Source organism: Micromonospora sp. NPDC023814 (assembly GCF_040639595.1).
GTDB lineage: Bacteria > Actinomycetota > Actinomycetes > Mycobacteriales > Micromonosporaceae > Micromonospora.
This window is the reverse complement of record NZ_JBFAAF010000043.1, coordinates 1-56,541: the sequence shown is the minus strand read 5'-3', so window position 1 is coordinate 56,541 and position 56,541 is coordinate 1. Positions and strand designations below refer to the sequence as shown.

50 protein-coding genes and 5 pseudogenes (1 of these 55 only partly in view) are annotated in these 56,541 nt (G+C 72.1%); 31 read left to right on the top strand and 24 right to left on the bottom strand.

The features are described from left to right. Both AB0G14_RS22415 and AB0G14_RS22410 read left to right on the top strand, forming a co-directional pair. Positions 1-902, top strand: the 3' portion of a protein-coding gene (locus AB0G14_RS22415) for a hypothetical protein (RefSeq protein ID WP_357700321.1). Its footprint begins 511 nt before the window's first position; the window shows 902 of its 1,413 coding nt (coding positions 512-1,413); the start codon falls outside the window, past its left edge; the stop codon is at positions 900-902. A 228-nt stretch (positions 903-1,130) separates the two neighbouring features. Then, entirely contained in the window at positions 1,131-2,270 is a 1,140-nt protein-coding gene (locus tag AB0G14_RS22410) for a SigB/SigF/SigG family RNA polymerase sigma factor (protein WP_357700296.1), read from the top strand. 81 nt (positions 2,271-2,351) lie between these two features. On the opposite strand, the gene ctaD is transcribed toward AB0G14_RS22410, so the two are convergent. The 5 genes from ctaD to AB0G14_RS22385 form a co-directional block, all read right to left on the bottom strand. Next, positions 2,352-4,340, bottom strand: coding sequence for a cytochrome c oxidase subunit I (ctaD, locus tag AB0G14_RS22405; protein ID WP_357700293.1), 1,989 nt, complete (start codon positions 4,338-4,340; stop codon positions 2,352-2,354). 106 nt (positions 4,341-4,446) lie between these two features. Then, positions 4,447-5,175 carry an ATP-binding protein gene (locus AB0G14_RS22400; protein WP_357700291.1) on the bottom strand — a complete coding sequence of 243 codons (729 nt, stop codon included), beginning with the start codon at positions 5,173-5,175 and terminating at the stop codon, positions 4,447-4,449. Between the two features lie 115 nt (positions 5,176-5,290). Beyond that, the gene (locus AB0G14_RS22395) at positions 5,291-5,743 is read right to left on the bottom strand and encodes a DUF4383 domain-containing protein (protein ID WP_357700319.1); all 453 of its coding nucleotides are present in this window, start codon (positions 5,741-5,743) and stop codon (positions 5,291-5,293) included. Between the two features lie 224 nt (positions 5,744-5,967). Continuing rightward, positions 5,968-7,125, bottom strand: a complete 1,158-nt coding sequence (locus AB0G14_RS22390; RefSeq protein ID WP_357700289.1) for a glycosyltransferase — start codon at positions 7,123-7,125, stop codon at positions 5,968-5,970. Positions 7,126-7,198: 73 nt separating this feature from the next. Further along, the gene (locus AB0G14_RS22385; protein WP_357700316.1) at positions 7,199-8,215 is read right to left on the bottom strand and encodes a glucosyl-3-phosphoglycerate synthase; all 1,017 of its coding nucleotides are present in this window, start codon (positions 8,213-8,215) and stop codon (positions 7,199-7,201) included. A 192-nt stretch (positions 8,216-8,407) separates the two neighbouring features. Here AB0G14_RS22385 and AB0G14_RS22380 point away from each other — a divergent pair, with 192 nt between their 5' ends. From AB0G14_RS22380 to AB0G14_RS22355, 6 genes are all read left to right on the top strand, one after another. After that, positions 8,408-9,415 carry a Gfo/Idh/MocA family oxidoreductase gene (locus tag AB0G14_RS22380; RefSeq protein ID WP_357700286.1) on the top strand — a complete coding sequence of 336 codons (1,008 nt, stop codon included), beginning with the start codon at positions 8,408-8,410 and terminating at the stop codon, positions 9,413-9,415. Continuing rightward, entirely contained in the window at positions 9,408-10,496 is a 1,089-nt protein-coding gene (locus AB0G14_RS22375) for a zinc-binding alcohol dehydrogenase (protein WP_357700284.1), read from the top strand. Before AB0G14_RS22380 ends, AB0G14_RS22375 begins: the two co-directional genes overlap by 8 nt. Positions 10,497-10,566: 70 nt before the next feature. Continuing rightward, entirely contained in the window at positions 10,567-12,411 is a 1,845-nt protein-coding gene (locus AB0G14_RS22370; RefSeq protein WP_357700282.1) for an ABC transporter ATP-binding protein, read from the top strand. Positions 12,412-12,507: 96 nt separating this feature from the next. Beyond that, on the top strand, positions 12,508-14,799 hold the full coding sequence (gene secA2, locus AB0G14_RS22365) for an accessory Sec system translocase SecA2 (protein ID WP_357700280.1): 2,292 nt from the start codon (positions 12,508-12,510) through the stop codon (positions 14,797-14,799). Positions 14,800-14,983: 184 nt separating this feature from the next. Beyond that, positions 14,984-15,724 carry a GAF and ANTAR domain-containing protein gene (locus AB0G14_RS22360; protein WP_350705734.1) on the top strand — a complete coding sequence of 247 codons (741 nt, stop codon included), beginning with the start codon at positions 14,984-14,986 and terminating at the stop codon, positions 15,722-15,724. A 146-nt stretch (positions 15,725-15,870) separates the two neighbouring features. After that, positions 15,871-16,374, top strand: a complete 504-nt coding sequence (locus tag AB0G14_RS22355; protein ID WP_357700277.1) for a DUF2231 domain-containing protein — start codon at positions 15,871-15,873, stop codon at positions 16,372-16,374. A gap of 123 nt (positions 16,375-16,497) precedes the next feature. Here the strand turns inward: AB0G14_RS22355 and AB0G14_RS22350 are convergent, their stop codons facing one another. Together AB0G14_RS22350 and AB0G14_RS22345 are read right to left on the bottom strand one after the other, a co-directional pair. Continuing rightward, a complete protein-coding gene (locus tag AB0G14_RS22350) occupies positions 16,498-17,454 on the bottom strand; it encodes a DUF3500 domain-containing protein (RefSeq protein WP_357700275.1) in 957 nt (318 codons plus the stop codon). A 46-nt stretch (positions 17,455-17,500) separates the two neighbouring features. After that, positions 17,501-17,899, bottom strand: a complete 399-nt coding sequence (locus AB0G14_RS22345) for an ankyrin repeat domain-containing protein (protein ID WP_357700273.1) — start codon at positions 17,897-17,899, stop codon at positions 17,501-17,503. Between the two features lie 62 nt (positions 17,900-17,961). Between AB0G14_RS22345 and AB0G14_RS22340 the strand changes: the two genes are divergently transcribed. The 4 genes from AB0G14_RS22340 (at position 17,962) to AB0G14_RS22325 (ending at position 20,095) form a co-directional block, all read left to right on the top strand. After that, entirely contained in the window at positions 17,962-18,339 is a 378-nt protein-coding gene (locus AB0G14_RS22340; RefSeq protein WP_357700271.1) for a signal peptidase I, read from the top strand. A 112-nt stretch (positions 18,340-18,451) separates the two neighbouring features. After that, positions 18,452-18,904 (top strand): cysteine dioxygenase family protein, encoded by a 453-nt coding sequence (locus AB0G14_RS22335; protein ID WP_357700269.1) that lies wholly within the window; start codon positions 18,452-18,454, stop codon positions 18,902-18,904. Between the two features lie 53 nt (positions 18,905-18,957). Next, complete coding sequence (locus tag AB0G14_RS22330) at positions 18,958-19,446, top strand: rhodanese-like domain-containing protein (RefSeq protein WP_357700267.1); 489 nt, start codon at positions 18,958-18,960, stop codon at positions 19,444-19,446. Positions 19,447-19,495: 49 nt separating this feature from the next. Beyond that, positions 19,496-20,095, top strand: coding sequence for a winged helix-turn-helix domain-containing protein (locus AB0G14_RS22325; RefSeq protein WP_357700264.1), 600 nt, complete (start codon positions 19,496-19,498; stop codon positions 20,093-20,095). Positions 20,096-20,279: 184 nt separating this feature from the next. On the opposite strand, the gene AB0G14_RS22320 is transcribed toward AB0G14_RS22325, so the two are convergent. The 3 genes from AB0G14_RS22320 to AB0G14_RS22310 all read right to left on the bottom strand — a co-directional run bounded on the left by AB0G14_RS22320 (position 20,280) and on the right by AB0G14_RS22310 (position 22,337). Continuing rightward, the gene (locus tag AB0G14_RS22320; protein ID WP_357700262.1) at positions 20,280-20,441 is read right to left on the bottom strand and encodes a hypothetical protein; all 162 of its coding nucleotides are present in this window, start codon (positions 20,439-20,441) and stop codon (positions 20,280-20,282) included. A 61-nt stretch (positions 20,442-20,502) separates the two neighbouring features. Next, complete coding sequence (locus AB0G14_RS22315; RefSeq protein WP_357700260.1) at positions 20,503-21,159, bottom strand: response regulator transcription factor; 657 nt, start codon at positions 21,157-21,159, stop codon at positions 20,503-20,505. Next, positions 21,156-22,337: a sensor histidine kinase gene (locus AB0G14_RS22310; RefSeq protein ID WP_357700258.1), complete on the bottom strand. Its 1,182-nt coding sequence runs from the start codon at positions 22,335-22,337 to the stop codon at positions 21,156-21,158. Before AB0G14_RS22310 ends, AB0G14_RS22315 begins: the two co-directional genes overlap by 4 nt. Positions 22,338-22,479: 142 nt before the next feature. Between AB0G14_RS22310 and AB0G14_RS22305 the strand changes: the two genes are divergently transcribed. Both AB0G14_RS22305 and AB0G14_RS22300 read left to right on the top strand, forming a co-directional pair. Further along, the gene (locus AB0G14_RS22305; RefSeq protein WP_357700256.1) at positions 22,480-22,932 is read left to right on the top strand and encodes a hypothetical protein; all 453 of its coding nucleotides are present in this window, start codon (positions 22,480-22,482) and stop codon (positions 22,930-22,932) included. A 9-nt stretch (positions 22,933-22,941) separates the two neighbouring features. Continuing rightward, entirely contained in the window at positions 22,942-23,700 is a 759-nt protein-coding gene (locus AB0G14_RS22300) for a hypothetical protein (RefSeq protein WP_357700253.1), read from the top strand. Positions 23,701-23,991: 291 nt separating this feature from the next. On the opposite strand, the gene AB0G14_RS22295 is transcribed toward AB0G14_RS22300, so the two are convergent. Next, positions 23,992-24,588 (bottom strand): peptidase inhibitor family I36 protein, encoded by a 597-nt coding sequence (locus tag AB0G14_RS22295; protein WP_357700251.1) that lies wholly within the window; start codon positions 24,586-24,588, stop codon positions 23,992-23,994. Between the two features lie 182 nt (positions 24,589-24,770). Between AB0G14_RS22295 and AB0G14_RS22290 the strand changes: the two genes are divergently transcribed. The 4 genes and pseudogenes from AB0G14_RS22290 to AB0G14_RS22275 form a co-directional block, all read left to right on the top strand. Then, complete coding sequence (locus AB0G14_RS22290) at positions 24,771-27,800, top strand: tetratricopeptide repeat protein (protein WP_357700249.1); 3,030 nt, start codon at positions 24,771-24,773, stop codon at positions 27,798-27,800. Then, positions 27,797-27,922 (top strand): annotated as a pseudogene (locus AB0G14_RS22285) (hypothetical protein); the annotation flags it as partial. The gene AB0G14_RS22290 and the pseudogene AB0G14_RS22285, both read left to right, overlap by 4 nt. After that, positions 27,906-28,046, top strand: a pseudogene (locus tag AB0G14_RS22280) (hypothetical protein); the annotation flags it as partial. The pseudogenes AB0G14_RS22285 and AB0G14_RS22280, both read left to right, overlap by 17 nt. 52 nt (positions 28,047-28,098) lie before the next feature. Next, a pseudogene (locus AB0G14_RS22275) lies at positions 28,099-28,235 on the top strand (IS5/IS1182 family transposase); the annotation flags it as partial. Between the two features lie 94 nt (positions 28,236-28,329). Here the strand turns inward: AB0G14_RS22275 and AB0G14_RS22270 are convergent. The 5 genes and pseudogenes from AB0G14_RS22270 to AB0G14_RS22250 form a co-directional block, all read right to left on the bottom strand. After that, positions 28,330-29,439 (bottom strand): annotated as a pseudogene (locus AB0G14_RS22270) (low temperature requirement protein A); the annotation flags it as partial. A gap of 674 nt (positions 29,440-30,113) precedes the next feature. Continuing rightward, entirely contained in the window at positions 30,114-30,881 is a 768-nt protein-coding gene (locus AB0G14_RS22265) for a VOC family protein (protein ID WP_357700246.1), read from the bottom strand. A 75-nt stretch (positions 30,882-30,956) separates the two neighbouring features. Next, positions 30,957-31,544, bottom strand: a pseudogene (locus AB0G14_RS22260) (VOC family protein). A gap of 567 nt (positions 31,545-32,111) precedes the next feature. Beyond that, complete coding sequence (locus AB0G14_RS22255; RefSeq protein WP_357700243.1) at positions 32,112-32,771, bottom strand: response regulator transcription factor; 660 nt, start codon at positions 32,769-32,771, stop codon at positions 32,112-32,114. Further along, complete coding sequence (locus AB0G14_RS22250) at positions 32,759-33,925, bottom strand: histidine kinase (RefSeq protein WP_357700241.1); 1,167 nt, start codon at positions 33,923-33,925, stop codon at positions 32,759-32,761. Before AB0G14_RS22250 ends, AB0G14_RS22255 begins: the two co-directional genes overlap by 13 nt. Positions 33,926-34,199: 274 nt before the next feature. Between AB0G14_RS22250 and AB0G14_RS22245 the strand changes: the two genes are divergently transcribed. The 3 genes from AB0G14_RS22245 (at position 34,200) to AB0G14_RS22235 (ending at position 38,802) form a co-directional block, all read left to right on the top strand. Next, a complete protein-coding gene (locus tag AB0G14_RS22245; RefSeq protein WP_357700238.1) occupies positions 34,200-34,946 on the top strand; it encodes an ABC transporter ATP-binding protein in 747 nt (248 codons plus the stop codon). Between the two features lie 11 nt (positions 34,947-34,957). Beyond that, the gene (locus AB0G14_RS22240) at positions 34,958-37,525 is read left to right on the top strand and encodes an FtsX-like permease family protein (RefSeq protein WP_357700236.1); all 2,568 of its coding nucleotides are present in this window, start codon (positions 34,958-34,960) and stop codon (positions 37,523-37,525) included. A gap of 86 nt (positions 37,526-37,611) precedes the next feature. Further along, positions 37,612-38,802: a serine hydrolase domain-containing protein gene (locus AB0G14_RS22235; protein ID WP_357700234.1), complete on the top strand. Its 1,191-nt coding sequence runs from the start codon at positions 37,612-37,614 to the stop codon at positions 38,800-38,802. A gap of 203 nt (positions 38,803-39,005) precedes the next feature. Here the strand turns inward: AB0G14_RS22235 and AB0G14_RS22230 are convergent, their stop codons facing one another. After that, positions 39,006-39,713 carry a VOC family protein gene (locus tag AB0G14_RS22230; protein WP_357700231.1) on the bottom strand — a complete coding sequence of 236 codons (708 nt, stop codon included), beginning with the start codon at positions 39,711-39,713 and terminating at the stop codon, positions 39,006-39,008. Between the two features lie 389 nt (positions 39,714-40,102). Here AB0G14_RS22230 and AB0G14_RS22225 point away from each other — a divergent pair, with 389 nt between their 5' ends. Both AB0G14_RS22225 and AB0G14_RS22220 read left to right on the top strand, forming a co-directional pair. Further along, positions 40,103-40,969, top strand: a complete 867-nt coding sequence (locus AB0G14_RS22225) for a serine hydrolase domain-containing protein (RefSeq protein ID WP_357700314.1) — start codon at positions 40,103-40,105, stop codon at positions 40,967-40,969. A 154-nt stretch (positions 40,970-41,123) separates the two neighbouring features. Next, positions 41,124-41,798, top strand: coding sequence for a hypothetical protein (locus AB0G14_RS22220; protein WP_357700228.1), 675 nt, complete (start codon positions 41,124-41,126; stop codon positions 41,796-41,798). Positions 41,799-42,079: 281 nt separating this feature from the next. On the opposite strand, the gene AB0G14_RS22215 is transcribed toward AB0G14_RS22220, so the two are convergent. The 7 genes from AB0G14_RS22215 to AB0G14_RS22185 form a co-directional block, all read right to left on the bottom strand. Continuing rightward, positions 42,080-43,435: a dihydroorotase gene (locus AB0G14_RS22215; RefSeq protein WP_357700226.1), complete on the bottom strand. Its 1,356-nt coding sequence runs from the start codon at positions 43,433-43,435 to the stop codon at positions 42,080-42,082. After that, positions 43,428-44,279, bottom strand: a complete 852-nt coding sequence (locus tag AB0G14_RS22210; RefSeq protein ID WP_357700223.1) for a hypothetical protein — start codon at positions 44,277-44,279, stop codon at positions 43,428-43,430. Before AB0G14_RS22210 ends, AB0G14_RS22215 begins: the two co-directional genes overlap by 8 nt. Beyond that, complete coding sequence (locus tag AB0G14_RS22205) at positions 44,273-45,571, bottom strand: Zn-dependent hydrolase (protein WP_357700220.1); 1,299 nt, start codon at positions 45,569-45,571, stop codon at positions 44,273-44,275. The genes AB0G14_RS22210 and AB0G14_RS22205 overlap by 7 nt, the downstream gene beginning before the upstream one ends. Further along, positions 45,568-46,041 carry a hypothetical protein gene (locus AB0G14_RS22200; protein WP_357700218.1) on the bottom strand — a complete coding sequence of 158 codons (474 nt, stop codon included), beginning with the start codon at positions 46,039-46,041 and terminating at the stop codon, positions 45,568-45,570. Before AB0G14_RS22200 ends, AB0G14_RS22205 begins: the two co-directional genes overlap by 4 nt. Before the next feature lie 115 nt (positions 46,042-46,156). Further along, complete coding sequence (locus tag AB0G14_RS22195) at positions 46,157-46,780, bottom strand: hypothetical protein (protein ID WP_357700216.1); 624 nt, start codon at positions 46,778-46,780, stop codon at positions 46,157-46,159. Further along, positions 46,777-47,601 carry an IclR family transcriptional regulator gene (locus tag AB0G14_RS22190; protein ID WP_357700214.1) on the bottom strand — a complete coding sequence of 275 codons (825 nt, stop codon included), beginning with the start codon at positions 47,599-47,601 and terminating at the stop codon, positions 46,777-46,779. The genes AB0G14_RS22195 and AB0G14_RS22190 overlap by 4 nt, the downstream gene beginning before the upstream one ends. Positions 47,602-47,630: 29 nt before the next feature. After that, the gene (locus tag AB0G14_RS22185) at positions 47,631-48,641 is read right to left on the bottom strand and encodes a dihydroorotate dehydrogenase (RefSeq protein ID WP_357700212.1); all 1,011 of its coding nucleotides are present in this window, start codon (positions 48,639-48,641) and stop codon (positions 47,631-47,633) included. Positions 48,642-49,090: 449 nt separating this feature from the next. Between AB0G14_RS22185 and AB0G14_RS22180 the strand changes: the two genes are divergently transcribed. The 8 genes from AB0G14_RS22180 (at position 49,091) to AB0G14_RS22145 (ending at position 56,464) form a co-directional block, all read left to right on the top strand. Beyond that, positions 49,091-50,098, top strand: coding sequence for a LacI family DNA-binding transcriptional regulator (locus AB0G14_RS22180; protein WP_357700210.1), 1,008 nt, complete (start codon positions 49,091-49,093; stop codon positions 50,096-50,098). Beyond that, positions 50,095-50,895 carry an ABC transporter ATP-binding protein gene (locus AB0G14_RS22175; RefSeq protein ID WP_357700208.1) on the top strand — a complete coding sequence of 267 codons (801 nt, stop codon included), beginning with the start codon at positions 50,095-50,097 and terminating at the stop codon, positions 50,893-50,895. The genes AB0G14_RS22180 and AB0G14_RS22175 overlap by 4 nt, the downstream gene beginning before the upstream one ends. A gap of 92 nt (positions 50,896-50,987) precedes the next feature. Then, positions 50,988-51,743 (top strand): ABC transporter permease, encoded by a 756-nt coding sequence (locus AB0G14_RS22170; RefSeq protein WP_357700206.1) that lies wholly within the window; start codon positions 50,988-50,990, stop codon positions 51,741-51,743. A gap of 66 nt (positions 51,744-51,809) precedes the next feature. After that, on the top strand, positions 51,810-52,826 hold the full coding sequence (locus AB0G14_RS22165; RefSeq protein ID WP_357700202.1) for an ABC transporter substrate-binding protein: 1,017 nt from the start codon (positions 51,810-51,812) through the stop codon (positions 52,824-52,826). Next, positions 52,823-53,602, top strand: a complete 780-nt coding sequence (locus AB0G14_RS22160) for an ABC transporter permease (protein WP_357700199.1) — start codon at positions 52,823-52,825, stop codon at positions 53,600-53,602. The genes AB0G14_RS22165 and AB0G14_RS22160 overlap by 4 nt, the downstream gene beginning before the upstream one ends. 39 nt (positions 53,603-53,641) lie before the next feature. Then, positions 53,642-54,544 (top strand): nucleoside hydrolase, encoded by a 903-nt coding sequence (locus AB0G14_RS22155; protein ID WP_357700196.1) that lies wholly within the window; start codon positions 53,642-53,644, stop codon positions 54,542-54,544. After that, complete coding sequence (locus AB0G14_RS22150) at positions 54,511-55,521, top strand: ribokinase (protein WP_357700193.1); 1,011 nt, start codon at positions 54,511-54,513, stop codon at positions 55,519-55,521. Before AB0G14_RS22155 ends, AB0G14_RS22150 begins: the two co-directional genes overlap by 34 nt. 328 nt (positions 55,522-55,849) lie before the next feature. Beyond that, positions 55,850-56,464: a helix-turn-helix domain-containing protein gene (locus tag AB0G14_RS22145; protein ID WP_357700191.1), complete on the top strand. Its 615-nt coding sequence runs from the start codon at positions 55,850-55,852 to the stop codon at positions 56,462-56,464. The last annotated feature ends 77 nt before the right edge of the window (positions 56,465-56,541 follow it).

Below are 56,541 nucleotides of genomic sequence, written 5' to 3'. Positions count from 1 at the left end.
ACTGCCCCGCCAGCCGGGGCGCGCTGGCCGGCGCCACGGTGTCGCTCACGGCCCGGTGGCGGTCCCTGCCGGCCGCGTACGCGCGGTTCCTGGCCGACCTGCTGGAGCCGGACGCACCGGTGCTGCTGCTGCGCGACGTCCGCACCTGGCCGGTGTTCGACTCCGCGCCCGGCCACAGCTTCCAGGTCGGCTGCCCGGGCAGCGGCCTGGACCCGGTGGACTTTCACCCGGACAGCCACGCCCTGCGCCAGGTGCTCCGCTCCGCCGGCGGGGACGGCGCGCACTGGCAGCCGCCGGAGGTCTGCGCGCCACCCGCCCCGGCCGAACACGGCGTGGAGCCCGGTTTCGAGGACAGTGCCCGGGAGTGGACCGCCCGGCACCGGCATCCGCTGCACCGTGTGCTCGTCCCGCGGCCGGGCGCGCTGAGCGCCGCGACCGCCGACCTGTACCGGCGCTGGCTGCGCGCGGCCGGCAAGACCGGAAACCGGCTGGTGGTGGAGTGCGGCCGGCTGCTCGACCCGTGGCAGGTGGTGCGGGCCGGGATGGTGCCGTACTGGTGCGAGAACGCCACCCGACGCAGCGTGGAGGGGGTGGAGTGGTGGCTCGCCGGCAGCGAGCCGTTCAGCTCGGTGGACGTCCTGCCCGAGCCGCCCGGCCTGCGGTCGCCGGCGCTGGCCGGGTTGCCGCAGTGGCTGGCCGTCGCCGGCTTCGGCCGCCGCCGGCGGGCGCTGGACCGCACCTCGGCGCGGGGCTACCCGGTCACCTCCGTGCCCACCCGCCGGGCCACCGAGGTGCTGCGGGCCCAGCCGTACGACCTGCCGACGCCGCCGTCGATGACCGTCGCCGAGGCACTCGCGGCACTGCGGGACAGCGGCGCCCACCAGGGGTTGCTGATCTGTTGAACCAGCCCTGTCGAAACATCCTCGCGAAACCGGGGTCCCGTGATTGAGTACCTACGGAGCGGGAACACCGCTGGCTGCGACGGCCTGATCACGCCGTCCGGCGCGGCGTCGTCGCCCGCTGGCATCCCAGTCATGTGACCCACTTTCGGCCCGGTGCGTGGTGCGACCACGCGCGCGCACGACCGGTTTCCTGAATCCGGGCGGGGGACCTTCCTGAGGGAGGCGCGGATGTTCGGACAGAGCACCACAACCACACCACCTCCGACCGATCGGGGCCTGGAGGACCTGGACGCGGCCGCGCTGGCGTACGCGGCCCGGATCGAGGGTCTTCCGCCCGAACGGCGCCAGGAGGCGCGTGACGACCTGGTCCGGTTCGCCCTGCCGTTCGCCGGCCGACTCGCCCGCCGGTACCGGGGGCGGGGGGAGCCGCTGGAGGACCTGGAGCAGGTCGCCCGCCTCGGCCTGGTCAACGCCGTCGACCGGTACGACCCCGAGCGGGGATCGTTCACCGCGTACGCCGCGATCACCATCGTCGGCGAGATCAAGCGCCACTTCCGCGACCGCACCTGGGGCGTGCACGTGCCCCGCCGGCTGCGCGACCTGATCCTGGAGGTGGGGCAGGCGACCGCCGCGCTGACCAGTGAGCTGTCCCGGGCCCCGTCGGTCGCCGAGCTGGCGGCGCGGCTGGAGACGCCGGAGGAGGAGATCCTGGCCGCTCTGGAGTCGGCGGCCGGCTACAGCCCGGCCTCGCTCAACGCCCCCGTCGGCGGGGAGAGTTCGGCCGAGTTCGGCGACCTGGTCGGCGAGTCCGACAACGCGCTGGAGTCCGTCGACGACCGGGTGACCGTCAGCGGGCTGCTGCATCGGCTGCCCTGGCGGGAACGGCGCATCCTGGCCATGCGCTTCTACGGCAACCAGACCCAGGCGGAGATCGCCGCCCGGTTCGGCATCTCCCAGATGCACGTCTCGCGGTTGCTGTCGCGGGCGCTGACCTGGCTGCGCCAGGCGATGCTCGCCGACGCCCCGCCGCCGTGGCAGAACGGCGCGGCCGAGTCGGACAGCACGAAGACCCGCATCTCCGTGAAGCAGAACGGCGACCGGGTGGTCGTGGAGGTCGGCGGGGAGGTCGACCGGGACGGCGCGGACCAGCTCCGCAGGGCCATGCTGGAGGCGGTGACCGGCCAGCCCGCCGAGGTGGTGGTGGACCTGGTCGGCGCGGGCGGCTTCGACGCCGGCGGCATCGCCGCGCTGATGGCCGGTCGCGAGGCCGCCGCCCGCACCGGGGTGCCGCTGCGGCTGACCCGGGTCCAGCCGGCGGTGCGCCGCTCGCTCACCGCGGCGGGACTGGCCCCGACGCGCGACAACTGACGCGCGCCGGCGCCTGCCTGCCGGCCAGACGACGGAAAGGGGTCGGCGCACGGTGCGCCGGCCCCTTTCGCGTACGCCCGCTCAGCGCTCCGGGGTGTCGTCGGGCTCGCGCGGGTGCCGCCAGCGGTCTTTCTCCGGCGGTTCGAGCCGGGCCTCCTCCGGCTCGGTGTACTCGAAGCTGGGCCGGCGCACCTCCTCGGGCTCCGGCACGTCCACCGGCCGGGCCCCGGACTGCGGCGCGGGGTGATAGCCGGCCGCTTCCCGTGCGCCGTGCGCCCCCTCGGCGGCCGGCGCCTCGGGCAGGTGCTTCTCGCGGTGCAGCTCCTCGCGGAACTGCTGCGGCGGCTTGGTGGTGCGCTGGGGCAGGTCCCGGCCGAGGTCGGCGACCAGCGGGCCGTACTTGGCGTCGAACGCGGGCCGCTCGGAGCGGATCCGGGGCATCCGGTCGAAGTTGCGCAGCGGCGGCGGGCAGGTGGTGGCCCACTCCAGGGAGTTGCCGTAGCCCCACGGGTCGTCGACCGCCACCATGGCGCCGTACCGCCAGGTTTTCCACGCGTTCCAGATGAAGAAGAGGGTGGACGCGCCGAGCACGAACGCGGAGATGCTGGAGAAGGTGTTCAGCGCGGTGAAGCCGTCGCTCGGCAGGTAGTCGACGTACCGGCGGGGGAAGCCTTCGTTGCCCAGCCAGTGCTGGACGAGGAAGGTGCCGTGGAAGCCGAGGAACATGGTCCAGAAGTGGGCCTTGCCGAGCCGCTCGTCGAGCAGCCGCCCGGTCATCTTCGGCCACCAGAAGTAGAAGCCGCCGAAGAGGGCGAAGACCACCGTGCCGAAGAGCACGTAGTGGAAGTGCCCGACGGCGAAGTACGTGTCGTGGGTGTGCCAGTCCGCCGGCGGGCTGGCCAGCAGCACCCCGGTGAGGCCGCCGAAGAGGAAGGTGACCAGGAAGCCGATCGCGAACAGCATCGGCGTCTCGAAGGTGAGCTGTCCCTTCCACATCGTGCCGATCCAGTTGAAGAACTTCACCCCGGTGGGCACCGCGATCAGGTAGCTCAGGATGCTGAAGAACGGCAGCAGCACCTGGCCCGTGGCGAACATGTGGTGCGCCCACACGGTCATCGACAGCACGGTGATCGCCATGGTGGCCAGCACCAGACCGGTGTAGCCGAAGATCGGCTTGCGGGCGAAGACCGGGATGATCTCGGTGATGATGCCGAAGAACGGCAGCGCGATGATGTAGACCTCGGGATGGCCGAAGAACCAGAACAGGTGCTGGAAGAGCATCGACCCGTTGTTCTCCGGGGTGAAGACCTGCGCGTTGAGCAGTCGGTCCGCGGCCAGCGCCAGCAGCGCCGCGGCGAGCAGCGGGAAGACCAGGAGCACCAGCACGCTGGTGAACAGCATGTTCCAGGTGAAGATCGGCATCCGGAACATGGTCATGCCGGGCGCGCGCAGGGTCAGGATCGTGGTGATCAGGTTGACCGCGCCGAGGATGGTGCCCAGCCCGGAGATGACCAGGCCGACCACCCACATGTTCGCGCCGACGCCCGGGGAGTGCTCCGCGCTGCTCAGCGGCGTGTACGCGGTCCAGCCGAAGTCGGCGGAGCCGCCCGGGAGAGCGAAGCCGCCGATCACCATCAGGCCGCCGAACAGGTAGAGCCAGTAGGCGAGGGCGTTGAGCCGGGGGAACGACACGTCGGGCGCGCCGATCTGGATGGGCACGATGTAGTTGGCGAACCCGAACGCCGCCGGGGTGGCGAACAGCAGCAGCATCACCGCGCCGTGCGACGTGAACAGCTGGTTGTACTGCTCGGGGGCGAGGAACTGCAGGCCCGGTCGGGCCAGCTCGGCCCGCATCAGCATCGCCTCGACCCCGGCGACCAGGAAGAAGCCGAACGAGGTGAGCAGGTAGAGCACGCCGATCTGCTTGTGGTCGGTGGTGGCCAGGAACCGGATCAGGGTCCCGCCGGGGACCGACTTGCGCAGCGGCCCGGGGAAGCCGCCGAAGCGTGCCGGTGCCAGGATCGCCGGGCCCCGGTCGCGTGGAGGTTCCGTGGTTACCCGCTTGGGCATGTGACTCTCACCCCGCCATGACGACAGACAGGACGGCGTGCCTACCCGCCCCTCTGCCCATGTAACCAGGCGACAGCGGCTATTCAGGCTAGAGCGGTAATTTCGGTCAATTGGCGGGCAGTACGGCCCAGACGACCTTCCCGTCGCCGGCCGGCACGCTGCCCCAGCGCTGGGCCAGCTCGCGGACGAGCATCAGGCCACGGCCGCCCTCCGCCAGCAGCTCGGGGGAGCCGGCCCGGGCCGAGGCCCGGCAGCCGTCCACCACCGCGAGGTGCAGGTACGGCTGGCGCAGGGTGAGCGTCACCTGCATCGGGGTCCCGGCGTGCCGGACCACGTTGCCGACCAGTTCGCTGAGCACCAGCGAGGCCGGGCCGGCCGCCTGCGGCAGGTTCCACCGGGCACACGCGTCGGCGACCAGCTCGCGGGCCCGCCGGCAGGCCTCCGCCACCGGTTCGAGCCGGGCCCGCAGCCGGGGCGCCACCGCCGCGTTCGCCACCCGGGTGGCCTCCTCGCAGTCGCGGCGCACCGGCACCACCCGGCAGGCGGTCGACTCCGCCAGCCAGTCCGCCGCCTCCGACGGCGGGGCGCAGAGCACGACCGGCACCGCCGGCCAGTCGGCGGCGCGCCGGGCGGCGGCCGCGAAGACCGAGAGCGCGAGCCGGTCACGGACGGTGACGTCGGTCAGGTCGACCACGAGGGCGTCGGGCTGGGCGGCCAGGCACTCCGCCAGCACGGTGTGCACCGAGCGCATGGTGCCGACATCGAGGCCGCCGCGGAGCCGTACGACGGTCACGGGGGACGCGTCGCGCACCTCGCAGGTGATCCGGCTCGACATGTGCGCCCTCGCTTCGCGTGGTCGGGGACCTGCGAACTACCCGGGCACCGGGGGAGTCAAACCGGAACGTGGGCGACCCCGACGGCGGTCACGGCCGCCCGCCGCTCGCGGTGCGTCACCGGCGGGGCTGCCCCCGCGTGGTCAGCACGCCGAGCGCGATCATGCCGACGCCGAGGAACAGGTGCAGCCAGTTGTCGGCGTTGTTGACCGGGACGAAGTTGGCCCCGCTGTCGTGGTCGACGACCAGTCCGTAGAGCCAGAGCACCAGGTAGATCGCTCCGCCGCCGACCAGGAAGGTGCGGGCGCCGGAGATTGTCCGGGCCAGCGCCAGCCCCGCCACCCCGAAGAGCAGGTGGACGATGTTGTGCAGCACCGAGACCTGGAAGAGGCCGAGCAGCTTGGCGTCGGACTCGTGCCCGGCGAACCGCAGGTCACCGAAATCGCTGGTGACCCCCGGCACGAAGCCGAGCACGCCGACCAGGAGGAAGACCACCGCCACGGCGGCGGCGGCCCGCCGGACGGGCGCCTTGCCGTCGGCCGGGTTGCGCCGGGCGCGAGAGTGCGCCATGGGACCGGTCACCGCCGTCTCCTCACTGTGCGGGAACGCTGAGCCGTCCGCGCCTTCCCGGTCCTCGTCCCGCCAAACCCGCCGCCGACGGCTCGTCTCGTGCCGGCACGAGACGACCGGAGTCGCCCCGGCGAACCTCCTGGTATCCCTCCGGCGCCCCGGGCACGCGACGCCCGGGGCCGGCCCGCCTGTCAGGCGCACCGGCCCCCGCCGGGAGCGTGGGATCAGACCGGTTGCAGCCGCGGTGCGGCGGCCAGCTGGCGGACCCGTTCGTAGAGGCCCACGTACTGCTCCGCCATCACGGCGGGGGTGAAGCGCGCCGCGGCCTCGCGTCGGCACTCGTCGGGGTCGAGGAGGCTGGCGGCCAGCAGCAGGTCGGCCAGCTCGTCCTCGTCGGTGGTGAGCAGGCCGGTGCGGCCGTGCTCGATCAGCTCGGGCAGGCAGCCCCGCGCCGTCGCCACCACGGGCGTGCCCAGGGCCAGCGACTCGACCACCGCCGTGCCGCCCGGCTCCTCCCAGCGCAGCGGGAACAGCGAGGCACGGGCGCCCGCCAGCAGGTCGTCGCGCTCCTGCCCGGCCACGGTGCCCACCCAGCGGACCAGGTCGCCGTCGACGTGCGGTGCCACCTCGTCGTAGAAGAACCGGACGTCCGGGTTCTGTCGTGCCTCGTCCCCGGCGGCGGCCAGGTCCTCCGGCCGGTGGTACGGCCCGACGGGCCCGGCGAGCACCAGCGGCACCCCCACGCGGTGCGCGAGGCGGGCCCCCAGGTCCTGGCCCTTGCCGGGGTTGATCCGGCCCAGGATGACCAGGTGGTCGCCCTTGTCCGCGCCCGGCCGCCGGTCGGCGTCGACGGCGAGGGGGGTCGACAGGTGCACGTGCCCCACGGAGTGCTCCCGCAGCGCCCGGGGCGCGCGGGCCAGTTGCGAGGCGGACACCCCGTTGACCCGGACCCGGTCGCCGCCGTCCAGGTTGCCGTAGAGCGCCGGGTGCTTGGCCAGGTCCCAGTGCAGCGTGTGCAGCGCCGGCGGGGCGTCCGGGCCCATCGCGGCGAGGGTGGCCAGGCCCACGGCCTCCACGTGGTCGTGCACCAGGTCGATGTCGTCGCGGGAGTGCAGCGCGCGCACCACCCCGTTCAGGTGCGCCTGGGAGATGCCGCAGACCTGGTTGTACGGCCGTTGCAGCGCGTGGAACTGTCCGTCGGGAAAGACGGACAGCTTCTCGTCGACCGGCAGGGTGCTGCTGTCGACCGACGCGAGCACCACCCGTACGCCGAGGCGGCGCAGCTCCGGCACCAGCGTCGCGATCACGTTCTCGATGCCGCCGTAGCCGGGCGGCGGCACGGACAGCCACGGACCGGCGTTCATCAGGACGGTGAGGCTCATGCGGGGTTCCTTCCCTCGGCGGGGCCCTGGGCCGTCCGCGACCGGTCACCTGTGCGATGGTGCGGCCGGGCGGTCACGCCGCGGCCACCCGTCGGCGGGGGATCCGGTGCCGCAGCTCCGCCAGGGGCGGTCGCTCCTCGATGGAGACGTCGCTGACGACGATCTCCCGGTCCAGGTTGGGCAGCGCGTCGGAGCCGCCGCGCCGGAACTGGGTCAGCAGGGCGGCGGGCATCGCGCCCGGGGCCGCCCAGCCGCGTCGCTGCAACCGCGACCAGGCGGTGAGCATGATCTGGGCCGACATCCGGCCCAGCGCGGCGGTGTCCTGGTGGCGGTGCTTGCGCTCGCCCAGGTCCACCTGGGCCAGCGCGTCCAGCCCGACGAGGTCGAGCAGGTCGATCAGCATCGCCGTCTCCACCCCGTAGCCGGAGACGAACGGCACCCGCTCCAGCACCTCCCGGCGGCCGGCGTACTCACCGGCGAGCGGCTGGACGAAGCCTGCCAGCTCCGGCCAGAACAGGTTGAGTATCGGCCGGGCCATCAGTTCCGTCACCCGACCCCCGCCGTCGGCCTCCACCCCGGTCGTTCCGACCAACGGGCGGTGGTAGAAGCCCTTGACGAAGTCGACCGACGGGTCGGTCAGCAGCGGGCCGATCAGCCCCGTCACGAAGTGGGCGCGGAACTCCCGCAGGTCGGCGTCGACGAACGCGACGACGTCCCCCTCGGCCGCGGCCAGCCCGGCCCAGAGCGCGTCGCCCTTGCCGGTCAGCCGGGGTAGCCCCCGGGTCATCGCGTCCTGGCCGACCACCTCCGCGCCGGCGGCGCGGGCCACCTGCGCCGTACGGTCGGTGGAGCGCGAGTCCACCACGATCAGTTCGTCCACCAGGGCCACCCGGTCCATCAGGTGCTCCCGGATCGTCGACACGATCGCGCCGACCGTTGCCTCCTCGTTGCGGGCCGGCAGGACCACGCTGACCCTGCTGTCGCCCTTCGCGCGCAGCAGCCGCCGCGCCGGCCAGTCGGCCGCGGACGTGGTGCGGTAGGTGGCCCAGGCCTCCACCACCGGTGAAACCATCGTCTCCGTATTCCGCACAGGCACCCCCTGATCGTGGCGGAAAAACCCGTTCTGTTTTTCCCACTACTGCGCTCGCGCTAACCGCAGCATGCCTAACAGCTTGATCACGGAGGTCACGCGGCCGGGTTCCCCCCTGGTGAACGTTTGATTGCGCCCATGCGGGGGGAGTGCACTCGACGGAACGTGAAACCGTGGCGGAAGGGCTTTTACATGCGCACGTGCCGGGTGGGACTGGTAGGGGCCGGCGGGGTGGCGCAACGCCACGCCCGGGTGCTGGGCGGCTTCGCGGACGTGGAACTGCTCGGGGTGACCGACGTGGTCCCGGCGGCGGCGGCGGAACTGGCCGGCGCGCACGGCGCCCGGACGTTCGACGACGTGGAGGACCTGCTGGCCGCCGGGCCGGACGCGGTGTACGTCTGCGTGCCGCCGTTCGCGCACGGCCCGGCGGAGGAGGCGGTGATCGCGGCCGGGGTGCCGATGTTCGTGGAGAAGCCCGTCGCGGTCGACCTGGCCACGGCCGAGCGGATCGCCGACCTGGTCGCCCGCCGGGGGCTGCTCACCGGCGTCGGGCACCACTGGCGGTACCTGCCGGTGGTGCAGCAGGCGCGGGAGCTGCTCGCCGGCCGTCCGGTGCGGATGGTCAGCGGCGCGTGGTGGGACAAGGTGCCCCCGGTCGCCTGGTGGTCCAGGCGGGACCGCTCCGGCGGGCCGGTGGTGGAGCAGGCCGCCCACGTGCTGGACCTGGTGCGGTCGCTGGTCGGGGAGGCGACCGAGGTCACCGCGTACGGCAACGGGACGCCGCCGCCGGTCGACGGCGCCGACATCGACTCGGTGACCACCGCGGCGCTGCGCTTCGCCGGCGGGGCGGTCGGCACGCTGACCGCCGCCTGCGTGCTCGGCTGGAAACACCGCGCCGGCCTGGAGATCCTCGCCGATGGGCTGGCCCTGTCGCTGGCCGAGGACAGCCTGGTGGTCCGCGACGCCGACGGCGAACGTCACTTCGACGCCGACCCCGACGCCGCCCGGGTGGCCGTGGACCGGGCCTTCGTCGACGCGGTCCGCGGGGTCGGCGACGACGTCCGCGTCCCGTACGCCGAGGCGCTCGGCACCCAGCGGCTCGCCCTCGCGGTGGCCGACTCCGCCCGCACCGGCCGGACCGTACGCCTGGACCGCCCGTCCGCCGCGCCGCTCGCCACGGGGGTGACCGTCGATGCGTGACAAGGTGGTGGTGGTCAGCGGCCCGGGCCGGGTGGAACTGGTCGAGCAGGACGCCGCCGAGCTGACCGACGGCACGTTCCGGGTCGAGACGCTGTTCAGCGGCGTCTCCGCCGGCACCGAGCTGAGCTACGTCAAGGGCACCAACCCCTACCTGCACGTCACCTGGAACGCCGACCTCGGCCTGTTCCAGCCGGGCGGGGCGAGCACCCCGTACCCGGTGAGGCGGCTGGGCTACATGCAGGTCGGCCGGGTGGTGGAGAGCCGCACCCCGGCCGTCGCCGTGGGCACCGTCGGCGCGATGACGTACGGCCACCGCACCGGCTGGGTCGCCGACCCGGTCGCCGAGCGGTTCGTGCCGCTGCCCGACGACATCGACCCGCTGCTCGGCGTGTACGTGGCGCACATGGGGCCGATCTGCGCCAACGGGGTGCTGCACGCCGCGGCCGACCTGCACGGCGCCGACGTGCGGTCGCTGGGCGACGGCGTCCGGGGCCGCCGCGTGGCCGTCGTCGGCAGCGGGGTGGTGGCCCTGCTCACCGCCCTGTTCGCCAGGCGGCACGGCGCCGCCTCGGTGGTGGTGCTCGACCCGACCCCGCAGCGGCGGGCCGTCGCCGAGGCGCTCGGCCTGGAGACCCTCGACCCGCAGGCCCACGACCCGGCGGTGGTCCTCAAGACCCGCTGGGCGCACGGCCCCGGCGACCGGGGCGCCGACGTGGTGTTCCAGTGCCGGGGGCAGGCGTGGGCGTTGCAGCTCGCGCTGCGCCTGCTGCGCCCCCAGGGCACGGTCGTCGACCTGGCCTTCTACCAGGCCGGCGCGGACGCGGTGCGGTTCGGCGAGGAGTTCCACCACAACGGACTGTCGCTGCGCTGCGCGCAGATCGGCCGGGTGCCGCGCGGGCTCGCCCCCACCTGGGACCGTGAGCGCCTCTCCGCCGAGACGATCGACCTGCTGCGGGCGTACGGGGACGTGGTCCGCAAGCACCTGGTGTCGGCGGTGGTGCCGTTCGAGGAGGCACCGACGCTGCTGACCGACCTGGCCGAGCGGCGCCGGCAGGAACTCCAGGTGGTGCTGACCGTCTGACATCCGCGTCCGGCCGGGGCGGATGCCGGGGCCGGTTACCGTTGGCGGGCATGACCGACAGGACCGCGTCGTGACCGCCGATGCCCCCGCAGCCGCCGCCGCTCCCGCCGCTCCCGCCGGCGCCGAGGCTCCTGCGGGTGACCCCGCGAGCGCCCCCGGGCAGCGTCGGGTCGGCCTTGCCGCCCTGCTGCCGTACCTGCGCGCCCACCGCGGCACCCTCGCCGTGGTGGGCGCGCTGTCGCTGGCCGGGGCGGCGGCGTCGCTGGCGCAGCCGCTGCTCACCCGCGCGGTGCTCGACGGCGTGTCGGCGGCCCGGCCGGTGGCCGGCCTGGTGGCGGTGCTGGTCGCCCTGGTGCTGGGGGCCGCGGCGCTCGGCGGGCTGCGGGACTACCTGCTGCAGCGCACCGCCGAGGGCGTCGTGCTGGGCACCCGGCGGCGGCTGGCCGGGCACCTGCTGCGGCTGCCGATCGCCGAGTACGACCGCCGCCGCACCGGCGACCTGCTGTCCCGGGTCGGCTCGGACACCACGCTGCTGCGGGCGGTGGTCACCTCCGGGCTGTTCGAGGTGGTCACCGGCGCGGTGATGGTGCTGGGCGCGGCCGGCGCGATGGTGCTGCTCGACCCGGTGCTGTTCGGGGTGACCCTGCTCGGGGTGGCCGCCGGGGTCGGCTTCGCGGTCGCCTTCGCGCGCCGGATGCGCGACCTGGCCCGGACCGCCCAGGAGCGCATCGGGGAGATGACCTCGGCGGTGGAGCGGGCGATCTCCGCCGTCCGGACGATCCGCGCGGCCCGGGCGGAGCGGCGCGAGGCCGACACGGTCGGCGCCAGCGCGGCGCAGGCGTACGCGGCGGGGCTGCGGGTGGCCCGGGTGCAGGCGTTCGTCGGCCCGGTGAGCACGGTCACGATCCAGGGCGCGTTCCTGCTGGTGCTGGGCGTGGGCGGGGCGCGGGTGGCGGCCGGTGTGATCACCGTGGGTGACCTGGTCGCGTTCGTGATGCTGCTGTTCTTCCTGGTGCTGCCGCTCGGCCAGGCGGTGCACGCCTACGCCCAGTTGCAGACCGGGCTGGGCGCGTTGCAGCGGATCGAGGAGGTGCTCGCGGTGCCGGTGGAGGGCGCGGCCGACCGTCCCGCGCCCGTCCGTCACACCGCCGCCCCGACCTGGCCGAGCACCGCCGACGGGGCACCGGCGGCCGTCACGTTCGACCGGGTCGACTTCCACTACCCGGGCGGCCCGCCGGTGCTGCGCGAGGTCAGCTTCACCGTGCCGGCCGGCACCCGCACGGCACTCGTCGGCCCCTCCGGCGCCGGCAAGTCGACGCTGCTGGCCCTGGTCGAGCGCTTCTACGACGTGACCGGGGGCACCCTGCGGCTGGACGGGGTGGACGTGCGCGACCTGCCCCGCGACGCGCTGCGCGCCCGCCTCGGCTACGTCGAGCAGTCCGCGCCGGTGCTGGCCGGCACGCTCCGGGAGAACCTGCTGATCAGCGCGCCGGACGCCACCGACGACCGGCTGCGTGCGGTGCTCGACGAGGTCAACCTCGGTCATCTCGCCGAGCGGGCCCCGGAGGGGCTGGCCGTGCAGGTGGGCGAGGGTGGGGTGCTGCTCTCCGGCGGCGAGCGGCAGCGGCTGGCGATCGCCCGGGCCCTGCTGGCCGGGCCGCCGGTGTTGCTGCTCGACGAGCCGACCAGCAACCTCGACGCCCGCAACGAGGCCGCGCTGCGCCGGGCCATCGACGCGGTGGCCGTCCGGCGGACCCTGTTGATCGTGGCGCACCGGCTCTCCACGGTCGTCGACGCCGACCAGATCGTGGTGCTCGACGGCGGGCGGGTGGCCGCCACCGGCACCCACGACGAGCTGACCGTGACCAGCCCGCTCTACCGCGAGCTGGCCACTCACCAGCTCCTGGTGACCTGAGCGGCCGGCGGCCCGACCCGCCCGGCGGCGACACCCGCGCGGCGCCGCGCCGGGCGGGCCGCCGCCACCGGGCCCGGTCGCGTACCGTTGCCGCTCATGGGTGTGTCGCAACGCTTGAAGAGCAGGTTCCGCCGGTTCCTCCAGCGCCCGGGGACGACGGTCGACCTGGGGCCGCTGGAGAAGCTGCTGCCGGCCATCGAGGCGCGCGAGGAGAAGCTGTCGGCCCTCGACGACGCCGAGCTGACCGAGGCCGCCGGCGCGGCCACGGGCTACGAGGAGATCTGCGCGATCGGCCGGGAGGCCGCCCGCCGCGGCATCGACCAGCGGCCGTACGACGTGCAGCTGCTCGGCGCCATGGCCCTGCTCTCGGGCAAGGTCGCCGAGATGGCCACCGGTGAGGGCAAGACGCTCACCGCCACCATCGCCGCGTACGGGCACGTCCGGCTCGGCAACGGCCCGGTGCACGTGCTCACCGTCAACGACTACCTGGCCCGCCGCGACGCCCAGTGGATGGAGCCCGTCTACACCCTGCTCGGCCTGACCGTCGGCTGGGTCAACGAGGCATCCACCCCCGAGGAGCGGCGCGACGCGTACGCCTGCGACGTCACCTACGTCTCCGTCAGCGAGGCCGGCTTCGACTACCTGCGCGACCAGCTCGTGACCGACATCGACGACCGGGTGCAGCCGCCGCTGCGCACGGCGATCGTCGACGAGGCCGACTCGATCCTCATCGACGAGGCCCGGGTGCCGATGGTCCTCGCCGGCGCGGTCGCCGGCGAGCAGGACCCGGTGCACGCGGCCGCCGCCCTGGTGCGCGGCCTGCGCAAGGGCAAGCACTACACGGTCGCCGAGGACGGCCGCAGCGTGGCCTTCACCGCCGCCGGCCTGGCCGCCGTCGAGGCCAGGCTCGGCATCGACCTGTACGACGAGGAGCACGTCGCGCAGCTCTCGGCGGTGAACGTGGCGCTGCACGCGCACGCCCTGCTGCACCGCGACGTCGACTACATCGTCCGCGACGGCACCGTCGAGCTGATCGACGAGATGCGCGGCCGGGTGGCCCAGCGCCGCCGTTGGCCGGACGGGCTCCAGGCGGCGGTGGAGGCCAAGGAGGGCCTGGACGCCACCGCCGAGGGCGAGGTGCTCGGCACCATCGCCGTGCAGGCGTACATCGCGCTCTACCCGACGGTGTGCGGCATGACGGCGACCGCGGTGCTGGTGGGCGACCAGCTCCGGGAGTTCTTCGGCCTCGAGGTGGCGGTGATCCCGCCGAACACCCCGTGCGTCCGCGAGGACGAGCCGGACCGGATCTACGCCACCCGGGCCGAGAAGGAGGAGGCGCTGATCGACGAGATCACGCGCTGCCACTCGGCGGGGCGGCCGGTGCTGGTCGGCACGCTGGACGTGAAGGAGTCCGAGGGGCTGGCGGCCGGCCTGAACGCCGCCGGGGTGCCCTGCGTGGTGCTCAACGCCAAGAACGACGACGAGGAGGCGGCGATCATCGCCGAGGCCGGCGCGTACGGCGCGGTGACCGTCTCCACCCAGATGGCCGGCCGGGGCGTGGACATCCGGCTCGGCGGCAGCGACCAGACCGACCGGGAGCGGGTCGCCGAGCTGGGCGGCCTCTACGTGATCGGCAGCGGCCGGCACGACAGCCGGCGGGTCGACGACCAGTTGCGCGGCCGGGCCGGCCGCCAGGGCGACCCGGGTGGCTCGGTCTTCTTCGTCAGCCTCGAGGACGACCTGGTCGTCCGGCACGCCGGCGACGCCGTCCCGGCGTCGCCCCGGATGAACGCCGACGGCCTGGTCACCGACGAGCAGGTCGACTACGCCGTCGAGCACGCCCAGCGGGTCGCCGAGGGCGTCAACCACGAGATCCACCGCAACACCTGGCGCTACAGCGTGGTCATCGAGCAGCAGCGCAAGGCCCTCGCCGAGCGGCGGGAGCGGCTGCTGACCAGCGACGTGGCGGCGCTGATGCTGCTGGACCGGGTGCCGGAGAAGGCCGAGGAGCTGGACGAGGACCTGCTCGCCCGGGCCGCCCGGTGGATCGCCCTCTACCACCTCGACCGGCTCTGGGCGGAGCACCTCGCCGAGCTGTCCGAGGTGCGCGAGGGCGTGCACCTGCGCGCGCTCGGCCGGCTCGACCCGCTGGACGAGTTCCACCGGGCGGCGGTGCCGGCGTTCAACAACCTGATCCCGGAGATCGAGAAGCGGACCATCGCGACCTTCGAGGAGACGGAGTTCGGCGAGGACTGGGAGCCGGACGAGGCGAAGCTGGTGCGGCCGAGCGCCACCTGGACGTACCTGGTGCACGACAACCCGTTCGGCTCCGAGCTGGACCGGTTGATCGCTTCCGTGGGTCGACGGCTCAGCGCCGGCTCCCGCTGACGCGTCGGGGCCCCTTCCGCGCCACGCGGCGCCGGAAGGGGCCCCCTTTTGCGCCGTTTCGACCCTGGTTTGCGAGGGTAGTAGGCCGGGTCCGAAGAATCGGGAGAGATCAGAAGATGGAATGGGTGACGGCGCCGGTCGGGCGTGCGGGGGCGCGCGCGGGGTCCGTGGAGGCTGTGCAGCGGTGAACCTGGAGATGCGGGACCCGGCGGTGGAACGGCTCGGCGTCCTGGAGACGGCCGCCCTGCTGCGGGAGCTGACGGCCGGGCTGATCGCGGTCGACGACTTCGACGAGGCGCTGGCGGCGCTGGTGCGCATCGGCCGGGACGCGGTGGACGGCGTGAGCTGGTGCGGCTTCACCGCGCTGCGGGCCGGGGAGCCGGCCGGCGTGGCCGCCTCCGACGAGCGGCTGGCGGGGCTGGACGACCTGCGGCACGGCCCGGACTCGCCGGCGATGGACGCGATCCGGCGGCGGGAGATGATCCTCTCCGAGCACCTGGGCCGCGAGCCGCGCTGGCCGGCCTGGACGCCCCGCGCGCGGGAGTTGGGCGTGCACGGGGTGATCTCCGCCCCCGTCGACGTCGACGAGCAGGTGATCGGGGCGATCAACCTCTACGCCGGCGCCGCCGACCTGCTCACCCCCGGGCACCAGCTCACCGCGATGCTGCTCGCCGAGCACGCCGGGCTGCTCCTCGCGGCGGTCCGCGACCGGGCGCGCCGGGCGGCCCGGGCCGGGGAGCTGGACTCGTCGCTGCTGGGCGACGGGGTGGTGGGGCAGGCGATCGGGGTCATCATGACCCAGCGCGGCTGCCCGGCCGAGGAGGCTCTCGACGTGCTGCGCAGCGCCGCGTCGTCGCTGGACATCCCGCTGCGCGAGGTGGCCGACCGGCTGGTCAGCACCGTGTCGCGCCCCCGGGACACCTGAGTCCCGTCCGCCACCCCGTCGCCGTCCCGTTCGCCGCCCCTCCCGGCGCCGTGACATCTGGGGCCGATGGGCGCGTGTCGTTTCGCCCTGGGAGCGCCCGGGTAGCACTCTGGATTCGTGGGGTGAGTCGACCTGGGGGAGGAACGATGCAGAGCCGACTTCGGGTGCAGGGGCACCCGATCCAACCGATGCTGGTGACGTTCCCGTTCGGACTCTTCGTGAGCGCGACCGTGTTCGACCTGACCGACGTGCTCGGGGGACCGGCCTTCCTCGGCGAGGTGGGCTACTGGAGCTCGGTGGCGGCCCTGTTCGCCGCAGCGCTGACGGCCGTGGCCGGCATGATCGACCTGTGGGACGTGCCGGGCGGCCGGACCCGGCGCACGGCGGTGACCTTCAACCTGGTGAACGTGGCGATGGCCGCGCTGTTCCTGGTGTCCTGCCTCGTCCGCGCGGACGCGCCGCAGCGCGGCGCCGGCGTCGTGCTGCTGCTCACCGAGGTCGTTGCCCTGGCCGTCGGTGCGCTCGGCGTCCGGCTGGGCGCCCGGCTGGTGCGGCTGTTCGACGCGGGCCGCCGGGCCGAGGCGACCACCTTCGACGCGCTGGGCGGTGTCTCCGGCTCCACCGTCGACCTGGCCCGCCCCCGCCCCTGACCCACCCCACCCCCCGTCTCCGCCCCCGCGATCTTGCACTTGGCGCCCGGACGAAGGTGGCAGTTCCGCCCGATCCGAGGGCGGAAGTGCAAGATCGCGAGGCGACGAGGATGGCGGGGAGGCTCAGCTGGTCGGGTGGGATTCGGCGTGGTGGGCGGCCAGGACGTCCGCGCCGAAGTCGCTGGCCGGGCGGCGCAGCACGGTGTGCGCGTGGTTGCCGTCGTCGGTGGTGTTGTCGTACTCGATCAGCAGGTCGTCGCCCTGCACCCGGTAGTAGTGGCGCTGGCCGGGACGGGTCGGGCCGGCCCAGGCGAAGTGCAGCTGCCCCGAGGTCAGCCGGCGTGCCTCCCGGATCGCCAGCTCGGGCGGGAGCCGGTCCAGGTAGAGCGCGACGAGCTGGTCCAGCAGCGCCCGGCCGGTGGGGCCGAGCCGGTCGGCGGGCACCCCGAGCGGCTCCAGCGGCGCGTCGACGCGGGCGCGGGTGGCGCTGATGATGTCGCCGGGCGCCTCGTCGGCGACGATCGCGGCGGCCCGGCCGGCCGGACCGATGGCGTCCAGCAGGGCGCGGCCCAGGTCCTCCTCGACGCCCAGGGGCCGGGAGACGGGGCGGCCGGCGTACCGGACGGTGGCCGGGTTGGCGCCGAGGAAGATCGGCGCGGGGGAGACCTGGTCGGCCACCACGGTCATGCTCACCGAGAGGTGGTGCCCCTCCAGCCGCCACGCCCACGCGTCGTCCCGGGCCGGGTCGCCGAAGACGGCCACCCAGTAGTCGCCGCTGTGCCGGCCCCGGCGCCATCCCTCCGCCCGGTCCAGCACCTCCTCCAGCCCGACGATCGCCATCGCCTGGGCGTACGCCGGTGGGCTCAGCGCGGTGGCCAGCAGCCGGTGTGCGGCCTTGCGCCCGGCGCGGTCCAGGTCGGCCAGGCACACCCCGGGCCGGGGTCGCGGCCGGTACTCCAGCCAGCGCCGGGCCTGCTCGTCGTCGAACCGGAGGGCGGCGCGGGCGCGGGCGGGCTCGTCCAGCGCGGCCAACAGCGCCGTGCCGGCGGTGCGCATCTGCTCGGGCAGCGGATCTTCCACCGCCTCTGTATACCGGCCGGGACCCGGGCGCGGGGGCCGTCCCCCGTCAGCCGGCCGGTGTCTTCAGCAGCGCGAGCATCTCGGGCAGGTCGAAGAAGCGGGCCGTCTCCACCGCCGACGGGTTGCCGTGGTGCGGGTCGGCCCCGGCGGCGAGCAGCGCCCGGACCGCGTCGGCGCTGCTGCGGAACGTCGCGGCGGCCAGCGCCGTCTGCCCCCGGTCGTTGGTGCTGGCATGGTCGGCACCCCGGGCGAGCAGCGCGGCGACCGTCTCCGGGTGGGCGTGGTACGCCGCCAGGATCAGCAGGGTGTCGCCCTTGTCGTTGGTCAGGTCGACCGGCAGCCCCGCGTCGACGTAGTCGGCCAGCTCGTCGGTGCCGCCGTCGCGCGCCAGGTCGAACATCCGGTGCGCGAACGCCAGCGTCTCGGCGTCGAGTTCCTCACTCACCGGTCCAGGTTAGTCGTGCGGCAACCTGGTAGGTTGCTCGGCCGGCGCGCTGGGGAGGGGCGATGGACGGCACGGTGTACGTGGGCAACGCGGGCGTCGACGGTGCGACGAACGCCGGCTGGCTGCTCGGCCACTTCATGCCGCCCGGCGACGTCCGGCACAGCGCCGACGTCGAGGTCAAGTGGGGCGTGCACCCGGCCGGTGAGGCGCGCTCCCGATGGGCGACCGACGAGCGGCGGACCGCCCTGCTGGTGCTGGTCAGCGGGCGCTTCCGGGTCGAGTTGCCGGACCGGACGGTGGTGCTGCGCGAGCCCGGCGACTACGTGCTGTGGGGGCGCGGGGTGGACCACTCCTGGTACGCCGAGTGCGAGGCGGTCGTGCTGACCGTCCGCTGGCCGTCGGTCCCCGGCTACCGGGTGGAGCCGCCGGTCCGGCGCTGACCCGTACCGACGCGTGGACGCGCGTGTCCCGGCATGCGGAATTGCCTACTAAACCCATAGGATTTACAGGCTAAGCTGAGGCTCCGCACGTCGCCGTACCCGAAGGACCGCCATGACCGACCGTCGCCAGCCCGACCTGCTCGCCATCGCCGGAGCATGGGCCGCCGATCCGGCCGGATGGCCGGTGCCGCTGCGCTTCGACCCGGCCTCCCGGTGGTACGCCCGGCTCGCCCAGACCGACCACGAGGTCTGGGCGCTGAGCTGGCTGCCCGGACAGGGCACCGACCTGCACGACCACGGCGGCTCGGGCGGCGCGTTCCTCGTCGTGGCCGGCACCCTCACCGAGGAGACCGTCAGCGGGGGTCGGCTGCGCCCGCACCACCTGGCCGCCGGTTCCGGCCGTCGCTTCGGGCCCCGGCACGTGCACCAGGTGACCAACCGGGGCGACGAGCCGGCCGTGAGCGTCCACGTTTACCGCCCCGCCCTGCGCCGGATGACCCGCTACCTGCTCGCCGACGGCCGGCTCCGCGCCGCCGAGGTGGCCGAGGCCGGGGTCGCCTGGTGAACGCCCCACCGTCCCGCGCCACCGACCGTCAGCACCCACCGGAGGAAACGACCATGCCGCAGACCGACCCGCACGCCTGTCCGGCCCCGGCGCCGCCGGGCTCCCGGGGCATCGACGAGATCCTGGCCGCCGCCCGCGCGCGGCTCGACCGGCTGAATCCTGAGCGGGCGCACCTGGCCTGCCGTGGCGGGGCGCTGCTGGTCGACATCCGCCCGGCCGCCCAGCGGGCCGCGCACGGCACCGTGCCGGGCTCGCTGGTGGTCGAACGCAACGTGCTGGAGTGGCGCTTCGACCCGCGCTGCCCGGCACGGCTGCCGCAGGCGGTCGGCTACGACCTGCCGGTGGTGGTCATCTGCCAGGAGGGCTACACCTCCTCGCTGGCCGCCGCCGCCCTGCAGGACCTCGGGCTGCACCGCGCCACGGACGTGGTCGGTGGCTTCGTCGCCTGGCGGCTCGCCGGCCTGCCCGTCCTCGGCCCCACCCCACCACCCCGTCCGTCCACTCCCGCGCCCCCGGTGACCGCCGGCCGGGCGCCGTCCTGACCGTCCCGCCCCACCGGGCGTGGCGGCACCGCCGTCCCCAGGAGGCTCCATGTCCGTCGTCGCTCTCACCCCCCGGCCCCAGCCGGCCGGCCGCCCCGGTCCGGTCCGCCCGCGCTCCGCACCGACCCTCACCATCACCCTCGACGTCGCTCCCGGGCCGCTGAGCCCCCGCCTGGCCCGGCTGCTGGAGCTGATCGGCGAACTCGCCGAGTCGGGGGAGGGGCGCGTGCGCCCGGCCGCCGCCGAGGGCCCACCGGCGGCGCCCCGCCCGGCCCGGGCCGCCGCGCACCCCGACGGAGCCACGGCCGTCGCGGACCCCGGCCCGGCCCCGGACGCCGGGCGCCCCGACCGGGTCCGGATCCTCGCCGGGCCGCGGGTCGTCCGCCACGGCTCCCGGGCGGTGGCGCTGACCCGCATCGAGTACGACCTGCTGCTGTTCCTGGCCGAGCGGCCCCGCCAGGTCTTCACCCGCCTCCAACTGCTCGCCAACGTCTGGGGCTACGAACACGCGGTGGCCCGCACCGTCGACGTGCACGTCCGCCGGCTGCGCGCCAAGTTCGGCGCCGACACGCCGCTGGTGACCACCGTCCACGGTGTCGGCTACCGCCTGGCCGACGAGGCCCGGATCGAGGTCGACCGGAGCCGCTGACGGGCACCGGGAACCGAGTTCGACGACGGCTCCTCACGAGCCCGGCCGTTCGGCACCCGGCGCGGCGCACCCGAATCTCCGGGTGCGCCGCGCCTTCTTCCGTCCGGCGAGCTACGGGACGCCCGGGGCGCCTCGGCGAAGCCTCCTCGCCTGGACCGGCGGCGGCGTTCGCCACCGTGAGCCGTCATGATGCGCTCTGGGGCAAGTCCGCGGCCAGAAGCGAGGTCAGGCCGTCGTGGTCGGCGGTGGCCGCGAGACGTGCGGCGATCTCATCCAGGTCATACACCTGCACAGCGACGTCGGCGGTGGTCGGGTCCACGGCCGCCCTGATCTTGCGATGCAGCACCTTGGCGATCGGCCGATGGGCCGACAGGCGGTGGAGTCGACGGCTCGTCCGCGGTCCGGCCTCACCGAGGGGTGTCGACGAGGCCGGCGCGGTGCGCGATCACGACCAACTGGGCACGGTCACGGGCGTCCAGCTTGTGGAGCAGCCGACTCACGTAGGTCCGAGCGGTCGCCGGGCTGATGAAGAGTCGCTCGGCGATCTCGGCGTTGTTCAGTCCGAGGCCGATCTCGGCGAGGACCTCGAGTTCCCGTGGTGCGAGCCGGCCGATGAGGTCCGGGTCGGGCCCGGACCGGGACCTGACGGCGGCCCGCATGACGGTCGTGGTGACATCGGGGGACAGGACCGGCCGCCCCGCAGCGACCGCCCGGATCGCCTCGCGCAACTCCTCCGGGGCGATGTCCTTGAGTACGTAGCCGGCCGCGCCGGCCCGCAGCGCCTCCAGCACGGTCTGCTCCTCGCCGAAGGTGGTCAGGACCAGCACGGCGACATCAGCGAGAGCGGGGCACTCGGTGATGATCTGGGTTGCTGCGATGCCGTCGAGGCCGGGCATCCGGATGTCCATGAGAACCACATCCGGTCGCAGCTCGCGTACCCGGGCGACGGCAGCCCCGCCCTGGTCCGCCTCGGCGACGACCTGGATGTCACCGTCATGTTCGGCCAGGGCCTTCAGGCCGCCGCGCAGCAGTACCTCGTCTTCGGCGATGACCACCCTGATCACCGTGCTCCTCCGATCGGCAGTACCGCCTCGACAGTGAATCCCGTGGGGGTGGACCCGGCCGTGAGGGTGCCGCCGAGCAGTGCCGCCCGCTCCCGCATACCGTCGATTCCCCGCCCCCCGTCGCCCCGGGTGGACCGGAGACCGGGTTCCGTCCGCGCGCCGTGGCCGTCGTCGGCGACGCGTACGCGCAGCTCGTCCTTGCTGCTCCGGACGGTGATCGTGGCCTGGTTGGCGTTCGCATGACGGAGCACGTTGGTAACCGACTCCTGCACGATCCGGAAGGCGGTGCTTGCCGTCGGCGCGGGAATGGCGGCCTCGTTGACGTCGATCGAGACCGTCACGTCGAGTCCGGCGTCGCGGGCCGCCTGCGCGGTGCGTTCGATGCCGGTCAGGGTGAGCAGGGCCCGGCCCGCGTCCTCGCGATCGGACTGGAGGATCGCCAGGGTGCGGCGCAGATCCGCCAGGGATGACCGGGTGGCGTCGACGACGTTGTCGAGGGCCCGCGCGACGGCCGCGTCGTCGGTACCGAGCGACTGCTGCGCGACGCGTGCCTGGACGGAGACCAGGGACAGCGCGTGGCCGATCGAATCGTGGACGTCCCGTGCGATGCGCAGGCGTTCTGCCTCAAGGTGGCGGGCTGCCCGTTCCTGCTGATGGTGACGTTCCAGGGCGACCACTCGGCGTTGCTGGTTGCGCAGGGCACGCGTGCTGCGGACCGCGAGGGCGAGGGCGATCGCGCAGCCGATGAGGGCCACGTTCGTGATCAGGTCGTAGGCCAGGACGGCGCTGGACTCGCCGTCGGTGATGCGGAAGTACAACGACACCGCAAGCAGGACCGCTCCGACAACGGGGGCCACGGCTGCGCGTCCCCGCTCGGCGGCGCTGTAGAAGGCCCCGACCAGGGGCAGCGCCATGCCGATCGGTGGGTATCCGGCGGCGTAGTAGGCGAAGACGAGCAGGACCGCGGTGATCAGCACGGCGACCGGCAGCCGGCTGCGGAGCAGCAGCAGCGCACCGAAGCCGGCCGCGAACACGTACGCCCCGACGTCGTGTCGCCCACCGTCGTGCGAGCCGATCGCGATGATGAGCGCGACCGCGATGGCCTGGCCGGCGGCGACCAGAGCGGTGAGGACCCACGGGGCCACCTCACCGTCGCCCGCGCCACGGGTCATGGACATGATCGACATGATCGCATCCGTCTGCCGGGCGACGTGTACGTCGTGGGGCGACGTTCCATGTCGCCTCACGGTGTAGCGCCCACCGAAAAGTGACGAGACTTGACCGACAGGCCGGCCGAGCAGGCGACTCTAGCGTGAAGACATGGAACCTGCCTCAGTTCTTCGACGCCTCAACTGGCCGTTGGTGATCGGCCTTGCCGCGCTGGCGCTCGTCCGGCCGCTCTTCTCCATCGTCGGCCTGAGCGATGTGTTGGGGAAGCCGGCAACACCGCTCATCCTCACCATCGCCATCACCTCGGCCTGGGTGCTGATCGTGGGCCTGAGCCGGGTACGCGAGCCGCTGCTGACTCTCGTGGCCGCCGGGCTCACCTACGCGGCCGCGGCGATCCTGCTCAGCGCAGTGCTCTCGCCGATCCTCACCGGAGAGCTTCAGGGCCCGCTCGCCATGCCGTTGGCGATCATCCCGCTGTTCGTCACGAACATGCTGTGGGGCCTCGTCGCGGGCGGGCTGGCGGTGCTCGTACGGCGGCTGCGCGACGGCCGGCACGCCACCGCGCATGCCCCAGGCGACGAAGACCGACGCACCCACCTATAGGAGACAGGTATGACGCGCTCGACGGCGGAGCCGGTGGACTCCGAGCAACGGATTCTGCTCCGAATCGGCGCGGTGTGCGCGATCGTCGGGCCACTTGTGCTCGGCGCGTCGTTCGCCCCGCACGGTGATCTACCCACGCGCGAGGAGAGTCTCGTAGGCGAGGCCGTGGCCCTGCGGTTCATCGCCGACCACCAGACCTGGCTGCTCATCCATCTGGGCACGATCGTGGCTGGGCTTATCTGGCTCGGTGCTTTCATCGCACTCGCGAACACCCTGCCGCCGGGCGTCGCCCGCGCGGTCGGCCGGTTCCTGGTACCCAGTGCGATCGTTGGGAGCCTCTTCGTCGTCTTCGACTACGGCGTGGACGGCTACGCGCTCAAGGTCCTGGCCGATGAGTGGGCCACCGCTACCGGTCCGGAACAAGAGGCGCTGCAACGCATGGCCGAAACCGGAATCTGGTTCCTCAACGGCACCTTCCACAGCGAGATCGTTGTGTTCTACGGGTTGACCATGCTCTTGGCCGGGCTGGCGGTCGCCCTCGATGCCCGCTATCCCCGCTGGTTCGCGGTTGCCGGGGCGATCGCCGGCGCGGTGGTGCTCACCAATGGCCTGCTGGCCTTCGCCGGGGTCGGTTTGGCGCCGGCCGGTGGCACCGACCTGTTGCTCTTCGTGATGGTCCTACCGCTGGAATCCCTCTGGCTCATGGTCCTCGGCGGCCTGATGTGGCGGCTCGCCAGACGCCGAACCGTCCAGCCTCCAGTCGAGTAGGGGCGAACGAGCTCTTCGGGACGGCGCTCGACCGGTCAGGGCCCCGGCAAAGTCGCGGCGGACGTTCGGCTTGGTCTGGTTGGTGTAGACGCGCCGGCGACCAGCAGGCCGGCCGGGACCGCCGGCGTCAGCCACCACCAGGATGCCCAGGTCACCGGGCCGCCACTGGCGGCTGCGATCAGCCGTCCCAAAGTCGGGTGTTGATGCAACGGAGCCCTGCGGTCAGGTCACGTCGGCGGCCTGCCGCGCACGGGTGCGGTCGCCCGGGGCGGGGCGACCGCACCCTGTCGGTCAGAAGTCCACGTGCCTCAGGTTGAGGCTCCGGCAGTTGTTGGCCGGGTCGAACGTCCACGCGTCCATGATCAGACTGAACCGGGTGTCGTGCTTGTACCCGGTGGCCAGCCGCGCGTACTTGGTGTAGCGGTACGAGCCGTCGGCGTACCGGTCCCAGATCGAGGACGTTCCGCCGGGCACCCGGTTCCAGATCGACCAGGTGTGGTCCTGGAAGACCGTGTTCTCGAACCGCCAGCCCTGGCACGAGGCGTAGCTGCCGCCCATGATGAGGCCCCAGCCGCTGTAGTAGTCCCCGGTCCAGATGCACATCTCCCCGGACCAGCAGTCCGACTCGTAGGCGGGGTAGACGACGTAGGCGTACGTACTGCCGGTCGGGCCGACCCCGGCCGTCGGCGTGACCTCCCGCGCCGTGCCGTCCGGCTCGATCCGGTAGGCCTTGCGGACCCGCTCGGTCCGGTCACCGACGGTGGTGGCCTGCGCGGGGCGGTCCGGCTCGGCCGCGGACACCGGTCCGGCCGGCCCGCCGACCACCAGCGCCGGGCCGAGCACCGCGGCCAGTCCGAGAACGGCCATCATTCGTGCCGCGAGTTTCATGGGTTCCCCCTTCAGGGTCGGGCGGCGGCTCCGGGCTCCCCCTCGTACGAGCCCGGAGCCGCCGACTGCTGTTCCTCGACCCTGCCGGCACGGTCTGGTTGGCGACCTTACGAACGTCTTAGTGGCCGGCGCCGCATAGCGTTGACCAGTACCGACTAGTCGCCCAGGACGCGGAGGAGGGCATGGAGGTCCGGTTACTCGGCGCGGTGGAGGCGCGCGCGGCCGGCCAGCCGCTCGCCCTCGGCCCACCCAAGCAGCGGGCGGTGTTCGCGGCGCTGGCCGTGGACGCCGGCCGGCCGGTCCGGGTGGAGACCCTGGTGGACCGGGTCTGGGACGATCCGCCGCCCGCCGAGGCCCGCAACGCGCTGTACGCGCACATCATGCGGATCCGGCGCCTGCTCGACCGGGCCGCCGAGCTGGACGGCGGCGCTGCCCGGCTGGACCGCCGGCCCGCCGGATACCTGCTGGACCTCGACCCGGACCGGGTCGACCTGCACCGCTTCCAACGTCTGGTGGAGCAGGCCCGCGACGGCCGGTACGACGACACCCAACGCGTGACGCTGCTGCGCCAGGCGCTGGACCTGTGGCGGGGCGACCCGGTGGCGGACCTGTCCGGCGGGTGGTTCGCCCGGTTGCGCGACGGCTGGCAGCAGCACTGGTTGGCCGGCGTGGTGGCGTGGGCCCGGGCCGAGCTGCGACTGGGCAACCACGACGCCGTCCTCGGGCGACTGTCCGACCTGGTGGTCGACCACCCGTTGGTCGAACCCCTGGTCGCGGTGTCGATGCAGGCGCTGCACGCCGCCGGCCGGAGCGCCGAGGCCCTGGCGCACTACGCGGTCACCCGGGCGCGGTTGGCCGAGCAGCTCGGCACCGACCCCGGCCCGGAACTGCGGAACCTGCACCGGGCCATCCTGCGCGGGGAACCCGTGCCGGCCGGGCGGGGCACCGCCCGACTGGTACCCCGGCAGCTCCCCACCCCGCCGCCGTCGTTCACCGGCCGGACGCGCGAGCTGGCCGCCCTCGACCGGGTCCGGGACGCCGCCACGGTGGTGATCAGCGCCATCGACGGGATGGCCGGGGTGGGCAAGACCGCCCTCGCCGTCCACACGGCCCACCGGATCGCCGACCGCTACCCGGACGGACAGCTCTTCGTCGATCTGCACGGCCACACGCCCGGGATGTCGCCCCGCGAGCCGGGCGAGGTCCTCGACCACCTGCTGCGCTCCCTCGGTGTCCCGGGCCCGCAGATCCCGGCCGGGCTCCAGGAACGGGCCGGGCTGTACCGCACCCGGCTGGCCGACCAGCGGATGCTGATCGTGCTGGACAACGCCGCCACCGAGGCACAGGTGGCGCCGCTGCTGCCCGGTGCGCCCGGCTGCCTGGTCCTGATCACCAGCCGGCACCGGTTGACCGGCCTCGACCACACCGGTGCGCTGTCCCTGGACACCCTGCCCACCCCGGACGGGGTCGCGCTGTTCGAGCGGACCGTCGGCCGGGACCGGCTCGGCAGCCCGTCGACCGAACTGCTGATCGAGGTGGTGGAACTGTGCGGTCGGCTGCCGCTGGCGATCCGCATCGCCGCCGCCCGGCTGCGCTCCCATCCCGCCTGGAGTCTGTCCCACCTGGTGCTGCGGCTGCGCGACCAGGAACACCGGCTGGCCGAACTCGACGCCGGCCAGCGCAGTGTCACCGCCGCCCTCGACCTGTCCTACCGGCACCTGAACCGTGCCCAGCAGGACGCGTACCGCCTGCTGGGCCGGCACCCGGGCCCCGACATCGACCCGTACGCCCTGGCCGCGCTCCTCGGGGTGCCGGTGCGGCAGGCCGGGCGGACGGTCGACCAGCTCCTCGACACCCACCTGCTCCAGGAGCCGGTCCCGGGCCGGTACCGGTTCCACGACCTGGTCCGCACCCACGCGGCCGGCACGGCCGGCCCGGACCAGGCGGCACAGACCGAAGCGGCGCTGACCCGGCTGCTCGACCACTACCGGCACACCGCGGCACGGGCGACGGCGGTCGCCTACCCCTACGCACGGCGACTGCCGCCGCCGGCCCCGCCCGCCGGTACCCCCACCGTCGACCTGCCCGACCAGGCGACGGCGCTGGACTGGCTGGACGCCGAGCTGCCCAACCTGCTGGCCGCCGCGCGTCACGCCGGCGCGCACGGCATGACCGCCTACCTGCCGTACCTGTCGGCCACCCTGCACCGGCACCTGCACACCCGGGGCCGGTACCCGACCGCCGAGGTCCTGCACCACCAGGCACTGGCGTCCGCCGGGACGGCCGGCCGGCGGGCGTACGAGCTGACCGCCTGGAACGACCTCGGGCACATCCACCGGTCCCAGGGGCGCAACGCCGAGGCCAGCGACGACTTCCGGCAGGCGCTGCGGATCGCGCGCGCGACCGGCGAGCGGGCCGGCGAACTCGACGCCCTCGCCGGTCTCGGTGACGTCCACCGGTCCCAGGGCCGGTACGCCGAGGCCACCGACTGCTACCGCCAGGTCCTGCGGATCGCCGAGGAGATTGACCGTCGCTGCGGCACGCTGGACGCGCTGCACGGTCTCGGCCACATCCACCGCCGGCAGGGCCGCCCCGAGCAGGCCATCGACCACCTGGAGCAGGTGCTGCGGATCGCCCGGGAGACCGGCCACCGGCCCCGCGAACTGGACGCGCTCAACGGGCTCGGCCTGGTGCACCGCACCCAGCGGCGGCAGGCGCGGGCTGCCGAGCACTACCGGCAGGCGCTGGCGTTGGCCCGGGAAACCGGCCACCACCGGGGTGAGCTGGACGCGCTGAACGGCCTGGGCGACATCCTCCGCGCCCAGGGCCGGTACCCCGAGGCCGTGGCCCACTTCCGGCAACTGCTCGACCTGGCCGGGGAAGCCCGGGACCGAAACCTCGAGTTCGAGGCCCGGCAGGGCCTGGGCCGGATCCGGTACGCCACCGGCGATCCGGCGACCGCCGTCGACCAGCACGCGCGGGCCCTCGCCCTGGCGGACGAGTTGGGTCAGCCCCTCGACCAGGCCCGCGCCCACGACGGACTCGCCCACGCCCAGCACGCCCTCGGGCGGTTCGAGTCGGCCCGCGACCACTGGCGGCAGGCCCTGGCCCTGCTGACCGTGCTCGGGGTCGACCAGACCGAGGACGAGGAGACCAGCACCGACGCCGTCCGCGCCCACCTGTCCCGCCTCGATCCGGCATCGTCCGAATGAACCAGCCGGCGGCGGTCGGCCGGAATCGGGTGGTGGGCCGGTGGGCCGGTTGGCACACCGTGGCCGTGTTCCTGACCATCACCTCGACCGTGCCGTCCGCGACCGATCTGGGCTTCCTGCTGCACAAGCACCCGGGCCGGGTGCAGAGCTCCGCGGTGTCGGTGGGCAGGCGCTGGTCCGGGGTCGGGGCACCGGCGGCCGGACGCGTTCTCCCTGGCGCAGTACGTCAACGACCCTCCGTACGCGGCCTCGTCGTTGCTCGCGGTGGCGCTGGGCCGGGTGTTCGCGATCGGACCACCCGGCGCTGTTCGGGGTGTTGCACTCCGCCGCGCATCGGGTCATCGACACCCTCGGCCGGTCCGTCGACGGCCGGTCGACCAGATCGCGATCGTTGGCGGCACCCTGATTCCCACCAGGGACCACCGCTTGGCCGCGTGTGGCAGCTCGAGCTGTTTTCGCCGTTCAGCCGGCTGGGTTGGGGTGTTCGGGGTCGCTGTCTGGCGTGACGTTTGTCGAGTACGGCGACGAGCAGGAGGACGAGTGCGGCGAGGCTGGCGGCCGTCAGCGGTGAGGTGTGGGACAGCAGTGGGGTGGGGATCAGCAGCAGGGTGATCCCGATGATCCGGCGGCGGGACACGCGGGTGAAGACGAGGTATTCCAGGCGGGCTCGGCCGGCCAGGAAGATGACCGGCCCACCCGTGATCATCGCCAGCCAGGGCGGATAGGTGTGGTGGGTGTGCTGGTGCTGCACCAGGTCAAAACCGATCGCGGTGGCCACGATCCCCAGCACCATCAGGGCGTGGGAGAAGCCGATGTGCCGTCCCCAGCTGGCAGGGTCGCGGCACTTGTCGAGGGCCTCGCCGAGTAGCGCTCCGGCGCGGAAGAAGTAGATGCGCCACAGCAGCACCGTCGTGGCGAACGCCACCAACAGCCCGAGCGTCTCGTGGCGGGTGCGTGGCCCGGAGGTGAAGACGATCCCGACGGCGAGAATGCTCTCGCCGAGGGCGATGAGCAGGAACTGAGGATAGCGATCCGCGAGATGACGACCGCCGGCCTGCCACACGGTGGCTCGCCCGTGCCCCAGGCCGGGCACCGGCCACCCCAGCCGGGCGGCACCCAGGTCGAGCACCACCGCCGCCGTCCACAGCACCACCCGAGCCCCGTCCTCGGTGAGCGCGCCGGCGATCCAGCCCACGGCGGCAATACTGAACCAGACCAGAATTCGCGAGTACAGGCGGCGCAGGGTGTGCGAGCCGAGACCGGAGGCTATGACAGCCACCCGGGTGACCTGCACCGCCACGAACGGCAGTGCGAAGGACAACCCAGCGGGTCCGAACGCCTGCGGAATCGCCGTGCCCATGATCAGCAGCCCGAGGGCGCTGCCCAGCACCACCAACTGCGTGCCCGCGCGTCTCGGTTCGAAACGGCTGGTGATGTAGGCCGTCATGGTCCACAACCACAGCAGCGGCGCGAAAAGCAGCAGCGTACGGCCGATGTTCGCCCACCGCTCGCCGATGCTGTCACTGCTGAACCCAGGCACCGCCTGCTCGACCAGCCGGGTCAACGCGAAAACCATGACGAGGTCGAAGAACAACTCGACGAACGTGGCCTGCTGCCCGCTGCCCTCCTCCCGCAGCATCCCGGCCGCCCGACCACCGCGGCGTCCCCGCCAGCCCTCCCGTCCCCACACACGAACATCACACCTCAAATGCGGGAGCAGGAACCTACGGTTCCCCGGGGCTCAGAGCGAGAACTGCCCGGCCAGCCCAAGTGCCGCGTGTCCGGACTCCGTCATCTCGTCCGCCTCGCTCTCAGACGTCGGCCAGGGGCGGGTAGCTGCCCCTGTAGCCCGGACGGGGTGTCTGGTGCGGCGAACCGGCCCTGTGGGTTGGAGTGGGTACTCCGCCGACCGCAGAGTCGGGCCCGGCTGGCTGCCACACGCGCGTCACCCCCTTGCTGCGCCCCTGGCGGTACCTGCAGCCCCGCCCCGGCCGCGCCTGGCGATTCCAGGGACAGCCAGCGCGGCTGCGGGCCACCGGCAGCACCGACTACTACCGGATCACCACAGGTCTACCGCGGGCTGGAGCGGGTCGGCGAGATGACCCGGTGCCCTGGACGGGCCCGGCGGCGTGGCTTTACAGGAGTCGGCGAAAGGCTGCGTCGCGGCTTGGAGTAGCCGCTTCGGTGTCGGCGTCGGGCTGGTCGAAGATCTATCGGCACCCTCATCGAGCGCGCTACCCGATGTCAGCGTCCGCGTCGCCGACGGCGAGCACGGGCCGCTGGTGATGCCGGTGCGGCCGGATTCCCGTACGGTCAGGGCGGAGTAGTCCCGAGGATCGAGAAGAACGCCCCCTGTGGATCGGTGAGCACCGCGAACCGGCCCCGCGTCAGGTCCGTCGGCTGGACGGCGAGCGTCGCGCCCATCCGTAGCGCCTCGGCGACGACCCTGTCGGTGTCGGTGACCGCGAAGTAGACCATCCAGTGGGACGGGAGGTCACCCCAGTCTTCGCCGAACATGGGCATCATTCCGGCGACGGGACGGCCGTCCAGCTGCCAGGTGGTGTAGGTGATCGGGCCCATCGGTTGGTCGTCCGCCGTCCAGCCGAACACCGACCCGTAGAACTCCTTGGCCCGGTCCGACTCCCGCGTGGTCAGCTCGGCCCAGGTCAGTGAGCCGGGTACGTCGAACACCTCGGCCCCCGGCGTGCCGAGCGACTGCCATACCCCGAACGGTGCCCCGGACGGGTCGGCGAAGAGCGCCGTCCGCCGGGAGCCGGGGACGTCGAAGGGCTCGGTCAGGATCCGGCCGCCGGCGGCGGTCACCCGCTGGCAGGCCCCCTCGGCGTCGTCGGTCGCCAGGTAGGGCATCCAGGCAGGCGGCCGTTGCGGGCCGGCCCCCAGCCCGGCACCGGCCACCGGTTTGCCCTGCTGGTGGAAGACGAGGTGACCGTCAGCCGCGGGTTGCCGGTCCGCCTCGGCGACGGCCCAGCCGAACAGGGGCGCGTAGAAGCGCGCCGCGCCGGGGAGGTCGGTGGTGACCAGGTCGACCCAGGCGGGTGCCCCCGGTGGAGTATCTGTCATGGCCTCGGCCTCGCTTCCTCTGCTCGGGCAAGTCTCGGCGGGATGGCGGCGGGCGGGACCGACAGCCGACGGCTGTCAGCCGGCAGCGGTGCGGGAGAGGGAGATGACGTTGAAGAGGGCGCCCTGCGGATCGCGAAGCCCGGCGTAGCGGCCGGCCGGGATGTCCCGAGGCGGGACCAGGATGGTGCCACCCAACTCGCCGGCGCGGGCGGCCGCCGCGTCCGCGTCGACCACCGCGAAGTACACCGACCAGTAGGCGGGCGAGTCCTCCGGAGAGTCGTCGCGGCGGCATCGTCCCCGCCACGATCTGCGCGCCCAGCCGCCCGCCGGTGTCGGTGATCGTTCCCATCGGCTGGTCGTCCGGGTGCCAGCCGAGGACCTCGAACGGGGGCCCCGCCACCTGTCCGCCGGCCCGCTCGACCCGGCCGGCCACCAGGTCCGCGTCGTCGGTCGCGCCGTACATCGACCTGATCGGCACCTGGTCCGGGATGGCTGGCGGGCCGGCCCCGGCCACGGCCCTGCCCTCGAGGAGGAAGACGCCTCGGGCTCCGGCGTGATCCGCCCGGTCCAGCCGAACAGCTCGGGGTAGAAGCGCCGCACGTCAGCGAGATCCGGGGTGCCCAGGTCGGCCCAGCAGGGCGTGCCCGTCGGGACGGTGCTCACGTCGACCCCTCTCGACCGGGGCGGCCACCGCCGGCACGCCCTGCCGGCATCGTGGCACCGTTCGCGCGTCGTACGGGGCGGATCGGGCGAATCGTCAGCTGAACCGCCGTCCGGATCTACGCGTCGGGGCCGCGCCCGTCCACCAGGTCGAAGCAGCGACGCCGGAGGCGCTGCCGCCGCAGCCGTAACCACCGCGGCCCGCAAGGCGTCTCGTCGAGCCATTTCACGCACAGAAGCCCTCCCACGATCAGGTCGGCGTTCACCGGTGCCTAGATCGTGGCCGCGAATCAGCCGTCGGTCGTCCCGCCGACGGGGGCACTCTCGGCTGCCACGAGCGCGGCACGTGCCTACCATTTCCGCCGCACGCGGCGCCGTGTCTACGCCGGTGCTCGTTCCCGCAGGCGACGTCGCCACCGACGCGAACCGGTTAGGGTGCCCGCATGAGCAAAGATCGCGACCGGGGCCCGGCACTGGGGCTCGCGGTGTGCGTAGCGGCGATGCGCTCGCGCTGGCGTGAGTGCCGATCCTGTTCCCCGGGGAGCCGGGAGACCTCGACGGATCATGAACTCAGTCGCCGCCGGTCTGGCCCGCGCCGTTGAGGTAGGTGAGAACGGCGAGGACGCGGCGGTGGCCGCTGTCGGTGACGGCGAGGCCCAGCTTGTTGAAGATGTTGCCGATGTGCTTGTGTACGGCGTTGTCGGTGATGACAAGCCGGTCAGCGATGGTCTTGTTGTCGTGTCCGTGGGCCATCAGTGCGAGTACCTCGCGTTCGCGGGGCGTGAGGACGGCGATCGGGTCCCTGCGCTGGGCGAGGAGTTGGGCGATGACCTCGGTGTCCATGGCGGTGCCGCCGGCGGCCACTCGGCGCAGCGCGTCGACGAACTCATCCACCCGGCTGACGCGATCCTTGAGAAGGTAGCCGACGCCGCCGCCGGTGGTGGCGAGAAGTTCGGCGGCGTACTGCTGCTCGACGTACTGCGACAGCACCAGGACCGGTAGGCCAGGGTGCTCTCGACGGGCATGCAGGGCGGCTCGGATGCCCTCGTCGCGAAATGACGGCGGCAGCCGGACATCGACGATGGCGACGTCGGGCCGATGGTCCCGCACGGCGGTGAGGAAGCCCGCCGCGTCGCCCGCGATGGCGGCGATGTCGAACCCCACGCTGTTGAGCAGTAGTTCCAGCCCGGTGGCCAGCAGCACGTTGTCTTCGGCGATTACCACCCGCACGGCAGCTCCATGGTGATCGTCGTCGGCCCGCCGGCCGGGCTGTCGATGTCGACGGTGCCGTCGAGCGCGAGCACCCGGCGACGGATCCCGGCAAGGCCGGTGCCCAGCCGATCGTCGGCGCCGCCGGCGCCGTTGTCGGTGATGACCACCGATAACCGGTCTGCCGTTCGGCTCACCCGTACGCCGGCCGTGGTCGCTCGGCTGTGCTTGGCGACGTTGGTGAGCGCCTCGGCGACGGCGAAGTAGACGACGGCCTCCACGGCCGCCGGTACCTTTTCGAGGTTGCCGATGTCCAGCCGGGTTGGCACGCCGCAGCGGGCTGTCACCGCAGTCAGTGCACCGGTGAGGCCGCGGTCGGCGAGGATCGGCGGGTAGACGGTCCGGATCACCTCGCGGAGCTCGGTCATCGCCTCTTCGGTTCCCTCGTGTGCGTCCCGAAGAAGTTCTTCCAGGAACTGCTCGTTTCGCGGATTGTCGGATAACGCCTGCCGGGCCACGGCCAGCCGCATCGCGATGGCCACCAGCCGGGCCTGGGTGCCGTCGTGCAGGTCGCGCTCGATCCGGCGCAGCTCTGCGCCGTGTGCGTCGAGCACGTCCGCCCGGGTGCGGGTCAACACGGCGACCCGGTCGGCGAGCTGCTCGGCCGTCGAGTGCGACAGCGCCACCAGGCAGATCCGGGCGTGTGCGCGAGCAATCGGCGGGAAGGCCAGGTACGCCAGCGCGGTGAGCAGGAGGATCTGCAGTGGACCGAGGGTGAGGGCTGTCGCCCAGCTGGTCACCGGGATATCGATGAACAGCCGGGGCCGATCCTCCGGTGCGAACGCCCACCACAGAGGTGTGGCGACCGCGGCGGGCAGGAGGTTGCCCACGCACAGCAGCGTGAGCAGGCCGAGCGCTACCCCGGTGATGGCGTTCACCGGCAGCCAGAGCAGGTCGCGGGGTGTGGCCGGATCGGCCCATGCGCGGCGTCCCGTCGTGCGCAGGGCAGGACGCGATGCCAACGGGGCCCCGAGCAGCCGGCCGGCGCGGTCACGGTGCCAATTCGCCCAACGCCGGGCGAGCCTCGGATGGCACAGCAGCGGCAGCGCGAGCAGCGTGGCGATCCCGGTGGCCAGTGATCCCAGGAGGTAGGCCCCGCCACGCCACACCTGCACCCACCGTCGACCCGACGTCACAGGAGATGCCCTCTCTGCGTACCCCTCGGGGGCAGCGTCCCTTCGCGTTCCCGACACGGCGTCGAGTCTGCCCGGTGGCCGCCGCCCGCGGCACTACAGCCAGCTGTACCTCGCATCCGGTAGTACGGGGTATCGGTATTCGACGACGCGGAAATCTAGCGTCGGAAGCATGAGGTTGACCAGCAGGAACCCATCGAGACGACGCGTGGCGCCGGTCGAGGCCACCGCGACCGACTCGCCATACCCGGGTGCGATGCCGGCATTTGCAACGCAATCGTATGCAGTGCGATTGGATTCGGTGTCGAAGGAGTACGGGGCGGGGAAGAACACGGTACGCGCTCTCGACGGGGTGACAGCCGGATTCCCGCGCGGTACGTTCACCGCCGTCATGGGCCCGTCCGGGTCCGGCAAGAGCACCTTTCTGAACTGCGCGGCCGGTCTGGACCGGCCGACATCGGGCCGGGTCGTGCTCGGTGACACGGAGCTGTCCAGCCTGTCGGAGACCGAGTTGACCGAGCTCCGGCGGGACCGGATCGGGTTCGTCTTCCAGGCGTACAACCTGCTCGGTGCGCTGACCGTGGCGGACAACGTCACGTTGCCTGTCCGATTGGCCGAGAGACCGGTCGATCCCGAGCAACTGGCGAGTGTCCTCGCCGCGGTCGGGCTCGCCGAGCATCACGACCGCCGCCCGAGCCAGCTCTCCGGTGGCCAGCAGCAGCGGGTGGCGATCGCCCGAGCGCTCATCAACCGGCCCGACCTGGTGTGCGCCGACGAGCCGACCGGCGCGCTGGACAGCCGCAGCGGCCGCCAGGTCCTGGCACTGCTCAGAAAGATCGTCGACGACCTGGGGCAGACCGTGCTGATGGTCACGCACGATCCGGTCGCGGCCGCCCAGGCCGACACCGTGGTGTTCCTCGCCGACGGCCGACTGGCCGGTGAGATGACCCGACCGTCCGCCGAGCAGATCGCCGAGCGGATGACTCACCTGGGGGAGCCGTGAGCCGCCGCGTGATGTCGAAGCGCATGCTGGCGCTGGCATGGAGCACGGTCAAGGGACGCAAGGGCGGGTTCGTCGCGGCATTCGTCGCGGTGCTGTTCGGCTCGGCGGTGATCACGGCCTGCGGGATCCTGCTGGAGAGCAGCGAACGCTCGGGCGTGCCCACCGAGCGCTACCAAGCTGCCGACCTGGTGGTGGGCGCCCCGCAGGCACTGCCGATGGCCGACGACGTGGATCCCCGGTTCGGCGAGCGGGCCACTTTGCCGGCCGACCGGGTCGGCGACATCGCGCGAGTTCCTGGCGTCCGCGCGGCGATCGCCGACGTCAACGTGCCGGTCAGCCTCGTGACGGCGGACGCCGACGTGCTCGCCGGGCCGGACAGCACCCCCGCGCTGGGGCATGGCTGGCAGTCGGCCGCGCTCGGCCCGTTCACCACGAGCGCCGGCCAGGCCCCGACCCGGCCGGACGACGTGGTGCTGGACTCCGCGCTGGCCGAGCGGGCCAGCGTCACCGCCGGCGCGTCGGTTCGACTCGCGGTCGGCTCAAACACGTCGACCTACCGGGTGACCGGCATCGTGAGTCTGCCAGGAGGCGAACTCGCCCGGCAGTCCGCACTGTTCTTCACCGATGACCGGGCCCGGGAACTGACCGGCCAACCGGACCGGGTGGACGCGATCGGCGTGCTGGCCGCACCCGGTATCAGTGCCGACGAGCTGGCAGGCGCCATCGAGGCGGCAGTCGCCGATGTGGTCGTCCACACCGGCAGTGACCGGAGCGAGGCCGAGTTCCTTGACATCGGCAGCACGCGTTCGTTCATCAGCGAGCTGTCCCTGGCGTTCGGCGGCAGCATGGTTCTCGTGATCATGATCGTCGTGGCGAGCACACTCGCTCTGTCCGTTCGGCAGCGGCTGCGGGAACTGGCGCTGCTGAGGGCGATCGGCGCGACCCCGAAGCAGGTGCTCGGCATGATCGCCGCAGAGACCATGGTGGTGGGCACGCTCGGAGCAGTGCTCGGGGTGATTCCGGGCGTCGGACTGAGCTTCCTCTTCCGCGAGACCTTGATCCTGGCCGGCGCGGTTCCGGACGACTTCGAACTGTCGATCAGCCCGCTGCCGGTACTCGCGACGATGGTGTTGTGCCTGATCGGCGCCCGTTTGGGAGGCTGGATAGCCGCCCGGCGCGCGGCCAAGCTCACGCCGGTGGACGCGCTCGGCGAGGCCGCCGTGGAGCCACCCAAACTCGGCTGGCTCCGGTTGACCGTCGGCTTGCTGCTGATCCCCGCCGGTCTCGCCATGGCGGTCGTGCTGCCGTGGGTGCTACCCGGTGAAGGGGCCGCTGAAAGCGCGGCCTTCTCGGCGTTCCTGCTCGTCTTCGCCGTCGCGCTGCTGGGGCCGCGGTTGCTCGACGGTGCCGTCACCGTGCTGGGCCCCGGGCTGAACCGCAGGTCGGGCGCCAGCGGGTTCCTCGCGACCGCGAATGCGCACGCCAACTCGCGGCGGCTCGCCGCGGCGACCACTCCTCTGATCATGGGTATCACCCTGGCCGCCGGGCAGCTCTTCAGCGGGACGACCGCGAGTTCGGCCGCGCGGGATCAGGCCGCAGACGGACTGCGCGCGGACTACGTCGTCACGTCCACGTCCGCCGGCGTGTCGCCCGAGGTCGCGGACGTGCTCCGGGACGTGCCCGGCGTCTCGGCGGTGACCCCGGTCGTCCGTACGCGGACGCTGGCGACCTTCGGATCGAGGGACAGCCCTCAGATCAGGACCTACTCGGCCCAGGGGGTCACCGGTGACCAGCTCGCCGAGACCATGGATCTCGCCGTTCTCGAGGGCGATGTCGCGGATGTGCAGGGCAACACGGTGGCGTTGAGCCGGATCGTGGCGGGCACCCTCGGCGCCGATCTCGGCGACACCGTCGACCTCCATCTCGATGACGGCACGCCGATCAAGCCCACGGTGGTCGCGCTCTACGAGAGAGGACTCGGCCTCGGTGACGTCACGCTGCCGCACGACCTCGTCCTCGAACACACCACCGACCGCCTGGACTTCGCGGTGCTGGTCACGGCGGCCACGGGAACCGGCGTCGGGGCACTCGGCGATGCGTTGCGATCCGCCGTCCAACACCTCCCGACCATCCAGGTCAACAACCGCGAGTCGTTCGTCGCCGCGCAGAGCGCTGCGGCCGCCGGCGAGTCGACGGTCGGCCTCATCCTCAACGCGGTCCTGCTCGGCTACCTCGCGATCGCCGTGGCGAACACCCTGGTGATGGCGACCGCCGCACGCTTTCGCGAATTCGCCCTGCTCCAACTGGTCGGGGCCACCCGTCGCCAGGTGTTCGCGATGATGCGCAGCGAGACGAGGATCATCGTCGTCGCAGCCGTGCTCATCGGTACCCTGGCTGCGATCCCGTCATTGATCGGCACGAGCATCGGACTGACCAGGACGCTGATTCCGTCCATCCCACCGCTCATCTACCTGGGAATCGTCGCGGTCGCCGCGCTGCTCGGCTGGGCCGCCATCATGAACTCGGCTCGGATCGCCATGCGGTCGCAGCCGGTCGACGCGATTGGCGTTCGCGAGTGACGCCAGCGGCACTACAGCCAGCTGTACCACGTATCCGGTGGTACGAGGTATCGGTCCGCGTCGACGCGGCTCCTAACGTCGACGGCATGAGATCGAACAGCAGAAAACTTTCGAGGCGGCGGGTCGCGCTGGGTGCGGCGGCGGGACTTGTCGCCCTCACGTTCACGGTCACCGGGCTCGACCAGGCCGAAGGATCGGTGGCCGGTTCCGGCCACGCCGGCGGCCGGTTGCAACGGGACACCGACGCGATCCACGCCCTCGGGGTGACCGGCGTTCAAGCCCGGGTGACCACCTCCGACGGCCGGCACCTCGTCGCCACCAGCGGCGTCGCCGACCGTGCCACCGGACGTCCGATGCCACCCAACGGACGCTTCCGGATCGCGAGTGTCCGCAAGGCGTTCGAAGCCACCGTCGTCCTGCAACTGGTCGAGGAACATCGACTGTCCCTCGACGACACCGTCGAGCGGTGGCTGCCCGGCGTGGTCCGCGGCAACGGCAACGACGGCCGCCGGATCACCGTGCGCCAGCTCCTGCAGAACACCAGCGGGATCCACGACGACCTGCCCGGCTACACGACGCCCGAGGAGTACCTCCAGCAGCGACACGACGTGTACACCCGCGAGCAACTCGTGGCGCGGGCGATGAACCACCGGCCGGACTTCGAACCCGAAGAGGGCTGGGCCTACTCCAACACCGGCTTCGTCCTGGTCGGCATGATTATCGAGCGGGTCACCGGCCGTTCTCTGCAACAGGAGGTCACCGACCGGATCGTCGGTCCGCTCGGGCTGCACCACACCACCTGGCCCGGGACCTCGCCGTTCCTGCCCCAGCCGCACGCCCAGGCATACCAACTGTTCGAGACCGGTGAGCTGGTGGACGTCACCGAGCAGGTTCTCGTGGACCCCGACTCCATGGTCTCCAGCACCCGGGACCTCGACCGGTTCTTTCGTGCGCTGCTGGGCGGCCGGCTGCTGCGCCCCGCACAACTGGCCGACATGAAGCGAACCGTCGAGATCAACGAGGACATCAACGCGATCTGGCCGGGCGGTCTCTACGGGCTCGGCCTGGTCAGCCGCCCGCTGCCCTGCGGGGGCGTCTACTGGGGCCACGACGGCGGCGACGGCGGCTACATCACGGTCACCGGCGTCACCGACGACGGCCGGCGCAGCGCCCTGGTGTCCATGTCCGCCTCGCTCGGCGATTCGCTGGACAGCCTCCTCCAGCAGCAACGCGGTGCCGACCTGCTGATCCAGAACGCTCTGTGCGGCCGGGTGTAACCGAACCGCACAGCGTGTCGTGAACGAGAGCCCTGACCGGCGATGGCCACGCCGGTCAGGGCCCGGCGCGCCTGCACTTGACTGTACGACGCAGCGTTACGCCGAGCTGGCCCGGTTGCCGCCCGGGCGTGCCGACGAGCGGATGTTTCGGCCGCGCTGGCCCCGGGGCCGCCGCCGAGGCGCGTGGCCCGGCCGCGCTGTGGTCAGTTTCCTTTCACGCAGAACTCGTTGCCGTCGGGATCGGCCAGCACGACAGTGCCGTCCGCACCGACCTTGAGCCGAGTGGCCCCGAGGGAGACCAGCCGGTCGACTTCCGCTTGCTGGTCACCGCCGGCCGGGGCGAGGTCGAAGCGCTGCGGGTTCCGCACCTCCTTCTCGGCCACGGGTGGGCCTCCCCACGCGACCTTCGTGCCGCCGTGCGGTGACTGGATCGCGGTCTCCTGGTCCTGGTCCCATACCAGCGGCCAGCCCAGCGCCTCGCTCCAGAAGAGGCCGACCTCCCGGGTGCCGTCGCAGGCGAGTTCCCCGAGCAGGCCGCACCCGGCGAGGAAGGCGTTGCCTGGCTCGATCACGCAGAACTCGTTGCCCTCGGGGTCGGCCAGGACGACGTGCCCCTCCTCGGGGCGCTGCCCGACGTCAAGGTGGCTGGCGCCGAGCCTCAGCGCCGTGGCCACCGTGTGCTGCTGGTCGTCGTGGCTGGCGCTGGTCAGGTGAAGGTGCATGCGGCGGTTCGGTCCCACCCTTTCCGCGCGGCTCGGGACGAACCGGAGGCTGAGCTGGCCGTCTTCGCCGGGCAGGAGCGCGCCACCGGCGTCCTCGACGACCTGCCGGCCGAGCATGCCGGCCCAGAACTGCGCCAGGCGGGCCGCGTTGTGCGCATCGAAGTTCACCGTCAGCAGTCGCGAGATCATCGCATCACAGTAGGCAGGGGCCAGCCGGGCAACAAGGTGATTAGCCGGCCTGCTCCCTGCCGGCTGGCCCGCCGTGCGTCGTGCCGACACGGCGCGCACCATGGCGGGGGACGTAGCGCAGCAGGACGTCACTGGTGCGGGAGGGTTCCGTGTCCGGCGCTCGCGCTGCCGGTGCTGTTCCTGCTCAGCATCCTGACCGTGCCGGTGTTCGGCCCCGATCCCGCGCGAGGCACCCGATGGTTCTGGTGGTACGGACCACGGCGCGTACTCGGTGATTGGTACGTACCTCACGACGCCGGCAGTTGACAGCTTCAGCCCGGCCGCTGGCGTCTAGGGTCGGCGCCATGATTCGAGCGGAGATTCTGGTGCGGCAGGGTGAGGACTTCATCGTGGACGACGCCACGGAGACGCGGTATCAGCTGGCCTCTGTGAGCAAGCAGTTCACCGCGGCTGCCGTGCTCTTGCTCGTCGAGGACGGCGTGCTGGTCCTCGACGATCCCGTTGGTCGTTGGATCGACGGCTGCCCGGAGGAGTGGCGAGACATTACGCTGCACCACCTGCTCACCCACACCTCCGGCCTCGGCCACTGGGACGACTATCCCATGATCGACCTAGCTCAGCGGGTTGAGCCCGGCGAACTGCTGAAGACCTTCCACTGCGTACCACTCAAATACGCGCCGGGCGAGGGCTGGAGCTACAGCAGCCCGGCGTACGTGCTGTTGGCGCACGTCGTCGAACGGGCCGCCGATACGCCCTATCGAGTCTTCCTGGCAGACCGCATCTTTGATCACCTTGGTTTGACCAGGACGTTCGCGGGAGCGCCCGGTGTGCGGCCGGACCTGGCGCTCGGTCACGACGCTGAGGGCCAGCCGTTGCCGACGTGGGAACTGGACGTGGTAGGCATGGGAGCCGGAGACGTGTGGTCGACGGCCAAGGACGTGTTGGCCTGGCTCGATGCCCTCCAGGGCGGCCATCTGCTGACCGAGCCGCACCGCACGCTGATGTTGACCGAACGGGCGCGGACCGGCAAGGGCCCGGATGACAGCGGTTACGGCTACGGAGTCTTCGTCGGTGAGCTCAACGGCCGACGGTGGTGGCACCACAGCGGCCACAACGCGGGCTACAAGGCGTTCACCGGCAACATTCCGGAACTGGGTCGGCGCATCGTGGTCCTGAGCAATACCGAGGCGACGGACGCCAGCGTGAAGCCGCTGCTCGCACAGATCAGGCACTTCGAATCACAGCGGCCGTCCTGATCCGGAAGACCCTACCGAGGCCAGCGGCTGGCATCCGCCCATCGGCATGTGTGGACGTCTGGGCCTGCCAGGGCGACGTACTATGACCTGCCTCGGACAAAGCTCACCACGGTCTGGCTCAGACCTGTCATAGGCCCGTGTGAAGATCGTCGCCGTGACTGGATGGGTCTACAACGACCGCCCTGAGGGCGTCAGGTTCCTGGCCGAGCGGATTGCGGAGCCGGGCCGTGGGGAGATCGAGGCCGAGATCTGGGACTGGGTCGTGCGTGGCCAGGATGACGCCGACGAGTTCGTCGATTTCTTCGACGAGGACGAGCAGCGCCACGGTGCCACCGACGAGGAACTCAGGGTGGCGTACGAAAAGGCTTTGGTCGCTCGGCGCGAGCAGCAGCGTGAGTGGAGTGAGGTGCGGAGCAACCTCACCCGAGCCTTCGTCGATCTCAACGAGCTCGGCGTGTTGGCCAGGGAGAACTTCAGCTGCTGTGGCACCTGCGCGGCCGCTGAGATCCACGACGAGCGGGACGACTCCCGGCACTGGCACGGGTACCTCTGGTACCACCAGCAGGACACGGAGTCGCTGCTCGCGAGCGGGGACGGCGAGGTCTACCTCGGCTACGGCGCCTATCCGCCAGCGGATTTCGACGAGGTCGCCTATGCCGCCCTGTCGGAGGCCGAACAGCAGGCCCGCTACCAGGCCGACCTGGAGCGGCTACTGGACGAGATCGTCTTTCCGGTGCTTCGCAGGTACGGCATGCGGGTGGAGTGGAACCGCAAGCAGTCGAGGCGGATCCGGGTGACCGGCGCCCAGTGGTACGCGCCATTGATCTGAAACCCACCCTCTCGCGTTCCTGGCTGGGTGGTGGTCGAACTCGCGGTGGTGGACGCCTGCCGATGGCGGGGGCCATCGGCGGGCGTTCGCCACGGCCACGCGACAAACCCTCGCGGCAGTGGCGAGGGTCATCGCCACTGCCTTGGCGCTGCCCGACGCGCAGTGGGAAGCCCTGGCCGCTCAGCGACGGCCCACAAGTGAGGCGGTCGCGCTCGTCATGGTTACCGTCACCGAGCACCGCGAGCTGGGAAGGTCTACTTCGGCGGGGTCGACCTCATGGGTCAGGCGCGGGTTGAGCCGTCCGTACCGGGGATGGCTGACCAGGCGAGCCTGCCGCCGATGATCGTGGCGGCAACCCGAGTCGAGAACCGATGACCGGAGAACGGTGTGTTCCGGGCCAGGCTGGCTAATCGGGCCGCGTCGACCGTCCAGTCGGCGTCGGTGGAGACCAGGCACAGCGTGGCGGGCATGCCCACCTGGAGCGGATCCCCGCCGCCGACAGCTGTTCCGCCGATCACCGCGGGCCGGATGGCCATCGCCTCGGCCAGGCGGCGCCACGACATGAGGCCCGTGCGCACCATGGTCTCCGCGACGACCGGCAGCGCGGTCTCCAGTCCCAGCATGCCGGGTGGCGCCTCGCACCAGGGACGGTTCTTGGCGGCGGCGGGGTGTGGCGCGTGATCGGTGGCGACCACGTCGATGACTCCCTCGGCGAGCGCTTCCCGCAGGGCCGTCACGTCCTGGGCGCTCCGCAGCGGCGGGTTGACCTTGTAGCGGGTGTCACCGGTGCGTACCAGTTCGTCGGTGAGCAGGAGATGGTGCGGGGTGACCTCCGCGGTGACCGGCCAGCCCCGCGATTTGGCCCAGCGGATTATCTCCACGCTGCCGCGCGTCGAGACATGGCAGATGTGCAGCGGGGTGTCGTCCGCGCCCGCCAGCACGCAGTCCCGGGCGATGATCGCCTCTTCGGCGACGGCGGGCCATCCGGGCAGGCCCAACTCGCGGGCGACCGTGCCGTCGTTGGCCTGGGCGTTCGGGCTCAGCGGCGAGGACTGGGCGTGCTGGGCGATGAATCCGCCGACGTCGGCCGCCCGGCGCAGCGCCTGTCGCATCAACGCGGGGTCCTCCACACACCGGCCGTCGTCGGAGAACATCCGGGTGCGGGCGGCCGAGGCGGCCATCGCCTCGATCGGTGCCAGCGTGGTGCCGTCGAGGCCGACGGTGACCGCGCCCACGGGCCGTACCTGGCAGTGTGCGCTGCGTTCGGCCACCTCGGCGACGTACTCCACGCGTCGCGGATCATCCGCCACCGGCTGGGTGTTCGCCATGGCGGACACCGTCGCGTAGCCGCCCTTGGCCGCCGCGAGCGTGCCGGTGGCGATTGTCTCCGCGTCCTCCGCACCGGGCTGACGCAGGTGGGTGTGCAGGTCGGTGAGCGCAGGCAGAGCGATCAGGCCGTGACAGTCGATGCTGTGGACGGCGGGTCCCCGCCCGGCGGGATCGAGCGCGGCGATCCGGCCGCTGTCGATCAGCAGGTCCACCGGTTCCTCGCCGTATGGTCGTACGCCCCGCAGCACGGTGGGTGGCAGCAGCGGTTGCCTTGACAGCGGGTGCAGGTTCCAGCCGGGCTCAGTCATCCGCGGATCCCCACCTGAACACCGGCCCGTCCAGGCACACCAGGGGAGCCTCAGTCCCCGTGCTCCGCTGCCCCGAGGAGCAGCCGTGGCAGTACCCGAGGCCGCACGCCATGTGCGCCTCGACGGACACCTGCACCTCCGCATCCCACCGTCTTCCGAGGTCGGCGGCGAGATCGGTCAGCCGTTGCGAACCGCAGGTGAGGATGAGCTGCGGAGGATCGGCGTCCAGCGTCGAGGTGAGCAGGGTGGACAGGAAGTCCGGCGCACTGGTGTCGTCCGCGTCGGTGACCTGGTGCAGGTGCTCGACACCGCCTCGGCGCAGGATGTCGGCGCCGATCAGCGCACCGGGATGGCGGGCACTGATGACGGCGACGGTCGTACCGCCACGGCGGGCGTTGACCGCGGCGACCATGGTCAGCGAACAGGTGCCGATGCCCCGGCCCAGCAGCAGTACCCGGCTGGTCGCGGGGGAGAGGTGAAACCCCTGCCCGAGCGGACCGGTCGCGAGCATGGTCTCGCCGACGGCGAAGGTGGCGAGCCGGCGCGTACCGCCGCCGACGACGCCGTACACCACGTCGAACGTGCCGTGTTCGGGTGCGGTGTCGTAGATCGCCATCGGCCGCGGCAGGACGGGGGCGGTTTCGTCGGCGCGCGCCGCCGTGAGCATCACGAACTGGCCGGGTTGGGCCAGGGTGGCGATGGTCGGGGCGTGCAGGCGGAGGAACCGGTACCGGTCGCCGACCGGTTCGTGGCGCAGGACCGGCGCGTGGTGCCAGGTGGGTGGGGGCCGGTGCGCCGGCGGCAGGTCGAGCGGGACGAGCCGCCCGCTGGTGGTGTTCAGCATGCCCCCTCCGTCGGTGATGTCGTGGTCAGCTCGTGATCGAGGGCGAGCAGGCTTCGGGCGAGCAGGTCGGTTCCGGCGGCGAGATCCGCGCTGCTTGTCCACTCCTCGGGGACGTGACTCAGCCCGGCCCGGCTCGGCACGAAGATCATTCCTGCGGGCACCACCTTGTTGATCATCTGGCTGTCGTGGCTGGCGCCGCTGGGCAGGACCCGGTACGTCGTACCCGTGGCGGTGCAGGTCTCGGCGATCCGGCGGCGCAGCCAGATCGGCAGCACCACCGGGGAGGCGTCGCCGAGCAACTCGATGTCCAGGCCAACCCCGCGTCGCTCGCAGATGGCGCGGGCCCCGTGGATCAGCTCGGTCGCCGTCGACCGCTGCCGGTCGCTGTCCACGTCGCGGATGTCCACGTAGAGCCGAGCCTCGCCGGGGATCGTGGTGATCGATCCCGGTTCGAGTTCCAGTCGGCCGACCGTGGCCCGGGTACCGTGGTGCCTGGGGTCGGTTGCGATGCTTTCGGCGAGGAGCGTGATCTCCGCCGCGGCCATCATGGCGTCGGCCCGCTGGTGCATCGGCGTCCCGCCGGTGTGCGAGGCACGGCCGTGCAGGTCGAGGCGGAACCGGGTGCTGCCGGAGATGAGGTCGACGATGCCGATGGGCACGTCCTGGGCTTCGAGCACGCCACCCTGCTCGATGTGCAGCTCCACGAACGCCGCCCAGTCGTCCGCGCGCCAGCGCGCTTCCTCGAGGCGGCTCGGATCGAGACCGACGGCCCGCATGGCCTCGGCGAGACTCACTCCGTGGACGTCCCGCCGGTCGGCCAGATCGGACGAGCTCAGCAGGCCCGCCGCGATCCGGCTACCGGTGCACGCCTGGCCGAACCGCGCGCCCTCCTCACCGGCGAACGCCACGAACCTGATCGGGTGGGTGTGCCGTACGTCCGCCTCGACGAGAAGCCGGGCGACCTCCATGGCGGCCACCACCCCGGCTATGCCGTCGAACCGTCCGGCCCGCGGCACGCTGTCCAGGTGGGAGCCGGTGCCGATGGCGGGGGCGGGTCCGGCATCGCCGGGCCGTTCGGCGTAGCTGTTGCCCGCCGCGTCGGTCCAGGTTCGCAGGCCCAGCGCGGAGAGCTGGTCGGTGAACATCCGGTGCGCCGCGCGTTCCAACGGGGTGTACGCGAGTCGCGTCACGCCGTCGGTGCTCTCGCTGATCTCGGCGAACTTCGCCAGCAGGTCGGCCAACCGGCTGGCGTCGGCCAGGGGCAGGGCGACGTCGACGGTGTCCAGGCTCATCGCGGTGTCCGCGAGATGGCTGCGGCGGTGACGACCGGGGTGCCGTCAACCGCTGCCAGGACCGCGTCGGTGACGGGTAGCGCCGCCGCGACCGCCACCACCTCGGCCTGGGCGTGGGCGAGCAGGAGTCGGAGCGCCGGCAGCGCCGACATGTCGTGCCAGGAGGCGGCGAGAAGCGCGACGCGTGCTCCGGGGGGCGGGGGCGGGCTCAGCGAGAGCAGCCCGGAGTCTTCGTAGATGCGTACGGTGGGAAGGTCCAGCTCCCGGGAGACGACGTGGGCCAGCACGCCGTCGTCGAGGTTGTCCCGCACGACCACCACCGTCGGGGTGTACGGCCGCAGCGCGTCGGCGATCGCCGTGCTGACGAGTTCGACGGCCGCCGCGGCACCGGCACGGTCGGCTGTGACCGCCTGGTGGAGTTCGTCGACAGCTGCGGCGAGCTGGCTCGCCGGTGTTGGGTGAGTGTTCATGGCGTTCGTGGCGCGGTGACCCTCGGCGTTGGCCATGGGGAGGAAGCGCCGTCCCCCTTTCAGGAACCAGTGGACTGACAGCGGTCGGAGTTCGGGTGCAGCGGTGGAAACTGGGTCACGCTGGTTGTACGTCGACTGTGCCCTGGCGGTCCCGGACCCGCGGCTGATCGGGGATGTGCAGGTCCGCTGGGGTGAACAGGGCCCGGACGGGGCAGCGGGCCGCAGCCTCGCCCTGGCCGCCGCTGCGGTCGACGGCCGCCAGTACGGCGGGCACCACCGCGCCGCGGTCCCGAAGCGCGTGGACGGCGGTGGTGGCGCGTGAGCCGGACATGATCACGTCCTCGACGAGGACGACGCGTTCGCCCGCGTGCAGTTCCCCCTCGATCTGCGTCGGGCGGTCGCCGGCGGCAGGGGTGGGGACCACCGCGAAGGGCAGACCGGTCTCCAGGGACAGGGCGGTGACGAGGGGTGCCACCTCTGCCCGGCCGGCCAGCCGGTCCGTCGTGGCGTCCAGCAGGTCGGCCATCAGGGCGGCCATCCGCCGCAGGATCGTCGGGCGGGTCTCGAACAAGAAGACATCTATGTAGACGTCGATCGGGCCGGCCGGTGCGAGGGTGAACTCGCCGGGCAGGCACGCCGCGGCGCGCAGATCACGGGCAAGTTCCAGCCAACGTTGGTGGCGGTTCTGGAAGGCGGTCGTGTCGCCGGTGCCGATGGTGCTGGGTGCGGCTCTGTTCATGGGGTCCCTCGGTAGGTTGCGGTGCTGTCCGTCTGGTCGGCTTCGGTGATCGGCGGTGACGGGGTGAATTCGCTGCTGTAGCCGAGTTCGGCGCTGAGCCGGGCCGCCGTGGCGAGCACCAGATGAGTCGCCCGGGCCCGGGCGACCGGATCACGCATCCGGTCGGCGGCCGCAGCGAGCGTGATGCTCGCGCACGTCGCGCCGGTGGACGAGCGAACGGGCGCGGCCACCGCCCACACGCCTCGGTCCAGTTCGTCGTCGCAGACGTCGTAGCCTCGGGCCCGGACGACCGCGAGGTGTTCGATCACGGCGTCCGGGGTGGCCGGGGTGTCCGGGGTGAACGCGGTGAGCGGCCGTTCCGCGAGCAGCGCGCGGACGATGTCGGTGTCCATGTCGGCGAGGAGAGCGCGGGCGGACGCCGCCGCGTGCAGCGGCATTTCCTGGCCGATCCGGACGAACAATCGCAGCGGGTGGACGCTCTCGATGAGAGCGATGCAGACCACCCGGTTGCCGACCAGTTCGGCGAGGAACACCGTCTCCCCGGACTCGGCGGCCGCGGCGAGCACCGCAGGGTGCGGGGCGACCAGTGTGGAGGTACGGCGGCTGTTCTGCTCGGCCAGTTGACGGGCGGCGGGGCCGAGGAAGTAACGGCGGTTGACCGGGGATCGGGTGACGAACTCCTGTTCGGCCAGGACCGCCAGCAGCCGGTGCGCGCTGCCGAGCGGGATGTCGAGCGTCTCGTGCAGGTCCTTCATGCTCATCCCGTCGCCGTGACGGGCGAGGGTCCGCAGTATCTCCAGCGCTCTGACGACCGGTTGCACGCTGTCTCCTTCGAATTGGCTCGACGGGCTCAGACCCGTAGTGAGCCGACGACTTCCGAGACGGACATGGTGCCCGATGCGGCCAGCAGCGGCCCGAGCTCCCGCACGATCTCCGCCATGGCGTACGGGCGGGCGAAGTTGGCCGTCCCGACCTGGACTGCGCTCGCCCCGGCGAGGAGGAACTCCAGGACGTCCCGCGCCGAGCTGATGCCGCCGCAGCCGATGACCGGGATGCCGACCGCGCGGGCGGCCTGCCAGACCAGGCGCAGCGCGATCGGTTTCACCGCGGGCCCGGACAGTCCGCCGACGCCGTTGCCGAGTACGGCCGTACGGCGGGCGGCGTCCACGCTCATTGCCGGGAAGGTGTTGGCCACTGTGATGGCCGTGGCGCCGGCGCGCTCCGCGGCGCGGGCGATGTCCACGATCGACGTCACGTTCGGGGTGAGTTTGACGAACACCGGTACGTGCGAGCGGGCCACCACACCGGACACGACCCGTTCGACCGTGGCCGCGTCGGTGCCGATGGCCAGGCCGCCGTGTTCGAGGTTGGGGCAGGAGACGTTCACCTCGAGCGCTGCGGCGCCGTGGCCGGCCAGTTGCTCCGTCGCCGTCCAGTACTCCGCCACGGTCAGCCCGCCGACGCTGATGATGGTGGGCACGTTGGTGGCGAGGTAGCGGGGGAGTACGCGGGAGCGGAACTCGTCGATACCAGGGCTGGGGATGCCGACGCTGTTGAGCATCCCGTCGGGAGTCTCGGTGATGCGGTGTGCGGGATTGCCGGAGCGCACTGCGGCGAAGACGGTCTTCGTGACCAGCGCGCCCAGCTCGTCCAGCGGCACCAGCGTGCCGAGCTCCGGGCCGAAACAGCCGGAGGCGGGCATGACCGGGTTGCTCAGCCGGATGTCACCGAGAGTGACAGATAAATCGATGCTGGTTCGTTGTTCCTGGGTCCAGAACCGAGCTCTCGAGTCGGTCTCGCCGCCCTGGATGGCGACTGAAATACCCGAGTTGCCGGTTGAGGCATGCAGTCTCGTTTCCACGACGCGGATGTACCTCTTCCGTCTGGGAAGAGTCGACTATGCGTCACCGGCCGTGGTTCGTCAAGGGGTGGAGCCGTTGCCCCGGGAAGCGCCAGAGCCTTCCGCGCAGCTCTGAGAGCCAGCGCGTTTCAGCATGTGGAAAGCAGTGTGGTCACGTGCTGTCCGCTAGCCGTGATGCGGGCTTCCCGCCGGAGGGCTTCCTCGTTCCGGCTACTCAGCGCAGTTTCCGGGACCGCTGACCCGGTCTGGAGGGCGCGCTCCAGAGCGCCGTGAGTGCCCAGGCGGCCGGGTGGCTTCCGACTGACCGAAGTTAAGTTTCTGTTTCGCCGGGCGACGGTCACGCGTGCCGGTGACGCCAACGAGCGCTGGCCGGGGCCGAGGTTATCAACACGTATTGACTACCCCGTGTGATGGACGTATCTTCGGCTCTCCTTCCCCCGGAGGTGTTCATGAAGGTGACTCGAGCCGATGTGGCCAGGCGGGCGGAGACCTCGCCGTCGGTGGTCAGCTATGTGCTCAACGGCGGTCCACGCCCGGTCGCACCGGCCACCCGGGCCCGGGTCGAGGCAGCCATCCGGGACCTCGGATACCGCCCGAACCGCGTGGCCCAGGCGCTCCGCCGTACCCGCAGCGGCTTCCTCGGCCTGTTGATGCCGGACGGCGGCAACCCCTTCTTCGCCGAGCTGGCCAACGCCATCGAGACCGAGGCGGCACGCCGCGGAAAGCTGCTGTTCCTGCTGCACTCCGACGGCGGCGAGGAGGGCGAGCGACTCGCTGCCATGGGGGATGTCCGGGCCGAGGGGGTGCTGTGGGTGCCGCACCACGAGAGCTCGTCGACCGCATCCGCCCTGGCCAACTCGCCCTGCCCGGTGGTGGTCCTCGACCGGGTGCCGGCCGACGCGGCGACCGGGTACGACTCGGTCGCGGTGGATCACCATCAGGGCGCCCGGCTGGCCACCAGCCATCTGGTCGAGCACGGCTTCCGGCAGGTGTCGTGCCTGTCCGGCCCGAGCGAGACCATCGTCGGGCGCGACCGGACGTCCGGTTGGCGGCAGGCGCTGGCCGACCACGGCATCACCGAAGGCGTGTGGGAGGTACCGGCGGACTTCACGCCGGAGGGCGGACGGGCGGCCGGGAACGAACTGCTCGACCGGTTGACCCTTCCGGCCGCCGTCTTCGTCGCCTCGGACCGGCAGGCGCTCGGCCTGCTGCGCGCCGTGCGCGAACGGGGACTCGACGTACCGCGAGACATCGCCATCGTGTCCTTCGACGGTACGGACGTCAGCGCCTACACGACGCCACCGCTGTCCACCATGCGGCAGCCCCTGCCGGCGCTCGCGGCCGGCGCTCTGACGCTTCTCGAGGAGCGAATACGCGACCCGTACCGACCGGCGCGGCACATCGCCCTGCCCGCCGAGCCCGTCTTCCGAACAAGTTGTGGATGTGGACAGCTATGAGTGTGCCAACCGGAAACCCCACCGCCGAACGCCGTTCCCCACAGGCCGCGCAGGGAACTCTGCTGCGGCTGTCGCAGATCACCAAGGAGTACCGGTCCGACCGGGGCAAGGTGGTGCGCGCGCTCCACGAGGTGTCGCTCGACGTGCGGCAGGGCGAGATCCTCGCCATCATCGGCGCGTCCGGCTGCGGCAAGTCCACCCTGCTGCGGATCATGGCGGGCCTCGACACCATCACCTCCGGGCAGACGGAGTGGTCACGCCGGCCGACACCCGGCCGAGACATCGGTTACGTCTTCCAGGAGCCCGTCCTGCTGCCCTGGCGCAGCGTCTTGCGTAACGCCTGCATCGCGCCGGAGACGTTGAAGGAACCGCGGCAGCGGTACGAGCCTCGGGTACGCGAACTGCTGAGCCTGGTAGGACTGACCGAGTTCGCCGACGCGCTGCCGCGCGAACTCTCCGGCGGGATGCGGCAGCGGACCTCGATCGTGCGGGCGCTGGCCCACGATCCGATGCTGTTGCTGATGGACGAGCCCTTCGGCGCACTCGACCAGATCACCCGGGAGAAGCTGCACGACGATCTGCTCAACATCTGGACCGCGACCGGCAAGACCATCGTGTTCGTGACGCACAGCGTCGACGAGGCCACCTACCTCGCCGACCGGGTGGTCGTGCTCTCACCCCGCCCCGGTCGGGTACGCGCGATCCACGACGTGCCCCTGCCCCGGCCCCGTGACGCGCGGACGAAGCTCGATCCGCGCTTCGCCGAGTTCCAGGCCATGCTGCGGGGGGAACTGTGACGGTTCAGACCTCGACACCCGAGCCGGCGGCACCGCCCGTCGCGCCGCCGGGGGCACCGGTTGGTACGTCGCGACGGGGCCTCCTGCGACTCATGGGCAAGCCCTTCGCAGCGCTGCCGTACGTCCTCGTGATCATCGGCGCCTGGGGCGCGTACCAGGCGGTGGCGGACGTCCCACGGTATCTGCTCGCCAGCCCGACCGAGGTCGGATCGCAACTGCTGGACCTCGCGCGGACCGGAACGCTGTGGACCCACCTGGTGTACACGGTCCGTAACATCGGTGTCGGCTTCGCGATCGGGGCGGTGATCGGCGCCGCGTTGGGAGTGGCCGTCTCCCGGTCCCAGGTCGTCGACGCGATGCTCTCCCCGTTCCTGATCGTGTTCCAGGCGATGCCGAAGATCGCGCTCGCGCCCATGTTCGTGCTCTGGTTCGGCCTCGGCCTGACCAGCCAGTTCGTGCTCATCGTGAGCCTGTCCTTCTTCCCCATCCTGGTCGGTACCGCCACTGGGCTGCGGCAGGTGAACCCGGGCTACCGGGACCTCGCCACCATCGTCGGGCTGAACCCGGTAGCCAGACTGTTCCGCATCGACATCCGGGCAGCGTCGCCGTCGATCTTCGCCGCCGCCCGGGTAGCCGCCGTCGACGCCATGACCGGAGCGGTCCTCGCCGAGTGGATCTCCTCAAGCCAGGGACTCGGCTACCTCCTGGTCGAGGCCAACTCCTCCTACCAGGTCCCCATGCTGATGGCCTCGATCGTGGTGATCGTGGCTGTCGGACTCGCCCTCTACCAACTGGTCTCCTTCGTGGAGGCCCGCGCCCTGCGGTGGCGCGATCCCGTCACGGCCTGATCACACGACCTGTCCGTCGTGGCCAACCCCCATCGAACTGGAATACGAGGTACACCCATGCGCTCCATGACCCGGAGATCCCTCCTTGCCGGTATCGCCGCCAGCACCGTCATCGCCCTCACCGCCGGCTGCGGCGGCGTCGATGCCTCCGGCGGCGGCACCGACGGTGGCACGACCAAGGTCAGCATCCAGATCGACGGCGCCGCCGCCCCCTACTACGCGCCGCTGTACTGGGCCAAGGAACAGGGCTACTTCACCAAGCAGAACCTCGACGTCGAATTCCTGTACGCCGACGCCGCGACCATCACCAAGAACGTGGCCGCCAACAACGTCCAGTTCGGCTTCCCGAACGCCGACAGTGTGATCCAGGCGGTGGCCAACGGCGTGCCGGACCTCGTCGTGCACACCACGTACCAGCAGGGCATCGGCGCACTGCTCACCCTCGCCGACTCCGGCATCACCGACCCGGCCGACCTGAAGGGCAAGACGGTCGCGGTGACCAGCCTCGGCTCCCCGAACTACGTCCAACTGACGGCGATTGCCGCCTCGGCGGGCCTGGACGTGAAGAAGGACCTGACGGTCAAGGTCGTCGGTACCGGCGCCATCGTCTCGGCACTGCAGAACAAGCAGGTGGACGCGATCGTCTTCTCGCGGCTGCGCTACTACACCCTGCAGGCCGCCGGGGTGCAGGTCACCCAGATCCTGTCCAACCAGTACCTCCCGTCGTTCGGCAACGTCGTGATCACCGGCCAGCAGTTCGCCAAGGAGAACCCCAAGGCCGTCGCCGGATTCACCACCGCGCTGAACGCCGCGCTGCAGGACCTCATCGACGGCAAGCTGCCGCAGGCGGTCGAGATGTCCATCCAGAAGTACGCCACCAGCTTCGCCGGCCAGGAGAAGTCGGTCACCCAGGTGATGCAGGAAGTCTTCGTCAAGGACCTGTGGCAGAGCGACGCCACCAAGGCGCACGGGCTCGGCTACGGCGACCCGGCGGCCTGGCAGAACGCCGTGGACGCGCAGAAGAAGTACGGCCTGATCCAGGGCGACGTGCGGGCGTCCGACTTCGTGAAGGCCTCCTCGTGACCGAGCAGCGACTCGGCAAGCTACCGCGCGCCGTGCTCGGCACGGCGTCGGTGGCGGCCTTCCTGCTGGTCTGGCAGGGCTACGTCCACCTCGCGCACGTGCCCACATACACCCTTCCCGGCCCGATCGAGATCGTGACGTACACCTGGCGGATGCTCGCCGGCGAGCAGTTGCTCGTCCACCTCCGGGTGACCGGTGCCGAACTGCTGCAGGGGGTGGCGATCGGATTGGCGGTCGGTGTGCTCGCCGGGGTGGCGATGTCCCGATGGCGCTGGCTGGAACGAGCGGCCATGCCGCTGCTGGTGTTCATCCAGATCACCCCGAAGATCGCGATCGCACCGCTCCTGGTGCTGTGGCTCGGGCTCGGCGTGACCAGCAAGATCACCCTGGTCGCACTGGTCACGTTCTTCCCGGTGCTGGTCAACACGCTGGCCGGGCTGCGCGGCATCGGGACGAACTACCGCCACCTGTGTCAGGTGCTCGCGCTCTCCGGCCCACGGCGGTTCTTCCGGCTCGAACTGCCGATGACCCTGCCGCACATCGTGGTCGGGCTCCGCCTCGGTGCGCTGGCCGGGGTCACCGCCGCCGTGATCGGCGAGTTGATCGGCGCCCAGGGTGGGCTCGGATACCTGGTCGCGCAGAGCCAGGAGACCGACAACATCCCGCAGGCAATGGTCGGGCTGCTGCTGCTGAGCATGCTCGGGCTGGTCTCCTGGTCCGGTATCGGCGCCGTCGCGGCCTGGCTCGGCTCCCGGTTCGGTGTGACCGATGGCTGAGCCGCCGCGGAGCCGCCGTTGCCGGCGGGGGCCGGGACGATGACCGGGCCACCCCGGCGCATCGTGGTCGACACCGACGGAGGCGTGGACGACCTGGTGGCACTCGCCTGGTTGCTGCGCCTGCCGGATGTGGAGATACCGGCGATCATCGCCACCGGCGGGGGACGGTCCGCCGATGTCGTCGGGGCGGCGGTCACCCATGCGCTTCGCGCACTCGCTCCGGCCCGGCGGCCGTTGCTGCTGCGGGGCGCCGAGATCGACCCCGCCGCGCGGGCCGCGGTCCCGTCGGGCACGCGGCTGCACGGCGAGTACGGTCTCGGGCCGTTCGTCCCCACGCACGGCGCCGAGTTCGACGGCGACGTACGCGTCGACCCGTCACTGCCGGCGCACACCGACTACCTGGTGCTCGGCCCGTTGACCACCGCCGAGCGCCTCGCCGGGCAGGTGAGCCACTGGCCCGCGCACGTCCGGTTGACCGTGATGGGTGGGGCGTTCTCCCTGCCCGGCGTGGTGCGGGGCGCCGAACCGAACTTCGCCCGCGACCCCCGGGCCGCTCGGCACCTGTTCGCCGAGCCGCCCGGCCAGGGCGTACGGGTCGTGCCGACGGACGCGACCACCCGGGCGAGCTGCCCGCCGGAGGCCGTCCGGCGGGTGCTCGCCGGCGGCAACGGCTGGCCCGGGGTGCGCGCGCGAATGCTGGCGCACTACTGGTCCGGCACGGCCAGCAGATACTGCCACGACCTGGTGGCCGCAGCTGTCGTGGCGCGCCCGGAGGTGGTGGCGGTCGAGACGCCCGCCACGGTGGCCGTCGACGCGTACGGCCGCTCGGACATGACGCCCGAGGGGAACGTGGCCGTGACGGTGGTGAGCCGCCTCGACGACACGGCGTGGCGCGAGATCGTCCTGGCATGGGCGACGGACAGAGAGGCGACGGTGCGTTGAACGGCCCGAAGATCGCGGTGGTGGGCAGCGCCAACCTTGACCGCATGGTGGTGACCGACCGGCTCCCCGGGCCGGGGGAGACACTGACCGCCCGGGAGTACCGGGAGGGTGTCGGCGGTAAGGGCGCGAACCAGGCGATGACCATCGCCACCCTCGGTACGTCCGTCGGCTTCGTCGGATGCGTCGGCGCCGATGCCGCTGGTGAGCAGGTACGGCAGCGGCTCGCCGGCCGGGGCGTGGACGTGTCGGGGCTGGCGGTCGTCCATGACGTCCCCACCGGGACCGCGCTGATCACGGTGGACGGCGCCGGCGAGAACGTGATCGTGGTACACCCCGGGGCGAACGGCGCGCTGGACGCGGCCCGCGTCGACCGGCACCGGGACATGATCGCGACGGCAGCGCTCACCCTGATGCAGTGCGAGGTCGCGACGCCCGCCCTGGAGCGTGCCGCAGCGCTGGCCGGGGGCCTCCTGGTGCTGAATCCCGCGCCCGCAACTCCGCTTCCCGACGGCCTCGTACGCCGGGTGGATGTGCTGGTGCCCAACCGGGCCGAGTTGGCGGTCCTGGCCGGCACGTCCCTGCCAGAGAGCCTGGACGACGTGGCGAGCGCCGTCGGCAAGCTCGGGCTGGCGGCGACCGTCGTGGTGACGCTCGGGTCGCAGGGCGCGGCCGTGATAGAGCCGGACGGCCGGGTCGATCACGTTCCGGCGCTCCGTACCGAGGCCGTGGACACGACCGGCGCCGGCGACTGCTTCTGCGGAGCCCTCGCGACCGCCCTGGTGGCGCGGCCCGGCCGGGCCGTGGCGGACGCCGCCCGCTGGGCGGCCGTCGCGGCGGCGCTGTCGACACGTGGCCGGGGCGCACAAGGCGCGCTGCCGACCCTGGATGAGGTGTCCAGGGCGGCCTTCACCTCGTCGAGCCAGCCGGATCTGGTGGCGATCCCGCTGCTGGGTGCGTCTCCGGACCAAGAGGCATGACATGAGCAGGGACGGGCGCATGCATCAACGCCGAGACCTGAACATCTGACGGTCTTGGATCGCGCGGGACAAGGTGGTCGAAGAGCAGGCGGGTCACGGTTCGGCTGGCCCGCCTGTTCCTTCGCTGGGAACTATTCACACCAGCCACACCTTCGGCTCTGCCATGGTTTCCTCCAACCTTCGGTTCCACAGGCCCTCCCTTCGAAGGTGGCGCCGACGCCGACGTCGACGCGCCGGTACGGCAGCCGCCGTTCGAGGCGCCGCTGGTCGGTCGCACATTCCAAGCGCTTGCTTGACAAGCCGCCACTGTCGCCTTGAGACTCCAAGCATGTCTTTGGAATCGGACCCCGGGCGGCGGGTCGTCAGTGATCCGCTCGCACTGCGGGCGCTTGCGCATCCCTTACGTCTCAAGCTCTGTGCTCTCGTCGGTCGCGAGGGATCGCTCACCGCTGCGGCCGCCGCCCGGCAGCTCGGCATCAGTCAGGCGCTCGCATCGCATCATCTCCGGCAGCTTGCCAAGTACGGCTTTGTCGAACAGGCCGACGCCGGCGACAACCGCGAGCGGCCTTGGCGAATTACCGCTGTCTCGCACCGGTTTGAGGCGGCGGGCGGGTCGGCCGAGGCATGGGAATCGGTCGAGCTACTCGACCGCCATTTCGTCGAACAGGCCGCTGCCCAACTTGAGGACTGGCAGCAGCGCCGCGCTGACGAAGATCCGCGCTGGGCTGAGCACGCGGGCGTCTCGCAGAGTCTGCTCTACCTCACAGTGGAGGAGTTTGCCGAGCTCAAACAGCGGTGGGACGAGTTGGTGGCACCGCTCGCCCACCGTCGACCGGCCGGCGATGCAGGTAGCCGGCCTGTCGACGCGGTACCGGTGAATCTGACGCTCGTGGCCGCGCCGCTACGTCCGACGCCGTCGGGAGGACCCTGTCTGTCAGGCTGAGAGGAGACAGCCTTCCCGGGCGAGCTAGGCTCGATGGGAGACAGGAAGAGGATCATCGTGACACTACCTAACACGTC

Coding starts and splice junctions, on each gene's coding strand:
- AB0G14_RS22410 (WP_357700296.1), top strand. CDS start 1,131: ATGTTCGGACAGAGCACCACAACCACACCACCTCCGACCGATCGGGGC.
- ctaD (WP_357700293.1), bottom strand. CDS start 4,340: ATGCCCAAGCGGGTAACCACGGAACCTCCACGCGACCGGGGCCCGGCG.
- AB0G14_RS22400 (WP_357700291.1), bottom strand. CDS start 5,175: ATGTCGAGCCGGATCACCTGCGAGGTGCGCGACGCGTCCCCCGTGACC.
- AB0G14_RS22395 (WP_357700319.1), bottom strand. CDS start 5,743: ATGGCGCACTCTCGCGCCCGGCGCAACCCGGCCGACGGCAAGGCGCCC.
- AB0G14_RS22390 (WP_357700289.1), bottom strand. CDS start 7,125: ATGAGCCTCACCGTCCTGATGAACGCCGGTCCGTGGCTGTCCGTGCCG.
- AB0G14_RS22380 (WP_357700286.1), top strand. CDS start 8,408: ATGCGCACGTGCCGGGTGGGACTGGTAGGGGCCGGCGGGGTGGCGCAA.
- AB0G14_RS22375 (WP_357700284.1), top strand. CDS start 9,408: ATGCGTGACAAGGTGGTGGTGGTCAGCGGCCCGGGCCGGGTGGAACTG.
- secA2 (WP_357700280.1), top strand. CDS start 12,508: ATGGGTGTGTCGCAACGCTTGAAGAGCAGGTTCCGCCGGTTCCTCCAG.
- AB0G14_RS22355 (WP_357700277.1), top strand. CDS start 15,871: ATGCAGAGCCGACTTCGGGTGCAGGGGCACCCGATCCAACCGATGCTG.
- AB0G14_RS22340 (WP_357700271.1), top strand. CDS start 17,962: ATGGACGGCACGGTGTACGTGGGCAACGCGGGCGTCGACGGTGCGACG.
- AB0G14_RS22335 (WP_357700269.1), top strand. CDS start 18,452: ATGACCGACCGTCGCCAGCCCGACCTGCTCGCCATCGCCGGAGCATGG.
- AB0G14_RS22330 (WP_357700267.1), top strand. CDS start 18,958: ATGCCGCAGACCGACCCGCACGCCTGTCCGGCCCCGGCGCCGCCGGGC.
- AB0G14_RS22325 (WP_357700264.1), top strand. CDS start 19,496: ATGTCCGTCGTCGCTCTCACCCCCCGGCCCCAGCCGGCCGGCCGCCCC.
- AB0G14_RS22310 (WP_357700258.1), bottom strand. CDS start 22,337: ATGTCCATGACCCGTGGCGCGGGCGACGGTGAGGTGGCCCCGTGGGTC.
- AB0G14_RS22305 (WP_357700256.1), top strand. CDS start 22,480: ATGGAACCTGCCTCAGTTCTTCGACGCCTCAACTGGCCGTTGGTGATC.
- AB0G14_RS22300 (WP_357700253.1), top strand. CDS start 22,942: ATGACGCGCTCGACGGCGGAGCCGGTGGACTCCGAGCAACGGATTCTG.
- AB0G14_RS22295 (WP_357700251.1), bottom strand. CDS start 24,588: ATGAAACTCGCGGCACGAATGATGGCCGTTCTCGGACTGGCCGCGGTG.
- AB0G14_RS22290 (WP_357700249.1), top strand. CDS start 24,771: ATGGAGGTCCGGTTACTCGGCGCGGTGGAGGCGCGCGCGGCCGGCCAG.
- AB0G14_RS22265 (WP_357700246.1), bottom strand. CDS start 30,881: ATGACAGATACTCCACCGGGGGCACCCGCCTGGGTCGACCTGGTCACC.
- AB0G14_RS22245 (WP_357700238.1), top strand. CDS start 34,200: ATGCCGGCATTTGCAACGCAATCGTATGCAGTGCGATTGGATTCGGTG.
- AB0G14_RS22240 (WP_357700236.1), top strand. CDS start 34,958: ATGTCGAAGCGCATGCTGGCGCTGGCATGGAGCACGGTCAAGGGACGC.
- AB0G14_RS22235 (WP_357700234.1), top strand. CDS start 37,612: ATGAGATCGAACAGCAGAAAACTTTCGAGGCGGCGGGTCGCGCTGGGT.
- AB0G14_RS22230 (WP_357700231.1), bottom strand. CDS start 39,713: ATGATCTCGCGACTGCTGACGGTGAACTTCGATGCGCACAACGCGGCC.
- AB0G14_RS22215 (WP_357700226.1), bottom strand. CDS start 43,435: ATGACTGAGCCCGGCTGGAACCTGCACCCGCTGTCAAGGCAACCGCTG.
- AB0G14_RS22210 (WP_357700223.1), bottom strand. CDS start 44,279: ATGCTGAACACCACCAGCGGGCGGCTCGTCCCGCTCGACCTGCCGCCG.
- AB0G14_RS22205 (WP_357700220.1), bottom strand. CDS start 45,571: ATGAGCCTGGACACCGTCGACGTCGCCCTGCCCCTGGCCGACGCCAGC.
- AB0G14_RS22200 (WP_357700218.1), bottom strand. CDS start 46,041: ATGAACACTCACCCAACACCGGCGAGCCAGCTCGCCGCAGCTGTCGAC.
- AB0G14_RS22195 (WP_357700216.1), bottom strand. CDS start 46,780: ATGAACAGAGCCGCACCCAGCACCATCGGCACCGGCGACACGACCGCC.
- AB0G14_RS22180 (WP_357700210.1), top strand. CDS start 49,091: ATGAAGGTGACTCGAGCCGATGTGGCCAGGCGGGCGGAGACCTCGCCG.
- AB0G14_RS22175 (WP_357700208.1), top strand. CDS start 50,095: ATGAGTGTGCCAACCGGAAACCCCACCGCCGAACGCCGTTCCCCACAG.
- AB0G14_RS22170 (WP_357700206.1), top strand. CDS start 50,988: ATGGGCAAGCCCTTCGCAGCGCTGCCGTACGTCCTCGTGATCATCGGC.
- AB0G14_RS22165 (WP_357700202.1), top strand. CDS start 51,810: ATGACCCGGAGATCCCTCCTTGCCGGTATCGCCGCCAGCACCGTCATC.
- AB0G14_RS22155 (WP_357700196.1), top strand. CDS start 53,642: ATGACCGGGCCACCCCGGCGCATCGTGGTCGACACCGACGGAGGCGTG.
- AB0G14_RS22150 (WP_357700193.1), top strand. CDS start 54,511: ATGGGCGACGGACAGAGAGGCGACGGTGCGTTGAACGGCCCGAAGATC.
- AB0G14_RS22145 (WP_357700191.1), top strand. CDS start 55,850: ATGTCTTTGGAATCGGACCCCGGGCGGCGGGTCGTCAGTGATCCGCTC.